Here is a 57,671-nt window from a genome sequence, read left to right as displayed (position 1 = left end):
GTTGGGCGACCTGGTCAGTTAAACCTAAATAATTCAGGCATTTCACCCCATTGGACCAGAGAGAAATCGCAGCACCCACGGGCAAGATCTGTTCGGCCTGCTCATAAATGCTGACCTGATGTCCGAACTTCTTTAATGCAATACCTGTGGTTAAGCCCGCCATCCCGGCGCCAATAATGGTGATATTCATTGTTCCCCCTAAGTTCATAAATGTTGATCCATCTCAGGGAGACAAAGCGAAAAGTGTGCCATTATCCGAATAGTTTCAAATACCCAGATTCAAGTTGGCACATGCTGTGCATCATTTTTTAAAGTACTGCCTTGTTTTGGGGAGAAAAGAACAGGGCATTGGCTATGTTTAGCCTGTAAGAAATGACAGTTGAATAAATTTAGAATGGAAGATTGATATGGCGACCCTGTTTGCACCTGCTTTTGAAATACCTGCACAGTTACAGCAACTTACTAATCTGGCAGATGAACGTATTGGTGCAAAAGTATTGCAATGTTCAGATGATTTTTTTGCTGAAGCACAGCGCATGCTCCAATTTACAGCACCTATTTTTGTCGAAGATAAGTTCGATAATCATGGTAAATGGATGGACGGTTGGGAAACCCGCCGCAAGCGTCATGCCGGCTATGACTGGGCAATTGTAAAGCTCGGTGTTGCGGGAAAAATTAGTGCACTGGATATTGATACCACTTTTTTTAGTGGCAACTATCCTGCCTCTGCTGCAGTTGAAGCCTGCTATGCACCAGATCAGAACCTGGAGCAGGTTGAATGGCACCAAATTTTACCAAACAGTATATTAGGTCCAAGCCAGCATCATATTTTTCAAGTTGCTTCAGAAAACACTTATACCCATTTACGTTTAAATATCTACCCGGATGGTGGTGTAGCCCGTCTACGCGTTTATGGGGAGGTCCAGATTCAGTTAAAAGACAGCAATGAAACTCTGGATCTGCTGGCACTGGAAAATGGCGGTCGTGTGATTGCCTACAGTGATGCGCACTTTGGTCATCCACGTAACCTGATTAACCCAGGCCGTGGCATCAATATGGGCGATGGCTGGGAAACTAAACGCCGCCGTGCTCCAGGTTTTGACTGGTGTATTCTGGCTTTAGGCCAAGCTGGAAAAATTGAAAAAATTGATATTGATACTGCACACTTCAAAGGCAACTATCCAGCAGAAGTCTCCATTCAAGCTGTCTATATAGAAGATGCGACTGATCCGCAACTGATTCCACAAAGTATGTTCTGGCCTTTCCTGCTTGAAGCCCAGCCCATGCAGATGGATCATGTGCATAGCTTTATCAATGAAATTCTGGCACATGAAAAGATTTCACATATCCGTGTGAATATGATTCCTGATGGCGGTATTAGCCGTATCCGTTTATGGGGAAAGGTAGCTGATTAATGCGATTGACCCTCCCTCTCCACAGGATGGTCAATCGAACAGCTGTTTTAACAGATGGCAGTGGACCTGATCTCAGAATCGGGTTCACTGCCAAACTTTATCCATACTTTCTGACAGATCGAATTCGCTCATTTACTTTCTACTCACATTTTCATCAAAGTATCCTTCTTGCTTACTTAATATACAGGGATAAAATAGTGAGATTAATCAAGAAAGTCTTGTCATAAAAATACGAGCAAAAGGAATATAAAAGAATGAAAAATACCATCCAAATTCAGCTATTAACCAGTGAAAACTTTGCTCGTTTTGGTGAAGTCATCAGCTGTCAGGGTAATGACTATTTCCATATCAACGATGCACATACCGAGCGTTATCATGCACTGGTGATGACTGAAATTATGGGAGATGCCAAAGCGGGGATCAGTATTTTTAGAAATATTAAAAGTACTCAAATTCCTTTTGAAATCTCCATGCTGGAACGACATCCGAATGGTTCTCAAGCCTTTATCCCCATGCAGGGACAAAAGTTCCTGATTGTCGTTGCGCCAAGTTTGGATACAGATACTCCGGATCTGTCTCAGCTTTGTGCATTTATTACAGATGGGACACAGGGGATCAATTACCGGGCAGGTACCTGGCATCATCCCCTGCTGACACTAGAGGAACCCAGTGATTTTGCCGTGGTCGACCGGATTGGTACCGGACATAATTGCGATGTATATCAGTTTCCTGAAACTTTCAAAATCGAAGGAAATCTCTTCTAATCACAAGACCAATATTTACTTGAAGTATGCTGTGTGTTTTATTCAGAATAAGAATTAAAACTGAGCAAACCATGTATAAATCTTTAGCTGCTATCGCCCTGACTGCTTTGAGTCCTCTTTGTTTTTCAGATACCCCCTTTCAACAGGAATTACGGGCTGGCTGTGCCAAAGTCAAAAGCTATGCAGCCACTGGCAAGCAATTCTATGATCAGAAACAGTATGCTCAGGCCGTTGAACAGTTTGAACAACAGGCAGCATGGTCAAGCTTTTGCAGTATGAATGTAGAAGATGGGGGCATTGCTTTTACCGAGCACGCAATTAGTACTGCGTTTAATAATGTTGGTCTGAGTTATGCCAAACTAGGCAAACCGCAATGGGCACGTGCCTGGTTTTCTGTCTATCCTGACGCTAAAAACAGCCAGTTCAACTTGAAACAGCTTCCTGCCCCAAGGCAAAGTTCTCACCTGTCTGGAAAATATGTACGTTACGCGGGTTTTGGGCAATGGAATACTATTGAAGTGAAACGTACTGCAAAGTCCTATGCAATAGAATTTAATGGCTTATATATGGGAATTCGCAGTCTGATTTATGGACCGAATATCGGTGAATTCCAGACCACCATGCCATTTAAGAAAACTCAAACCAGCTATCGTGCAGATGACTGTAAAATTGATTTGGATTTTAAATTTGATTCAAAAGTTGGGCAGCAGCTTCATGTAAAAGAAACTAACATCATGAGTTGTGGTTTTGGTCATAATGTGTCGGCGAGTGGAGTTTATTTAAAGGTGGAATAGCGCTTTTGAGCTTAGACATTCAGAGTGATTTTATACTTTAATTAAACTATTGAACCTTCAGAATAAGCTATATCTTGCCGAATTATTTTTTGTTATATACTCAAATAACTAAGAATAATTTTAAGAGCTAAAAAATTGGATTCCAACTTACTCGCATTAGGTAGTTTTATTACTAGCTTAGGCACATTGATTGTTGCTGTATTTGCACTTCATTCTTGGAAAAAACAGTTTAATAAAAGCCTACAACGAGATTTTGTTTTAGATGCGCTAGATACTATACATGCAGTCTCTGCATTGAATTTTAAAATCGTTGATAAATTCAATGCAGAGACAGAAAAAGATAATAATTTTCTACTTATGTCAGAATATTATTTGAATCCAATACCTGCTAACTATCCAAATTTACTAGAGTCATTAGGACATAGTATGATTAATTTAGACAAGGTTTTAAATCGTTTAAGCAAAATCCAAAATGATGAATATTTTGATACGCTTTCAGAAAAATACATTGAAATTATATCTGAAATTTACATGTTTTTTGAGTCTGATGAACTAATCGGATTTGATCATCCTGATATAATCAAAATCAGTGAAAAAGGTTGGACTACATCATGGTTAGATAAAGCCTTTGATAAAAAGCGAGTACTAGCATTTCAGATCGAAGAGTATTTATTAAAATTATTAAAAATCTAAAGAAAATTCCCTCTCCTTCTAGGAGAGGGTTAGGGTGAGGTCAAAAATCCTCCAAACATTCTTCTACTAAAGGAAAACTAAGCCACTGCCTGATTCTGACAAGCTGACATGACATGCAATACCGCAGCCGTCCGTGTTTCTACATAGAGCTTTTCAAAGACATGCTCAAGATGCTTGTTCACCGTCCGCGGGCTGAGTTGCAGGATCTCGGCAATATCCCGGTTGGTCTTCCCCATCGTGACCCAATGCATCACTTCTGCTTCACGCGGCGTCAGGTTTGGACAGGCCTGCGCGATTTCCTCTGCGCTCGGCATTTGGGTCTGCTCTTTCAACTGTACCAAAACATGTTTAGAGATATGGCCTGCATACAGTTTGGTGAGCAGGTTAAGTTGTAACTGCTGATGGCCATGACCATACTGACCATGCAGTAAGTGTGCTTGATCTGGCTGCTTGAGCAAGTCCTGTAGCCACTGATTTAAACTGGACTGAAAATGCTGTACATCCACCTGATGATTTTTCAGTAATTCACTGACGATTGGGGTCTGCCAGATAATTTCACCTTCCAGATTCAGCGATAGAATCGCACTGCCGGTTGCATCCAGCATTTGTCGCTGCTGATGCATTAAACGAGCCTGTAACAAATGGGTTTTTACTCGTGCCCGAACTTCATCAATATTTAAAGGCTTGGTTACGTAATCTACCCCACCTGCCTGAAAGCCTTTAAGAATGTGCTCGGTTTCAGTCAGACCCGTCATAAAAATCACCGGGATATGTTCAGTCACTGGACTGGCTTTAAGCTGAGTGCAGGTTTCAAAACCATCCATCTCCGGCATACTGCCATCAAGCAGGATCATGTCAGGCTGAATACGATGCGCAATTTCAATTGCATCAAATCCATTGGTCGCTACAAGTACCTGATAGCCAGCCTGATCCAGGCTCTCATGCAACAGACTTAGATTTTCAGGTATATCATCCACAATCAAAATACTTTCCAACATGTCCACCTTACCCCTACTTCAGCACATCTGCATGCTCATGAAGTCGCTGAATTGCTCTTTTAAAATCAAATTGTTTTAAATCCTGCTCAATCTGATGCCATATATCGTTATATTGTTCAAAGTGCTGACCACAATCATGCAGTACATCTTTTGCCCCCCGGATAAAACCAATACTTAAATGCTGTTCCAGCTGAATGACCACCTCTGCCACGCTCAACAATGGAATGGATGGGTTCAATTCATTTCTGCTTTCAACCACAACCGTGGAGATCTGTACTTTCTGGTCAGAAGGCTGTTCTTGTTCTGGCTGCTGCTCATGCTGATGAAGCCAGCTTAAGCCCAGCTTATCGCCAATCTTGTTTAATAATAAATTGAGATCGACCGGTTTTACTAAAAAGTCTTCATTCAATACATCCGTTTCCGGATTAATCATCCGCTCATTGGCATCTGCAGAAATAATAATAATCGGGACATTGGTGATTTTATTCTGGCGCAGCAATTTCGCCGTTTCCCAGCCGCCCAGTAAAGGCATACTTAAATCCATCAAAATCAGATCAGGATTAAATTCTGGAACCTGACGCAAACAGGCTAAACCTGATTCTGCCTCTTCTAAAATAAAACCTAAGGGTTTAAGAAAATTCAGAACCAGGCCACGGTCGGTCGCTTCATTGTCAACCACCAGTATTTTACGGCGTTCTCCGGTATAACCGGTTACAGTATTAGAGGCAACGTCAGCGATCGGATGGATCAGGGATTTAGAAGGCAAATACAGTTTTATTTTAAACACTGAACCCTGTTTTAATTGGCTGCTCAGGGTCAGCTCGCCACCAAGAATATCAACCAGAAGTTTTACGATCGGCAGCCCTAAACCCGTGCCGGCAAAACTGCCCTGTACCACATTACGACCACGCTCAAAAGGCTGGAATATCCGCTCAACATCCGACTCAGCAATCCCACAACCGGTATCCTGAATTTCAAAATAAGCAGTTTGAAAACGGTAATCGACCTTAAATTTGACTCCCCCCTCCAGGGTAAATTTCAAAGCATTACCCAGCAAATTAATCAGTATCTGTTCCAGACGTTTTTTATCAATACGGACATACTGTGGAATCTTGCTACTGATCTCCACATCAAAGTTCAGCTGCTTTTGGGCAAACTGTGGCTCGAATATATGCACGATCTGTTTAAGAAATTTTGGCAGGTCGATATTGGAATTTTCCAAAGAAATCTTGCCAGTTTCAATCCGTGCCAAATCCAGCAGACCATCAATCAGAGAAGTCAGATGCTGACCGCTACGGCTAATCACGCCAAGGGCAGACTCGCCCTGTTCAGACAGTTTTTCCTGTTTCTGCAGTAGCTGGCTATAACCGAGAATACTGTTCAACGGCGTGCGTAATTCATGACTGATACCAATTACATAACGGCTTTTGGCTTCATTGGCTTTTTCTGCCTGAATGCGGGCATCCTGTAACTGGCGATCGGTAATTTTATGCGCTTCAATCTCATCCATCAGCAGTTGGGTCTGGGTATTGCTTTCCAATTGCGCCTGACGTCGACTTTCATCATTCAGCACTAACCACCAGGCGGCTACACACAGTAGCAGGAACAGTACGGCATAGATTTTGACGAACAGCATTGTCAGCGCATCCTGCTGCTGTGACAAAGCGCCCAGGCTGGCAGACTCCTGTAAATAAATCAGGCTCAGACTGACTGCCAGCACCACGCCCAAGACAAAAATCAGCAGGATATACAGACTTAAACGGGTATTAATATGTTGTACCCAGTATTTCGGCAGGAACCAGGCCGCAAAAACTCTGAGCTGTGAAGACCAGCGTGCATGCGGCTTACACAGGTCATGACAACGTGCTTCAAGCGTGCAGCACAGAGAACAGATCTGACTGCTATAGGCTGGACAACTGGCCATGTCTGCAGTTTCATAATCATGCTCACAGACTACACAGGTTTGGGTTTCGAGCAGCTCCAACTCAGGCTTTTCTTGACGTGCCAAGTAATATTTACCTTTGGTAAACCAAGCAATTAGCGGTACACATAACATCGCCGTACCCAATGCAATAAAACCGGCCAAGGATCGGGCAATCTCTCCAAAAACGCCCCAGTAACACAGCATGGATAAGACCGATGCAATGATCAGGCTACCGACTCCAACCGGATTAATGTCATATAAATAAGCTCGTCGAAATTCAATTCCTTTGGGACTCAGTCCCAGTGGTTTACAGATCACCAGATCCGCAACAATGGCACCGATCCAGGCAAGGGCCACATTACTATATAAGCCAAGCACACGCTCCACCGCATGGATTACCCCAAGTTCCATCAACAGCAAAGCGATAAAGATATTGAATACCAGCCAGACTACGCGCCCTGGATGGCTATGCGTCAGACGCGCAAAAAAGTTCGACCAGGCCAATGACCCTGCATAGGCATTGGTAACATTAATCTTGATCTGAGCGACGCAGACAAATAGAACAGTCAGAAATAAAGCGATCCCGGGATGATTGACCACCTGTTGGTAAGCAATCCAGTACAGATAATTGGGGTTACTCAGTTCGGAATCAGCAACCAGATACTGCATTGCGAGTGCCATGAGCAGCATACCCATGAATATCTTGATAAATCCGCCTAGAATCCAGGCCGGTCCACCTAAAAAGACTGCCCAATTCCATTTACGCTGAATATGTTTTTTATCGGGTAAAAACCGCAGATAATCCGCCTGTTCTCCGATCTGGGTGATCAGGGCAAAGAGCACCGTGCAGGATGCACCAAAAAAAGACAGGTTAAAGGCAGCGCTCTGACTTTTTGCGCCCTCAATCAATGCAAGATTGCTGATCAAATCAGGTTGCTTCACCAACACAAAGCACCATGGTAATAAAAGCAGGAATAACCAGAGTGGTTGGGTGATGGCCTGCACCTTATTGATGAAGCCAATACCTTTGACCACCAATGGCAAAATCACCAGTGCTGAAATCAGGTAGCCAATACTCAGGGGTATCCCTAAGCCTAGCTCCAATGCCAGCGCCATGATGGCGGCTTCAAAGGCGAGAAAGATAAAGGTGAAACTGGCATAAATGACCGAGGTAATGGAGGAGCCAATATAGCCAAATCCGGCACCACGGGTCAGTAAATCAATATCGACATTATAACGGGCAGCATAATAACCAATCGGCCAGCTGGTCAGGAAAATGATAATCGCCACAACCACCAGGGCCCAGAAAGCATTACCGAAACCGTATTGCCAGAGCATGGTGGCTCCAAGTGCCTCCATTGCCAGGAAACTGACGGCCGCAAGCGCCGTATTGGTCACTGTCCATAGTGACCATTTCCGGACGGATTTAGGCGCATAGCGCAGGGCATAATCCTCAATACTTTCATCGACCACCCAGGTATTGTATTTACGCCGGGTATGAATGACGCGCTGCGGTGCCTGACTGGTATTCGCTGTTGGGTCCATACAGATCAAATAAAGCTAAATATCTGCTCTTAAAAGCAATAACTATGCCCAGTCTATCAGTATCTAAAAATAATCCGACTGAATGCTATATACGTAAAGTGACGTATATGCTCATTTTTTAACTCCCCTTAGGCTTAGTTCCATACCAAGCGCAAACCAATCACTAAGCGCATCAGCACATCTAATTCTATAGGGGAACCCGACATGAGCTTGAAATCAAAAGTAAAGACATCTGGATTACTGGCAGGTTTACTTGCTGTTCCATTCCTGCTGGCACCCGCACTGACCAATGCCAGCGTTCCTGCAACAGCAAAGGTCAATACCACCAAACTTAAAGTCGATGACAAGTTTGTGTATGTAGGGCAGCTACATTCAGCAACCGGTACCATGGCAATTTCTGAAACCGGTTCGATTCAGGCAGAACGTCTGGCCATTGAACAGATCAATAAACAGGGCGGTGTTCTCGGTCGACAGATCAAAATTATTCAGGAAGATGGTGCTTCTGACTGGCCAACCTTTGCAGAAAAAGCACGTAAACTGTCTGAAAAAGACCGTGTTGCTGCAATTTTCGGCTGCTGGACTTCAGCCTCTCGTAAAGCCGTACTGCCGATTATTGAACGCAACAACTCTCTACTTTATTACCCAACCTTCTATGAAGGCTTAGAACAATCTAAAAACGTGATCTACACCGGTCAGGAAGCAACTCAACAGGTACTTGAAGCACTGAACTGGCTGGCAAAAGAGAAAAAAGCCAAAACCTTCTATCTGATTGGTTCTGATTACATCTGGCCACGTACCACCATGAAAATTGCCCGTACCCACATCGAAAAAGTACTGAAAGGTAAAGTGGTTGGTGAAGAATACTATCCATTGGGCCATACACAATTCGGCTCCCTCATCAACAAAACCAAACTGCGTAAACCAGATGCCATCTTTGCAGCAGTTGTGGGCGGTTCGAACGTATCCTTCTACAAACAAATGAAAGCTGCGGGCGTAACAGGCGACAAACAGACACTGCTTACCCTTTCAGTGACTGAAGATGAATTGCTGGGGATTGGCGGCGAAAACATGAAGGGCTTCTACTCTTCAATGAAATATTTCCAAAGCCTGAATAACCCCAATAATGCTGCATTCGTAAAAGCCTTTAAAGCGAAATATGGCCCTAAAGCGGTGGTAGGTGACGTAACACAAGCAGCCTACCTTGGTCCATGGTTATGGAAAGCCGCAGTTGAAAAAGCCGGTAGCTTCGATGTCGCGAAAGTGACTGCCGCATCTAAAGGCCTAGAAATGAAAACTGCACCTGAAGGCTATGTAAAAATTGACCCGAACCACCATTTATGGAGCAAATCACGTATTGGTCAAGTGCAACCAAATGGTCAGTTCAAAGTTGTTTACGAGTCTAAAGGTCTAATCAAACCAAACCCATTCCCTAAAGGTTACTGAGTTAACAGCCACATGATCAGGGGAAGCCATTCTCCTGATCTTTTTATTCCACACAATTTTTTAAAGCTTGGAGGATGATGCGATGGATCTATCATTTGCAGAATTCGGTGCAATATTTGCCATGCAAGGCTTTAATGGTCTCTCTGTGTTCTGTGTGCTGTTATTGATGGCGCTCGGCCTTGCAATTATCTTTGGGCAAATGGGCGTAATTAACATGGCACATGGTGAGTTTCTGACCATTGGTGCATATACGACATTTTTCATTTCCACACTGACTGAAAGTTTTTTCCCTCAACTCCTACCTTACTATTTCCTGATTGCAATCATTGCAGCCTTCCTCACAGCAGGCATTATCGGTTACATGGTGGAACGGCTCATGATCAGCCGGCTCTATCAACGGCCACTCGATACACTTCTTGCAACATGGGGCTTGAGCCTCATCATGCAGCAGTTGTTTCGTTCTATCTTCGGCCCTAAGGAAGTCAGCCCGACTCTACCTGACTGGTTAATGGGTTCTTATCAACCGACGGAAGCCATCGATATTCCAATCAACGGTTTATTCCTGGTGGGCGTCACCCTCTGTGTTACTGCATTTGTCTACTTTCTGATTTACCGTTCACGCTGGGGTTTACAGCTTCGTGCAACCAACCAGAACCGCTTTATGAGTGGTGCTGTCGGGATCAATACCAAACGTGTTGACAGCTTAACCTTTGCCTTGGGTTGTGGGCTTGCAGGTATTGCCGGTGCAGCTTTCACAACCATCGGTTCTACTGGTCCTACAGCCGGTTCGCTGTATATCGTCGATACATTCTTAGTCGTGGTCTTCGGCGGCGCTGCAAGCTTGCTTGGCACCGTTGCCTCCGCATTCAGTATCGCGCAAGCACAATCTATTCTGGAATTCTTCCTTTCTGGTTCTGTCGCTAAAGTCCTCACACTGGCTACAGTCATTATTATCCTGATGCTGCGTCCTCAGGGTCTCTTCTCAATCAAAGTACGTAAATAGGGATTCAGGAGAGATATTATGAAGAATCTAATGAATGCCTTTTTAGGCGGTAAAGAAGGTGCGATTGGTCTGGTGATTCTTGCCGTACTGATCCTGCTGGTCATGCCAATGTTTCTGGATATTTTCCGTCTGAATCTGATGGGTAAATATCTGACTTTTGCTTTTGTCGCAATCGGCCTGGTTCTGTGTTGGGGACACGGGGGTATCTTAAGTTTAGGTCAAGGGATTTTCTTTGGCATTGGCGGCTACTGCATGGCCATGTTCCTGAAACTTGAAGCTTCAGATATGCAATCTACAGCAGCGCAAACCACGCCAGGAATTCCAGACTTTATGGACTGGAACCAGATCACCAGCTTGCCAGGCTTCTGGGAACCTTTCCATAGCTTCGGGTTTACTTTGTTTGCCATCATCATCATTCCAATCTTGCTTGCCTTCATCATCGGTTTCGCGATGTTTACCCGTCGTGTCGGTGATGTGTACTTCTCGATCATCATGCAAGCGATTGTAGCGATCCTGACCATTCTGATTATTGGTCAACAAGGTTTCACTGGCGGCATTAACGGGATTACAGACCTGAAAACCCTGCATGGCTGGGATATCCGTACCGATGAAGCCAAATATGTCCTGTACTACATCAATGCCCTGCTACTCATTGCAGTGATCATGATCAGCCGTTTTGTCCTCAGTTCTAAACTCGGTCGTCTGCTTTCTGCGATGCGTGACAAAGAAGAACGTGTACGTTTCTCTGGCTATGACGTGGCCATGTATAAAGTATTCATTTTCTGTTTCGCAGCTGTGGTGTCATCTATTGGTGGTGCGATGTTTACCCTGCAAGTTGGCTTCATGTCACCAACGATTATCGGCATCGTACCTTCGATTGAAATGGTCATTCTGGCTGCAGTCGGTGGTCGTCTTTCACTGATTGGGGCAGTGTATGGTGCTGTTCTGGTGAATCTGGGTAAAACTTACTTCTCTGAAGCCTTTCCTGAAGTATGGTTGTATTTCCTCGGTGCATTGTTCATCGGTGTGGTCATGTTCTTACCGAATGGCTTAGCGGGTCTGTATGAAAAATATGTTCGTCCATTGTTCCTGAAAAAGAAACCGATCGACAGCACTTCGCCACCGCCAAGTAGTGATCCGGATAAAACGATCGATCCAATTGTAGAAGGAGGCGTGAAATGAATAAAGTCGGCATAGAAATGAATAAACCGGTTCTCGTCATTGAAGATCTCACCGTGTCCTTCGACGGTTTCAAGGCAGTCAGTGATCTCAACTTCTATCTGGATAAAAACGAAGTCCATGTGGTGATCGGTCCCAATGGAGCCGGCAAAACCACAGTGCTGGATCTGATCTGCGGCAAGACCAAAGCAACTTCAGGCACGATCAAGTTTAATGATATTGAACTGACCAAACTGAAAGAGTTCGACATTGTCCGTAAAGGGGTTGGGCGTAAATTCCAGAACCCGAATATTTATGAAAATTTGTCGGTCTATGACAACCTGGAAATGTCCTTCCCGCGTGGCCGTAATGTCTTTGGTGCGCTGTTCTTCAGACGCACCAAAGATGTCGATGAGCGTATTCGTGAAGTTGCTGGCAAGATTTTCCTGACCGACCTGCTGGATACCTCCGCCGGTCTGCTCTCTCATGGCCAGAAGCAGTGGCTGGAAATTGGCATGTTACTCATGCAAGACCCAGAGCTGCTCATGCTGGATGAACCTGTCGCAGGGATGAGTGTCTCGGAGCGTGAGCAGACGGCGCAACTGTTGCGGGAGATTAGCAAAGGACGTTCTGTGCTAGTGATTGAACATGACATGGAATTTGTCAAAACCATTGCGGACAAAGTCACGGTACTGCACCAGGGCAAAATTCTGGCAGCAGGCAAAATGGACGATGTGCAAAATGATCCAAAAGTGATTGAAGTTTATCTGGGACACTAAGGAGGCCACTATGAGCGGATTATTAGAAATTAATGCTTTGTGTTCAGGATATAAACAAAGTCAGGTGATTCACGACCTGGAACTGAAGATCCAGCCGAAGGAAATTGTAGCGATCATGGGGCGTAACGGCATGGGTAAAACCACCCTGTTTAAAACCCTGATTGGTGATATTAAAAATACCAAAGGTGAAATCAAGCTGGATGGCAAGAATCTGGAAAAACTGGATCCTTACCAACGTGTAGAAAACGGTGTGGCTTATGTGCCACAAGGCCGGATGATTTTCTCCACCATGTCCGTACTGGAAAATATCCAGACCGGTTTACCGGCTTCTGCCCATGGCAAAGTACCGGATGACCTGTATGAGCTGTTTCCTGTGCTTTGGGATATGCGCAAACGTAAAGGCGGAAACTTATCGGGTGGGCAACAACAGCAATTAGCAATTGCCCGTGCCTTAGCGACTAATCCTAAAGTACTTCTGCTGGATGAACCGACGGAAGGGATTCAGCCTTCTATCATTAAGGACATTGCCAGAACACTGAAAGAGATTCGGGATCAGCGTGATCTGACCATTGTGGTCTCTGAACAGGTGCTGAGTTTCACCATGGCGATGGCCGATCGCTTCCTGGTGATCGATAAGGGCCGCTTTGCTTATGAAAATGTCCGTGAAAATGTCGATGAGACCACCATCAGTAAATATCTCTCTGTTTAATCTTCCTGGTTTAATCTGGCTGTAATTTTTCTCTACATCCCTCGATTCGTCGGGGGATTTTTAATTTCTATTTCACTTAATTAATCGGCAGCTGATTTTAATATTTTATTTGATTATTCACATTTAAAAATTCCTTCCAGTCTACGCACCCATATACGCAATTCAACGTATTTTGCTGTAACGCATTTCACGCGACACTCGAATCATAAAGTTGAATCAATAAAAGAGTTGGAGAAATTTGAATGCGTCACGGTGATATCTCAAGCAGCCCAGATACAGTAGGTGTAGCAGTTGTAAACTACAAAATTCCTCGTTTGCATACTAAAGCGGAAGTGCTTGAGAACGCAAAAAAAATTGCTGAGATGCTGAAAGGAATCAAACAGGGTATTCCAGGTATGGACCTGATTGTTTTTCCTGAATACAGCACCATGGGCATTATGTACGACCATGACGAGATGATGGCAACCGCTGCCACCATTCCAGGCGAGGAAACCGCAATTTTCTCGCAAGCCTGTATTGAAGCCAACGTCTGGGGCGTGTTCTCAATTACCGGTGAACAACATGAGGAACATCCAAACAAGGTGCCTTATAACACCTTGATCCTGATTAATAACAAGGGCGAAATCGTTCAGAAATACCGCAAGATTATCCCATGGTGCCCGATTGAAGGCTGGTGCCCAGGTGATACCACCTATGTGACTGAAGGACCGAAGGGCATCAAGATGTCACTGATCATCTGTGATGACGGTAACTATCCAGAAATCTGGCGTGACTGTGCCATGAAAGGCGCTGAACTGGTCGTGCGTTGCCAAGGCTATATGTACCCGGCTGCAGATCAGCAGATCAACATGGCGAAATGCATGGCATGGGCAAATAACGTTTACGTTGCTGTTGCCAACTGTACCGGTTTTGACGGCGTTTACACCTATTTCGGTCACTCAGCAGTAGTCGGCTTCGACGGTCGTACTTTAGGGGAATGTGGTACGGAAGAAAACGGCATCCAATACGCACAATTGTCACTGCATGAAATTCGTGATGCACGTAAATACGACCAGTCACAAAACCATTTATTTAAATTGCTGCACCGCGGCTATACCGGTGTCTATAACAATGGTGACGGCGATAAAGGCGTTGCAGATTGTCCATTCGACTTCTACAAGACCTGGGTTCTGGATGCTCAAAAAGCGCAAGAGAACGTGGAAAAAATTACCCGCTCTACCATCGGTGTTGCGGAATGCCCAATCGGCAATCTGCCACATGAAGGCTTAGAAAAAGAAGCATCTTAAGTTTGGTCTGAGAGGAGGTATTCGATATGACATTTGCCAGTGACCGCATCAGTGCCAATCAGGAAACCCTGGCGAAACAGCGTTATGAGATGCAGAGCAAAGAACGTATTGCATGTACCTCTCGCTTTAGCTTTGATCCTGAAAAAGTCATGCAGCATGTCCGTGGTCATATTATCGGGCAGCGCGTTGCCCTGGATGAAATCGAAAACATGCTCATAACCGTCAAGGCAGATTTTAATGCCCCTACCCGGCCGCTGGCAGTCACATTGATGCTAGGACCGACGGGTGTGGGGAAAACCGAAACGGTTCGGCTGATTGCGGAAGCGATTCATGGCAAGCCCGATGCATTCTGCCGGATCGACATGAATACACTGGCACAGGAACATTATGCTGCAGCCCTGACAGGTGCCCCTCCAGGCTACGTCGGCTCCAAGGAAGGCAATACCCTTTTTGATGAAGCTCATATTCAGGGCAGCTTTTCCAAGCCAGGTATTGTGCTGTTTGATGAAATTGAAAAAGCCAGTACCGAAGTCATTCGGGGCCTGCTGAATGTTCTGGAAACCGGAACCTTAAAGCTGACCGCGGGTACCAAAGTATTGGATTTCAAAAACTGCATGATCTTTATGACCAGTAACGTCGGCGCCAAAGATGCTCAGGCACGCTTAAGACAGCTGGCCAAGCTTCCCAAGCCTATTCAGAAACTGGCCCGACTGGCCAAACTGGATGACAGCCAGATTACCGAACGCGCCTTGTACAAGAAATTTGATCCTGAATTTTTGAATCGTATTGAACGTATTCTGCAGTATGAAGCGGTTGAAGCTGATTTCGCGCCAACACTGGTCAGTCTGGAAATCGAGAAACTGAATCAGCGACTCCGTAAGCAGAGCCGCACAGTTGAATTTACACCCGCTGCCACCCAGTTTCTGTCTACCGGACACGATGTTCGCTTCGGTGCACGAGGCTTGAGTCGCCGCTTTCGGGTTCTGGTTGAGCCACAACTCGCCAGGTTTTTTATTCAGCATCCAGAAGCCGGTCAAATCATCATTGATTATGACGGCAAAACGATCCAGGTTCAGTCAGTTCCTGTTGAAAGCGTGATCGAAGATCTGCTGTTCATCATGGATGACACGGGCAATAACATCAAAAACTAGCTTTATTCGACCTCAACACAGGGGATAAAACATGCAACATATTAAAATTAAACCGGGGGTTCCGCTGGCAGAACAGGCGGAAATTGGACATAACCGCTGGCATCCGGATTTGCCATTTCTGACTTCGGTAAAACCGGGTGAAGAAATCCTGATTGAAAGTCTGGATTTCCTGGATGCGCAGATTAAGGATACCGATGACATTTCTGATGTCAAAAATGTCGACCTGACCCGTGCCCATCCATTAACCGGACCTTTCTATGTAGAAGGTGCTGAACCAGGTGACTTGCTGGTAATTGACCTGCTCGACATTCAGCCAATTTCAGATGTCGGTTTCTCTGGCGTATTTGCCAAGGAAAATGGCGGTGGCTTCCTGGCTGACTATTTCCCTGAAGCTGACAAAGCCATCTGGGACTTAAAAGGCTTATTTGCGACTTCACGTCATATTCCGGGCGTGCGTATTGCCGGCTTAAAACACCCTGGCTTGATGGGAACTTTGCCATCGCATGATTTGCTAAAGGAATGGAATCGCCGTGAAGCTTTACTGGTTCCTAAAGGTCAGGCTAATCCGCCTGATCCACGTACTGCTGTTCTGCGTGGCGTAACAGGTGCTGAATTCGACCGTATGGCAGCTGAAGCGGCACGTACTGTTCCACCACGTGAACATGGCGGGAATACGGACATTAAAGACCTGGCAGCAGGTAGCCGTATTTACTTCCCTGTCTATCAGAAAGGTGCTGGCTTCTCGATGGGCGACCTGCACTTCTCTCAAGGAGATGGTGAAATCGGTTTCTGTGGCGCGATCGAAATGGACGGTGTTACCCGTGTCGGCTTCGACCTGATCAAAGGTGGTATGGAGAAATATAATATTGATTCTCCAATCTTTGTGCCAAGTAATGTCCGTCCGGCTTATGACCAGTGGCTGACCTTTGAAGGCATCAGCGTTGAAGATGGCGTAAACTATTATCTGGATGCCACTGTGGCATATCGTCAGGCGTGTTTAAAAGCAATCAAATACCTTGAAAACTTCGGCTTTACCGGTTCACAAGCATACATGTTACTGACTGCGGCACCAGTTGAAGGCCGTATTGGCGGTATCGTGGATATTCCAAATTGTGCATGTACCGTATCTCTGCCAACTTCAATTTTTGAACAGAATATCCTGCCTCAGGGTGCGCTGAACGATGATAAGTTCTGGGGGCATAAACGCTAGATTTTACGATTTATTATTGTTTTAGCTTCACAACGGGTAGTCATCCAACCTAAAGCCTTCGGCTACCCGTCTTTTTAATTTGAGGCCTTCATGCTACAGGAGTACAGAAATGCCGTTATATGATTTCCGCTGTGAGCATTGCGAGGGAATTTTTGAACAACGTGTTCCAATTGCCCGTATCTCGACCGATACGATTGAATGTAATTATTGCCAACAGCAGACTTTAGCTAAACCGATGATCACCGGTCATCAGCAAATTAATATGAAAAGCAAATGGCGTCCGGGTTCAGGTGCTGAACAACTTGCAGGGCCTCTGGTAGAAGGACCCGGTACCAATAAAAATAGCGCACGCAGCTCAGTTCTACATAATTGCCGCGGCGTTAACTGTTCTTTATGCGATGTCTAATCTTGATTCATAAAAAATCCCGCTCTGGCGGGATTTTTTTGATTGCTTAAATTCGATAGTTTAAACCACCAGATCTGCCAGATTACCTTTCTGTTCTAACCAGTCTTTACGGTCACTGGCACGTTTTTTCGCCAGTAATTTATCCAGTAAACCTGCCGTATGATGAGCATCATCTAAATCTAGTTGCACCAGACGGCGCGTATTTGGATCAAGTGTGGTTTCACGCAACTGGCTGGCATTCATCTCACCCAAACCTTTGAATCGAGTAATTTGCGGATTCTTGGTTTTGCATTTTTTCAGAATGCTATTTAGCTCGTCTTCATCCAGGGCGTAGTGCACGTCTTTGTTGTCATCAATCCGGAATAAAGGCGGCATTGCAACATATAGATGGCCTTCTTCGACCAGTGTCGGGAAATGTTTCACAAACAGTGCGCACAGCAAGGTCGCAATATGCAGACCATCCGAGTCGGCATCGGCTAGAATACAGATCTTGCCATAGCGCAGTTCAGACAGGTCATCCGAACCCGGATCAACCCCAATGGCAATCGCGATATTATGCACTTCCTGAGATGCTAGAACTTCATCAGAAGACACTTCCCAAGTATTTAAAATCTTACCTCGAATCGGCATGATGGCCTGGAAGTTCTTGTCACGCGCTTGCTTGGCTGAACCGCCTGCAGAATCCCCTTCTACAATAAACAGTTCTGACTGGTCCAGATCATGGCCAACACAATCCGACAGTTTTCCGGGTAGTGTTGGACCCGCGACGATTTTCTTACGTTCTACTTTTTTCGCTGCTTTGAGACGGCGACCGGCTTTGGAAATTGCCATCTCCGCCAGTTGCATGGCGATATCTGAATTCTGATTCAACCATAATGCAAAGGCATCTTTGGCAATATTCTGCACCACCCCGACCGCTTCACGACTCGACAGGCGTTCTTTGGTTTGACCTGAGAATTGCGGTTCCTGGAATTTCAGTGACAGGATATAGTTCACGCCGTCCCAGACATCTTCGGCAGACAGCTTCATGTTACGCGGCAACAGATTACGTAATTCACAGAATTCACGCATCGCATCGGTCACACCCGAACGCAGGCCGTTGACATGAGTACCGCCCTGCGCAGTTGGAATCAGGTTGACGTAGGATTCCTGGATGCTTTCGCCACCTTCAACATTCCAGCAAATGGCAAATTCAGCACTGGCACGTTCGGCATCACCCGTTGCAACAAAAGCGGGTGCTGGGATGATCTCACGATCTTCCAGCTCATCCATCAGATAGTCGACCAGACCATTTTCAAACTGCCAGGTGATCTTCTCGTCATTAATCTGATCGATATAATTGATCTCTAAACCCGCGGCCAGAACAGCTTTGGCTTTAAGATTATGTTTTAAGGCTTTCAGGGCAAATTTTGGTGAATCGAAGTATTTGGCTTCTGGCCAGAACTGCACCGTAGTCCCAGACGCGCGTTTGGGTGCCTTACCTGCCAGTACTTCAAGTGGTGCAACCGGTTCACCATTTTCAAAGGCCATTTTGTACAGGTTACCCTGACGCTGGACGGCCACTTCGACACGGGTCGACAGCGCATTGACCACTGAAATCCCGACACCATGCAGACCACCAGAGAACTGGTAATTATCGGTACTAAACTTGCCACCGGCATGCAGTTTAGTCAGGATGATTTCAATCCCGCTCTGACCATATTCCGGGTGAATATCCACCGGCATACCACGGCCATTGTCTTCGACTGATAACGAGCCATCTTTATAGACTGTCACGGTAATTTTGTTGGCATGTCCAGCCAGTGCCTCATCCACAGCATTGTCAATCACTTCCTGCGCCAGATGGTTTGGACGAGTGGTATCGGTATACATGCCCGGACGACGACGGACCGGGTCCAGACCAGACAGAACTTCAAGAGATTGAGCCGTATATTGAGACACGTTATTCGGTTTCCTTTTTTATGCAGTCCAATAAAAACTGTAACACCAGCGGAATCTTCTCCGCAAAATCATCCATCCCGTGATTGCCATTGGCCTCAGTCATCAGCATCGCCGGAGGATGAGCAGCACTATAATAGCGATGTGCTTCACGATAATCCAAAACTTCATCGCCTTGTTGTAACAGTACCAGTATTTTGTCTGCATCTTGTGCAGTTGGCAGTGACAGTCCTTCTAGCTGATTAAGATGTGAATCGTCCAGACGCCAGTTCGGATGCACCTGTAACGGCAGCTCATCATCGAACAGTTCGCGGAACAGCTGCCATGGTCGCATGGCCGGATTGATCAGTACAGCCGGCACACTGTACTTGGCGACCAGATGTGTCGCATAAAATCCCCCCAGGCTACTGCCCACCAAGCTTACATTATCCAGTGACTCAATCAGTGCTGACATGTGCTGAATCGTATCCACAGGTGACATGTTCAGATCTGGCAAATGCACCTGAATTTGTGGATTTTTTTCGCAATACTGCCGAAGTAACTGGCCCTTGATCGAGGCAGCGCTGCTTCGAAAGCCGTGTAAGTAAATGACATTCATCAATTATTAATAAAAAACGCCTATATTTTAATCAAAATCTATTTTATATATCAGAGATGGATCATCGTTATCTAATCTGTTTTTGGTGAATTGTCCGACAAAAAACACACCAGTTCTTCACGTTCCTCGGTATTTTAAGAATATTCCCAGAAAAATTAGAAACATCAAAGTTCAGAAGAATTTATACCGCGAACATCTTTAAAAAGAAAGGTCTCAGATATTCGCATTGATGAAAGGAACGGATCCGATGACAAGCTTAACGCCATTGCATGAAACCTATTGCAAGTGGGATCGTACTCCTCCTACCCAGGCAGATGTACTGGAAGGACTTGCTCAGCTTGTTACCATGCGGTTTAATGATGTTGCCCAAGAACTGATCAAGACCATCCAGCGTGAAATCTTATATAGTTTCTTTGGTTTAAGTGAACGTCATTCAGAAAAAATCCAGAACCTGCCTGCCATTGTCCGGCTCTATCAACGTTCCTATGACCTGTTGTTCCACTATGGCAATACCATGGTTGCCCCTGGACTGCGCCGTATTATTACCAAATTTCCACGCCTGCATGACAAGCCGCTGACACCAAGCCTGCATTTTCTGGTAAGTGTATTAAATGGCATTATTGGCGACTATCTGATCAAGCATCAAAATCCGATGGCGTTGCCGATGGTGATTTATGATCATTATACCTCACTACAGCAGGGCGAATTGACGGGTCGAATTACTATCTTCGTGCATGGTTTATGCATGAATCATCTGACCTGGTCCAATCATAAACATGAAGGCATTGGTGAAAAGCTGCTGACGCAGCGTGATAACAATACCATGTTGTACCTCAACTATAATTCCGGACGCCGTATCTCCGCCAATGGCCGTAGTCTGGCCAATACCCTGCATGACTTGATCACCCGCAATCCCGGCATTACCAGTATTGATCTGATCGGACACAGTATGGGCGGATTAGTTGCTCGTAGTGCCCTGTTCTATGGTAAACAGCATGTCTATGAATGGGTCAATATGGTCGACAATCTGGTCTGCCTCGGCTCACCACATCATGGTGCAGCATTAGAGCGCTTTGGTTTTAGCCTGCAGGATAAATTGGGACGCTTCCCGTTTGGAAAGATTATTGGTCATGTGGTGAATATCCGCAGTAATGGCATTCTGGATCTGCGCCACGGCAGTGTTCGGGATGATGACTGGGAACATAATGAAGTCAGAATTGGCCTAATGGATGATAACCGTAAACCGGCACCGATTCCGTCGCATATCCAGACCTATCTGGTGGCCGGTACAATTGAATATGAAAACCGGCATAACCGCACCCGCAATGTGATTGGGGATTATCTGGTCAGTGTCAAAAGTGCGCTCGGTGAACATCCAAACCCGCGTTTTCAGTTGAAAGTTCCAGACTCCCATAAAGCGATTTTCTATGGATTGAACCATTTTGAAATCCGGTTTCACCCACAAGTGGCTGAACAGATCGTGCGCTGGTTCTATCCGAGTGTGGAGGACAAAGTCTTTGACCAGATCCATGAATATATGATGGATCTGGAAAGTGTTGAAGGCATTGCTCTGACCTGATTCAGTTATAAAAAAAACCCTCAAATGAGGGCTTTTATTTGCATCAGTATTTATCTCTTAGGCGTTTGACTGGCGCCGTCTGATATTTACGGAATAACTGCCATAAACTGACCAGTAACAAGATACAGAAAAATACCAGTGACCAGACTGGTAAAGACTGCCCCAGAAAAGTCCAGTCCACTTTGGCACATTCACCTGAACCGCTGAGTACCTGCTGGAACACCGACTTCATTGGCAAGGTTTCCAGCCAGTAATCCAGACCCGGACCACAACTTGGGATTTTATCCGGCGGCAGGTTTTGCAGCCAGACATGACGTCCTGCTACACCTGCGGACCACAAAATACTCAGTGATCCTAAAAAGGCATACAGGCGTTTCATGCCATTTGCTTTCGGATTATGCAAGAAAGCAATGAAAGAAATAATCCCCAGACCAATCAGGCCAATACGCTGAAAAATACACAACGGGCAAGGCTCAAGGCCCTGCACATGTTCTAGATATAATGCAAATGCCATCCCCATCACGGATGCGGCAAATAACGCACCACTCACGAAGCGGTAACCCCATTTCATGGTCGATCCTCTTGTTTTTTATCGAAATTGAGCGAGATATTCAGCAAAGCTGATGCTGCTATCTTGCTCGAGTTCCTGCTGTTGCTGCAAGGACTTTTGTACTAACTCATCAAAATATGCAGTGGTTTTTTTACTGAGCTGATGCGCTTGATAAACCGCAGCATGCTGCTGTGCCAGCACCTGGCCGAAATGCCACATGCCACCCTGCTTACGGATATCACCCACCACAAGCGCAGAAAGTGTCGCATCGACTTCATCAACACGGATTTGCATGGTTTTCATGGCCGTCGTGTAAAGATTATTGCCATATGCTGCATCCAATAATTCTGCCAGCGGCTGCATGCGCGCCAGATGAACTGCACACCAGTCTTCGATTAGATATTTTTGACCATTTTCCAGAATAGCCGCATTCGGAGCACGACCACGATTGACCACTTCAGCCTGATTCTTTTCGATGATGTCCTGCTCATCGCTCAGCAGTGCCGGGCTGTCCTGCAATAAACAGTACAGTGCAACTACTTCCAGGAAGCCTGCGGTATGTTCATCAATCCCGATCGGGCTGTATGGATTGACATCCACTGCACGCAGTTCCACATAGCCAATACCACGATTTGCCAGTGCCTGTGATGGAGTTTCACCGGCTTCTGGCACCTGCTTTGGACGTACCAGACTGTAATATTCATTTTCGATCTGTAGCACATGATCATTGATCTGGATTGGTTGTCCTGCTGCATCTTCAAGGCCCAGACGGGTAAATTGTTTATATGGTGTTTTAACTGCTTTTTGCAGACCTTCCAGATAGTCCTGCAAGTTATTGTAATGAATACCGAGCTGCTTTTGGGCTGAGTTCTGATAACCGAAACGGCCCATGCGCAATGCAGTTGAATATGGGGTATATAAGGTGCCGCGAGTAAGTGGCAACAGCTGATGGTCACGACCGGTCATAAAGCATTGGCACACTGCCGGGCTAGCACCGACCAGGAACATCACCAATGGTGTCAGTCGGATAAAATTACGGATCAGCCCCATATAACGGTGGCTACGGTAATCCTGCAGGCTTAAGTTACGCAGTGATTCATCACTTTCGTTGGCCTGTAGCGCTTCGAAGAAATGATCCGGGAAAGACAGATTATAATGTACGCCCGAAATGGTCTGCATACGGCGACCATAGCGCACACCTAGACCACGACGGTAAAGTGTCTTGAATAAACCAATATTGGAAGAACCGTACTGCGCCAGTGGAATGCTGTCATCGCTGCTGTCGAGCATGCATGGCATCGACATCGGCCACAGCTTTTCTTCATCTTCCAGTTTGCGATGTACGATGGCATGGATATCCATCAGGTAATCCAAAGCGCCACGAATACTGTCTTTTGGCGGAGTAATAAACTCCATCAAGGCTTCAGAATAGTCAGTGGTGATATGCGGATGAGTCAGGGCTGAACCTAGTGCTACAGGATGCGGCCTTTGCGACAGAAAGCCATTACCTTGCATACGCAGGCTTTCTCGCTCAATTCCGCGCAGCATCCCCTTGATGAGCGACGAATCCACCCAAGTTGGTAATACAGCTTGGCTGGTCGATTCAGGTTGACTCATTACAATCTCGCTTAATGGGCTAAACTATTAAAATAAAATCATCATTTTATAAGAGTATAACGTGATTTTAGATCCGCACATTACACCCTGCCTGCTTTTCAGGCAAACCATTGATTTTAATTCCGCAAATTTTTAACACAAACTTTCTCTATAAGACATGTGAAATTTGTGATTTTATTAACAAATAAATGCTAATGAATTGTAAACCTTATGAATTATCAAGATATTTTGGACTTCTGGTTTAGTGCCGAGAACCAGCCGAACTGGTTTGCCAAAAGCGACCATTTCGACCAAAGTTTGACTGAGCAATTTTCAGAAATTCTGGAACAGGCAAGTCAGGCCGAATTATGGTCCTGGCGTAAAACTGCCGAAGGCCGTCTGGCAGAAATCATTGTTCTGGACCAGTTTTCTCGCAATATTTTTCGGGGTACTGCACGTGCTTTTGCCCAGGATAGCCTGGCTCTAGCTCTGGCACAGGAAGCCATTAGCCTGGATCTGGACAAGCAGCTCAGTCCGGAACAGCGGGCTTTTTTATATATGCCGTTCATGCACAGTGAATCCAGACTGATTCATGAATATGCCTTCAAACTATTTCAACGCCTCGGTAATCCGTCTAATCTCGAATATGAAATCAAGCATAAAATCATTATCGAACGCTTTGGACGCTACCCACATCGCAACCAGATTCTGGGCCGTGAATCTACCGAGGAAGAATTAAGTTTCCTGACCCAGCCGGATAGCAGTTTTTAGGTATTTTCAGGTACTGCTGTCGCTGGATCACCCCATCAGGAGAACGAAGATGAAGAAGACCATCATCGCCTTAGCATTTGCAAGCACTGCCCTGCTTTCAGGCTGTGCAACGACGCCTTCCAAACCACTGACCTTTGATCAGCTCGGCCAGTACAGTACTACACCTCTCAATGCCCAGACTTACCGGATCAGTTTCAAGGCGCGTCCAAACATGAGCTTTGGGACAGCTGAAGAAATTACCTTAGTTAAGGCGGCCCAGACGACTATACAGAATGGTTTCCAGTTCTTTCGGGTGCTGGATGATCCAAGCAACCGTACCCAACGACCTCCGCGTGAAGCAATCGTCTATCCCACACCCATGCCATATCCCTATGGCTATTATCGCCGTTATCCATTTTATTGGCCTGATCCCTTCTATGACATGCCGTATCGTGTCACTGTAGAGCCAGCACAGATTGCCTATACGATTGAATGCTTTAAACAGGGACAGGCGCCCAAAGATGCCTTCGATGCTCGCTTGATTCTACAATCGCTCGGCGCTAAATATGGTCTGAGCCCAACAGGTGAGATACTGCAGCCACAGCCTGTGACTATGACTAAATAGGAGTCTTTATGCAGACAGAGACCAGTTCACCGAGCCTGCAACGCAGTAAACGTTTTGCCACCATTGCCTTAATTGTGGCTGTCGTCACCTGGCTGGCACTGATGGTCGCTGCCAAATTACTGCCAGAATATGTATGGTTGATCCATATCCTGATGCTGTCTGCAGAAGCAGGTGTGGTAGGTGGAATGGCAGACTGGTACGCAATTACCGTTCTGTTCCGCAATCCTTTTGGCAAGTTGCCCATTCCCAGGTTTCTGCGTGACCACACCGAGATCATTCCACGCAATAAGGCCCGTATTGCCGAGTCGATGGGTCGCTTTGTGCAGGAAAACTTCCTGTCTCCACAAATTGTGGAGCGTAGTCTGGCCAGTACCGACCTGAGCCTGGCAGCAGGCCGCTGGCTGGCAAATCCGGAGAATAACCGTCAGGTGACTCAGGTCATCCAGCAGACTGCTCCACGGATCTTTGAATTTGTCGGTCAGGAACAGATTTCCGGCTTTATTCAGAGCAATAGTGTGCAATGGGTGAAAAGCACCCAGATCAATCATCTGGCCAGTGAGATGTTGCGCGCTGTACTGGAAAATGATTTTCATCAGGATGTTCTGCAACGTGGCCTGGATCTGGTACATGCCTGGATGACGTCTCATCCGGAGCAGACCCGTGAACTGACCCGTACCCTGTTTAAGGAAATGGGGGTGTGGAAATTGGCAAAGGGTGCCAGCTGGATCGGGATTGACGTGCAACAGCGCAGTATCGACTCGGTAATTCAGCGCGTCGAAGCCATGCTGGCAGATCCGGATCATCCTTGGCGCCTGAAGATTGAAGAGTCCGCCCATCAGCTGATGCTGCAACTAGCTGACAATGATAGCGATGCCAGTCAGCGTCTAAATTCTGCTAAAGATGCCCTGCTGGACAGCCCACAGGTACTGAACTTCATTAGTGGTGCCGTGGTGATTCTCTGTGATGCGATCAAGGCAGATCTGGAAAAACCGGATTCCGGTATTGCAGAGAATCTACGTATTGCCATTCAGCAAGTGGGTGAAAATATCATTTCCAACAGTTCAGTGCGTGAATTACTGAATAACCGTATGAGTAATATGGCAGTTGACTTAAGTGATCAATACAGCGAGAAAGTCATCCGTTTTATCAGTGAACGGATTCATGAATGGGATTCACGTGAAATGATTGACAAGATTGAAAATGAGGTCGGTGGCGATCTGCATATGATCCGGGTCAACGGCGTGGTGGTCGGGGCCTTTATCGGTCTGGTACTGGGGATTATCCGGGCCATTGTCGAATATGTGCTTTGATTCTTAGCTTATGCTCAAATCTCAGGGATTGAGCCATCATTCAATTTTCTATTTGCCAGATAAGAACTCTAGAAAACCTTAAACGTGTTTTAAGCAGTACAAGGTCAGGTGTAGTTCCTGCTAGAACAATCTTGGTAATCCTTTTGTTCTGCTTAATCTCAAAAAGCTGGAGATCTTCCGGCTTGCTCTAGTGCAAGCCAGAGTCCTGAAAATTGATCATTCGGGCCAGCTGTATACTTTTCAAAATCGGCAGGTAAATCAACTCAATCAACGCGTGAGTGGTATGCAATCAATAAATCTACTTCGGTAGTTGTGAGCCACTCATATCCACCAACAGGCCAGTGAGCTTACGTACGAATGGCAACAATAGCAGCACGATCGGAAAAGCGAACGCCCAGGAAATCATCCAGTTATGCAGCCATAATGAAATAAAACCTTCAATCCAGCCCAAAGTACGCAGCATATTAATGAAAGAAATGATACCGCTCATCAGGCAGGACAGGATGAAAGGGATAATTATCAGTGCCCATTTAGCGGGAAGTTTAGGAGTATTGCCAAAGATAACCGGACGTTGTTGCGAATCCACTGCAAGCTCTTTTTGTTATTTCAATCTGGTTAATATAGGCTATTTTCAGTGATTGAGGATTCATTTTTATAGCAAATTTTGCAACTTGCTTATTACGATATTCTTTATGTGATATACGAACGAATAAATGACAATTCTGTATAAATCTTCCAGCTACCGATCGTATATTTTTTATTCCCCATAAATGGTTTTACCTAAAGAGTCGGAAATTTGCTATATTTGCTGTTTTTCTGCGATATCTATTTTCGACTGATTATGAATACGGCAATCCAAGCAGCTCTCGATCATGCAGTGCAAACCTTACAGGCACAAAACGTACTCCCATCTGACTGGAACAATACAAGTAATTTGACGCGTACCAAAGACCGTAGCCACGGTGACTTTGCATCAAATATTGCCATGATCGCGTCTAAAGCTGCGGGTATGAAGCCGCGTGATTTAGCAGAAAAAATTCTTGCTGCCTTGCCAGAAGTTGCAGATATCAGCAAAGCCGAGATTGCAGGCCCGGGTTTCATTAACTTCTTCCTGAATGCTGACCAGCGTTTCGCGGTTCTGGACCAGATCCAGGCGCAACAAGCGACTTATGGTCGTACCCAGGCCAATGCGGAAAAACGCATCCAGGTGGAATTTGTTTCTGCGAATCCAACTTCTAGCCTGCATGTGGGTCATGGCCGTGGTGCTGCATATGGTATGACCGTAGCGAACCTGTTAGAGGCAACAGGTGCGAAAGTTGACCGGGAATATTATGTGAATGATGCCGGTCGTCAAATGGATATTCTGGCAACTTCAACTTATTTACGTTATCTGGAATTGACTGGCCAAGAACTGGTATTCCCGAAAAATGCCTATCAAGGTGACTACGTTAAAGAGATCGCACAAAGCATTATCGACCAGGATGGCGATGCCTATGTGCGCCCGGTGGCAGATGTCTACAAAGACGTACCTGAAGATGTGCAATTTGCGGCAGAACCGGATGCTGAAGGCAATAAAGTCGTACTTTCAGGCGATAAAGAAAAACATATCGATGGTTTGATCTTCAATTCTCAAAGCTTAATTGGCAAAGGCTACCGTGTGTTCCATCAAGCAGCGCTTAAAGCGATTCTTGATGACATTAAAGATGACCTTGGTGAATTTGGTGTGACTTTCAACCAGTGGTTCAGTGAAGCATCTTTGACAGAAAAAATTGAAGAAGCATTACAAACGCTGGATCAACGTGGTTTCTTATACGAAAAAGATGGCAACATCTGGTTCAAATCAACTGAATTTGGTGATGAAAAAGACCGTGTGGTCAAACGCCGTAATGGTCAAACGACTTATTTCGCATCAGACATTGCGTACCACTTAAATAAACTACAACGTGGCTATACCGATATCATTGATATCTGGGGTTCAGACCACCACGGTTATATCGCACGTGTAAAAGCCGCGATTGATGCACTGGGCTATGATTCGAAGAAACTGACTGTGCTGTTAGTGCAATTCGTTAGCTTATGGCGTGGTGGTGAGATGGTACAAATGTCGTCTCGTTCAGGTCAGTTCGTGACTTTGCGTGACCTGCGTAAAGAAGTGGGTAATGACGCAGCACGTTTCTACTATGTGATGCGTAAGTCTGAACAGCACATTGACTTTGACCTTGACCTTGCAGTGTCACAAAGCAAGGACAACGCTGTGTACTATATCCAGTATGCCCATGCACGTATCTGCCGTATGTTAGAAAAGGCGGTTGCGACTGGCGTAAACTTTGATGTTGTGACTGCACGTGGTCTGGCCGCTAAGCTCGAGCTGGATGCTGAAACTGAAATCTTGGCAAAACTGGCAGCCTACCCTGAGATTGTGTTTCGTGCTGCAAACAGCTATGAACCGCACCAGGTGGGTAATTATCTGAAAGAATTGGCTGCATTGTTCCATGGTTGGTACAATGAGAACAAAGTACTCGGTGATGATGCTGAACTGACTCAAGCTCGTTTGCTGTTGTCTGTAAATGTACGTCAAGTGCTCCGTAATGGTCTGGAACTTCTTGGCGTATCAGCTCCTGAGAGCATGTAAGCAAAGCACTGCTTTGCATGCTCGCAAGACGAGAGCTAGGCTCGAAGTGGAAATGTAAAGCACTGCTTTTACATTGATACAAGAAGGTAAATAGTCAAAGCACTGCTTTGCATACTCGCAAGACGAGAGCTAGACTCGAAGTGGAAATGTAAAGCATTACTTTTCTATTTGACGCGAGACGAAGAACTTTGTTCAGAGTAAGCATGCAAGCAGACAGCCAAAACTATGAACTAGATGTCCAATTTGACATCTAGTTCATAAAAATATCCTGTGGAGTGGGTGATTTGTATAATGACATTTGTATTACGATCACATACGATGCAGAGAGTAAGGCATAACACCGGTTATGCCTTTCTCTGTCTGGTAAAATAAATACAAGAGGAAATCCCCAGTGTTTGGAAAAACGCAACGCGGTGTATCTGAACGTCCGAACAAGCCAAAGAAGCCATTGATTCCTGCATGGTTAGGCACACTCGTGATCATTTTAATCGTGTTAAGTTTTCTGGTGGCGCTCATGCTGTGGAAGCCATGGGAACCTGTAAAACCAAACAATGATCAGATCACTTCTCAGCATTATGAAGAGGAAGACACCAACAAGGATTATCGCTTCTATGACCTGTTGCCGAAACAGCAGGTTACTCCAATTCCTGAACAGGCTGTGCCTGAAACCAATAAACAGGATGCTGTGGTCATTGTAGAAGCTCCTCGAACTGAGGAAGCTGCACCTGAAACTGTGAATGAGCCGGGACTGGTAACTGAAGAACCTGTTGCACCAGTAGCGACCTATATTCTACAAGTACGCAGTTTTGATGATCCGGATCAGGCGGATGCACGCCGTGCCGAGATTATCCTGAATGGCCTATCTGCGGATGTGGTCAGAAGCGTTGAAAATGGCAAGGTCTGGTACCGTGTGGTTTCCGGCCCTTATGATTCTGTAGAAGCGGCAGTGATTGCACAACAGACTTTGCAGCATAGTGGTATCGATTCGATTGTTGTGAAGCAATAAATAAATTCTAGATCTAAAAAAAGCGCCTGATGGCGCTTTTTTTTGTACCTTTTAATTCCTCCCTTTTCAAAGGAAGGTCAGGAGGAATTTTCTTAAACGGTATGCCCTAAAGCTTCACCCATCAACACTGTTGAATTGGCTTTAAACTTCTCATCCCATTGCATCTTGTTTTCTTCAAACAGAATGACAGCCGTTGAGCCCAGGTAAAAACGGCCAAGTTCTGCACCTTTTTCCAGGAACAGATTATGCTGGTTCAATTCAATCCGGCCTGAAGGTTTTACTTTACCCGTCGCCACGGTTTCAATACCGGCTACAATCATGGCTCCAACAAGCACCACTGCCATACGACCAAGCTCAGTATCAAACAGGCACACCATGCGCTCATTACGTGCAAACAGGCCTGGAATATTTTCTGCTGTCGTCTGATTGACCGAGAACAGTTCACCCGGTACATACAGGGTTTCTGTCAGTGTGCCAGCAAATGGCATATGCACACGGTGATAGTCACGTGGTGACAGATATACTGTGGCAAATTCACCGTTTTTGAATGGCTGCGCCAGTTGTGGATCGGCAATCAGATTTTCAACTGTAAACTTTTGGCCTTTGGCCTGGAACACATCACCATTTTCAATCTTGCCGAGCTGGGAAATGGCGCCATCGGCAGGAGAAACAATACTGCCCTGGTCAGCGTCAACCGCACGCACTCCGGTTCTTAGACCGCGGGTAAAGAAATCATTAAATGACTTGAACTTCAAGGCATTGGTCTGCTCCGCAATCGACATGTCGATACCGTATTTGGCTTTAAAAGCAGAAATCACCGCAGTTTTTACAACCGGATTTTCACTGGCTGCAATTTTACCTACCACACGAGACAGACGATGCTGTGGCACCACTTTCTGAGCCTGGATAAATAATTGTTGTTTTAAACGCGATGTGATACTCAAGATGGCAACTCCCCTGTAGCGATTGGACTATCGAGGCGGTTGCCCCATTCACTCCACGCACCGTCATAAGCCTGAATTTTCCAGCCGAGCAGACGTCCTAAGATATAGGCCAGCCCGGAGCGGTGATGTGACTGACAGTACACCACCACAGGCTGCTTAAGATTAAAACCCAGTTGTTCCAGGCGCTGTTGTGTGCGCTGCAAAGGGTGTAATTTTAAATGATTTTCACGGTTAAGGGCAGTACTCCACTCAAAATGACGTGCTCCCGGAATGTGACCGCCGCGTCGTGCTGTCAGACGCAGGCCGGTATATTCATCTTCAGTACGACAATCCCAGAGCTGGATCTGCCCTTGATCGACCTGCTGACGTAGGGCTTCATAGTCAATCCGTACTGTATTTTCCTGGTTCAGGTTGATCTGCACCAGTTGTTCGACTGGCTCCAGCTTCACCGGATCAGAGGAAGTCGGCAGCCCAGCCGCTAACCAGGCATGAATACCACCATTAAGTAAGCTGGTGTTCTCAAATCCTAAACAATGTAAGTTCCATAACAGACGCCCTGCCCAAGCCCCACCTTCATCATCATAAGCCACGACATGATGCTCAGGAGAAATGTTCAGATAACCAACCAGTGCTTCTAGGCCTTCTTGATCCGGTAATAAACCCAAAGCTTGCTCTTCCTGACGAACCAGCATTTTTGGCTGTAAATGGAGTGCATGCGGAATATGCAACTGTTCATAAACAGAGGCACGGCTCAGGTCAACAATACGGAGTTTTTCATTGCCCAGATGCTGCACCAAGTCTTCTGTTTCTATCAGCAGACCCAAATTAAAAGCTAAAGCTGTCATCGTTATCATAGGTGTTATGGTTCAAATCAGTCTGATCTTAGCACAGCTCATTTTTACAATTATGCGGTTTTTATTGAGTTATTTATCACAATTTATGCTAACGACCCTAACACACAGGACATTGCATAAAAAAACCGCCTCAGGTTGGAGACGGCTGATTGGGATTATTGTTCAGCGACTTCGCTGATGTCAAATACCTGACGCAGATACGCAAGGAAGGTATCATTGTCGGTCATGGTTTTTCCTGGACTGTCGGAAATTTTTGCGACTGACTGACGGTTACATTCCACCAGTTTCAGCACGATATTCAGCGGTGTCTGCCCCATGTCATTGGTCAAATTCGTTCCGATCCCGAAGCTGACCTGGAAGCGATCTTTGAAGTACTGATGCAGTTTCCATGCTTTTTCCAGATTCAGTCCATCACTGAAAGTCAGCATCTTGGTTTTGCTGTCTATTTTCAGCTTTTTATAATGTACGTAAGCCTTATCCCCCCATTCATAAGGGTCGCCACTGTCATGACGTAAGCCATCAAACAGTTTGGCAAAATACAGGTCGAAATCACGTAAGAAGGCATCCATCCCGACCACATCAGTCAGGGCAATTCCCAGATCACCACGATATTCCTGCACCCAGGTTTCAAGCGCTGCTTTCTGGAAATCACGTAGGCGTACATCCAGTGCCTGGAAAGCTTGCAGGAATTCATGTGCCATCGTACCAATTGGCGTAATACCCAATTCTTTGGCTAATAGTACATTACTGGTTCCACGGAAGACTTGTGGCGCTGCCTTATTAAATTCTTCCACCACATGCTTTTGCCACTCGAAGCTGTAACGGCGGCGGGTACCAAAATCAGATACCAGAAATGGCGGATCATTTGAATCCTGCGAAGCATCGTACTGTTTCAGCAGTTCCATTTTGGCCTGCAGCCGACGTTCACCTTCTATCAGCACTTCTGGAGTACGGATCCGGCTGAAATACAGTTCGTTGACAATCGCCAGGACAAAGATTTCAAACATCATAGCCTGAACCATTGGGCCTTCAACGGTAATGTCTAAACGACCTTCACTGTCGATGGTCGCCTTGATAAAGCGGCGTTTGAGCTGGAACAGCTCCAGATAATCCACAAAATCACTTTTGATAAAACGCAAGCTGCGTAAATACTGTAGTTCATCTTCTTTAAATTTCAGCTGGCACAGCAGATCAAGCTGATGGTTCAGATCATCCAGGATATCCGTGAGTGGATAAACCGTATCTTCAAGATTACGGCAACGGAAATGATAAAGACTGTGCGTTTGCGGAAACTTGTGTAATACCACTTGTAACATGGTGAATTTGTACAAGTCAGTATCAAGCAGGGATTGGATGATTGACGCCATAACTTAGGAAATATCGCTGTGCTTATCTTTGCATTAAAGCATAAAAAGCCATGCAATATTGCAGCAATTACATACAGCCAGGAGAAATATAGACCAAAGTACTGCTATAAATAACAGCCTATTTGTCTGCTTTTGTTTTAGGTTTTTCTGCTTCCTGGATGATTTTTTGTAGCTGTTTTTCCTGGCCAATCACTTTAGCAAATTCAGCCGTGGTTTTTTGTCCGGCCTTTTTGGCTTGGGCATCACAATCCATCTGACGCAGCTGCTTGGCAATGGCAAATTCCATTTTGAACAAGGCACCCATTAAAGCCGTATTGCCGCGGTTGTCTCGGGCACAGCGGTCTGCACCATGTTTCAACAAGGTTGTAACAATACTCTGATGACCATAATAGGTCGCCATCATCAGCGGGGTATAACCGTCTTTATTGCGCACATCGACCGGAAAGCCATGCTTTAAAAATTCGTTGATAACTTCGCTATTACCAATTTTGGCCGCAGCAAAGAACAGGTCGACCAATTCCTGTTGTGAGGTCATCTGAACGCTTGCCGCAGTTTTTGCAGGGGAGATACTCTTTACTTCAGCAGCAGTTGCGAATGCGGAACTGAAGGCAAGAATACTGGCTAAAAATGCTTCTGGCATAAATTTCATGATGAACTCCAACAGAAATCGAAAAGAAAATTTCAGTCACTCAGGATTCAATTCACCTGAGATGAGATAGAAACGGAGTGCCTGTAAAACTCCCCCTAGGGTGCAGGAAAGGTTTGGAGTTTTACAGGACTTTTCGGAGGTGATGCGCTATACCCTAGTCACCAGTTCCTCAAGACCAATCGAGATTAGTCTTTTAATTTTGCAGCTTTGGCTTTAACCGTCGCCAGGTTACCGTTCACCGCTTTGGTCATACGGGTACCGTAGTCTGCATCTGCTTTATAGAAATAAGACAACATGATGTGCTTGGTTTCTGAATCTTTGACATTGCCCAGGTCAGCAGCTAGGTTCATGATCAGGTCATCTTTCTCTTTAGCTGTGTATGAACGGTAAAGTTCACCAGCCTGCTTGAAGTTCTGCTCTTTGGTACCGATCTGCTGAACTGTGCCAGTAAGTGGAGTTTGAACCGCACGTGCTTTCGCAGTTGCAGCTTTTGGCTCTTTACGGCTTGGCTCATAGTTCACATCTGAGTCACGCTCAGATACATTCATGTAGCCATCCTGGTTATTGTTGTTCACATTCACCACTGGACGGTTCACCGGAATCTGCTGGTGGTTTGCACCCAGACGGTACATTTGGGTATCTGAATAAGAGAAGATACGGCCTTGTAACAGACGGTCTTCTGATGGCTCGATCCCTGGTACCAGGTTACCTGGCGCAAATGCCGACTGTTCAGTTTCATTGAAGAAGTTCTTCGGCATACGGTTCAGGGTCAAGGTACCGACTTTGGTTTCTGGAACCAGCTCAGTTGGCCAGATTTTAGTTGGATCTAGCGGATCGAAATCAAACTTGCCCAGGTCTTTAGGATCAATCACCTGAATGTACAGATCCCATTTCGGGAAGTTACCTGCATAGATGTTGTTATAAAGATCATTGGTTAAATGGTTGAAATCTTTACCTTGCTGCTCAGCCGCTTCTTTCACGTTCAAGCCCTTCACGCCTTGTTTAGAGCGGAAGTTGAATTTCACGTACTTGTATTCGCCTTTGTCGTTATACAGTTTGTAAGCGTGCACACCAAAACCGTCCTGTTCGCGGTAGCTGGTTGGAACACCTTGCTTGCCGTATACATACGTCAGCATGTTGGTTGCCCATGGCTGGCTTGACAGGAAATCAAACACACGGTTAGCATCTTGTACGTTGGTCACCGGGCTTGGCTTCATGGCGTGAATGAAGTCCGGGAACTTGATTGCATCACGGATAAAAAATACCGGTGTCTGGTTACCGACCAAGTCCCAGTTACCTTCTTGAGTATAGAACTTCACTGCGAAACCGTGCGGGTCACGTAAAGTCTCTGGTGAACCTTTACCATGAATTACGGTAGAGAAGCGTAAGAAAACTGGAGTTTTAGTACCGGCTTTGAACAATGAAGCAAGGGTCAGATCAGATAGGTCTTTGGTTGCAACGAATTCACCATATGCCCCTGTACCACGCGCATGTACCACACGCTCAGGAATACGCTCACGACCAAAACGTTGTAATTTTTGAACTAATTGTACATCTTGAAGTAAAACGGAACCATTTGGACCGGCGGTGATCGAGTTCTGGTTATCCCCCACTGGCGCGCCGTTATCTTTAGTTAATGGGGCAGCTTGTGCGGCTGTGACAGTTGCAAGCATTGCAACCAGTAATGAACGCTTAAACATTTCTAAATCTCTCAATTTATTACCTTTCCTGCATGGGCTAAGATACTCGAGAGTAAAAAATAGATAAAACAGATAATTTTTATAAATTCAATCGTGTTTTTAGATTATTTAAAATATTATCAAATATAGTCAATAGATTAGAATACATTTTAAGCAGAGCTAATCTGCAGACTTGCTGCGGTTCTTGTACAATGCACATAATTTTCAGTTTTTGAGTCAAATATGCGCGCATTATTACAGCGAGTGATAGAAGCCAAAGTCGTTGTTGAGGGTGAAACAACCGGAGAAATTCAGCACGGTATCTTGGTCTTTTTAGGGATTGGTAAGGAAGATACCCTAGAAAAAGGCCAGAAGCTGATTGATAAAATCCTGAAATATCGTTTCTTTGATGATGAACAGGGAAAAATGGGCTGGAACGTTGCCCAGGCGGGCGGTGGTTTATTGCTGGTTTCACAGTTTACCCTGATGGCCCAAACCCAAAAAGGTTTACGTCCTGACTTCGGTCCGGCCATGCCACCGGCTGAAGCAAAAGCCTTGTATGAACAGCTGGTGGAATATGCACAAAGCCAGTTTGATCATGTACAAACTGGTATTTTTGCCGCCGACATGAAAGTGCATCTGATCAATGACGGACCGGTAACGTTTAATTTAGAAGTTGAATAACAAGTTTCCTGATACTTTGTTTCTCGAAATTTTTTCTTTATAAATTATTTTTTTACATCAGTCTTTATTATTTTGGTTTTGCCTGAATGAGAAGTGGAGCTTCGCAAGGGAGGCATCTTGCGAAGCAATGCTCCTCACCGCAAAACTCGTCAGGTCTGATCAATGAATATATGTCTCGCAGAAACAATCTCTTTTAGCTCTAGTCTTGCCTGAAACAATTGCGGATAATATTTCATGTGTCCAATATTTTCTAAGCTCGAAAAAAATGCTAACCAATTATTTAATTGACTAGCATTCCAGATCTTTTAAAAAATTTAAATCTTATTTACCCGTTTTCTCTTTGATGAACTGACGTACCAGCTTCACCTTTTCTTTGACTGGTTTTGGCAATTTTGGTGGAAGCATTTTTGCCACCTGGTTAAACCAGACCAACAAACCGAAGTCACCTTCCATTTTGATAGTGCCGTTTTGCATGCCGGTCATAAATGCGGTTGGGTCACCTTTCATCAAAGTTTTAACACCCTGCTCGCTGTCTGCAAACTGCAATACAAAATCTGCCGGCTCAGCATTACCTGATACAGTATCAATATCACCGTTATTGACAATAATCTGGCGCGCCAGACCTTCATCTGTACCGATCTGGATACGGAACTGACGCTCATGGACCAATTCAATAAATTTTGGACTGGTACGTGCCAACTGCTTCATACGCAAAGCCAAGCCTGCAACCAGTAAATCAAGCGGGTCGGTACTGAGATCGACCAAAGGAAGTTTCAGGACAGGAATTGACGACAGTTTCATGAGTTATGCCTATTGTAATTGTACGAAAATTGATAGCTATCCTAGCATAAATTACAAGGAGGTTAAGCATGCAGTTTGTAGATGATCGTTAACAAAAAATGCACCCGAAGGTGCATTTGTTTTTATTGTTTTTAATAGCGCAATTATCGGCTGGATAACTGCTGCTGGTCATCTTCATAAACAGGTGTATGTTCGATGCAGCGGCGCTTGGCCAGTGCGCGCTCGGCACGACGATCTTCACGTAGCAACAATAGAGTTACTATGACCATCACACTCGATAACGCCGCTAAATAACCATAGGTCATTGGCAGTTCAAATAGTGTCTGTGTTCCCAGGCGAATGACTTCAATCAGCCCCCAGGTAAACATTCCAGCCACCATAAAACTTAACCAGCGACGATACGGCGAGAAGAACACAACAAGTACAGCAGCGGCTACCAGGCCAAAGCCCACAATTGTTGCTAAATTCGCTGTTACCATAAAATCCCCTCCGTCCAACCCCAGATCATGCAAGTAATGCAGCGGTTCTCACGGTTGAATGTCGTAAAACCCACTTCGTGGAATATATTGATTTGTCTATCTATGCCAGCATTATGATGAGTTTTTTGACTAAAAAAAGTCCTTTATTTCTGTTCGACGACATATTCTGTCGCGATATTATTTTGTCATTACATTTTTTATTTTTAGAGTTTTTCCGAAACATTTGCCCCATCGATGCTGGCGTGTCATTACAAAATAAACGCCGTTTTTCTGGACTGAAAAAATTATTTTTCCGTTTAAGATGATCGGTATATTTCTATACAGCTCCCTCTACTATTCTTCAGCGCGTGATCAATCAGCATAAAAAAACGCGGCCATTTGACCGCGTTTCTATCTTAAAAATCACTAATCTCAGGCACGGCTGAGGTCTTTGTCATGCACACCAAGCAGGTACAGCACGCCATCCAGACCGACACTGGAAATCGCCTGATTGGCATTCTGACGGACCAGAGGCTTGGCACGGAATGCAACACCTAAACCGGCAATCGATAGCATTGGTAGGTCATTGGCCCCATCACCCACGGCAATTGCCTGTTCCAGAGAAATACCCATCTCTTCAGCAATCGTCATTAACAGATGCGCCTTACGCGCACCATCAACAATATGACCTTTGACTTCACCTGTCACAATCCCATCCTCAACATCGAGGACATTGGCATGGACCTCATCAATGCCCAGCTTGGCCTGCAGATGCTCAGCAAAGTACTGGAAGCCGCCAGAAAGAATTGCGGTGCGATAACCCAGTGCTTTCAAGGTAGAGATCAGACGTTCTGCACCTTCAGTAATGGTCAGACGTTCTGCGATCTTCGGCAGCACAGATGCATCCATGCCTTTTAGTAGTGCTACACGTGCACGGAAGCTTTGCTGGAAGTCTAACTCGCCCTGCATGGCACGTTCGGTGATTTCAGCCACCTGTGCACCGACACCTGCTTCAATTGCCAGCTCGTCAATCACTTCCTGCTCGATCAGGGTCGAGTCCATATCAAAGCAGACTAGACGACGGTTACGGCGATAAACATTGTCTTCCTGAACTGCAACATCGACATTCAATGCTGTAGACAGGCTTAGGCAGGCTGTACGCATTGCTGCGGCATCCAGCATCTGGCCTTTCAGGCTGAACTGTACACAGGCACGTTTTGGTCCAGCCTCCGTATCATCACCGTCCAGTACCGGACGACCGGAGAGTCGGGTTACAGTTTCAATATTAAAGCCCTGGCTGGACACGATCTGGGTCACGGCTTGCAGATGGGAAGCCTTTAATTCCGGGGCCAATGCGGTCACGATATAGCGGGTCTGACCGCCTTCTTTGACCCATTGATTATATTCTGTGACAGAGATCGGTTTAAAGCGCACTGTTAACCCGATATCATGTGCTAGAATCAGGATTTCCTTCATGGCTAATGCGGTAGCGGTCTGATCGTCCGAAGATACAACAATACCTAAGGTCAACTGGTTATGAATAACCGCTTGTCCAACATCCAGGATCTGTAAGGAATGAGCGGACAAAACCTGCATTAATCGTGTAAATTGATTAGGCTGGTCGGGTCCTAAGAATGATATAAGAATGATTTCTCGCATGAATTGACTCGGGTCTGAGCTACAACTATTGTTAGAATCATAATCGAATTTGAATAGAATTGCCTTGGAAGTTTACGTTGAATGCGCCTAGACAAGGGCTATTTGCTAGCCTACTGATTATAAGTTTTGCCCTTCATACCTTCTTACTGGTATTGGCAACCACTCACCAGCTGAATGAAAACCGTGCCAGCCAAGGTCAGCTCATGACCAGTCAACTGGTGACAGACAGCCTGGCTGAGCTGGATCCAGCCAATCGTGTTTCACTGGCTTTACTGGCAAATCGTTATTCCACTAACCCAAGTGTTGCCTCAATTCGCATCCTGGATGCAAATGCTCAGGTTTTAGCCACTAGTGGTCTGACGAAAACCCGAGATGGCGAGGTTTTTGTCCGCGAAGCATTACTTAACGAGAAAAAAGTCGGTTCAGTTGAGATTACTTTGATTGAGCCAAGTATCGGTGAAATTCTGCGTACCCAGTGGACAGCGATTTTATCCTCTTTCATTCTGCATAGTTTATTATGGTTAGCTTATCGCGCCATTGCCCGTCCAAGCCGCAGTGAATACCTGGCGCGCATCAATAATGAATCACGTCTGAAATTTGAAATTCAGACGCTGACTCAGGCCCTGGAACAGGAAAAACACAATGCAGCTTTGGCAATTGCTCAGGCACAGCAAGCGGTTCACAATAAGCCAAAGGAAAAAGACAGCACGCCGGCTGTAGTCGAAAAAGATACTCTTTCGCTGAATATCCAGTTCTATGATCCCAAACAGCTGCTGGATTCGGTCAACAAGACTGTGTCTGTGCCTTATTTCAACCTGTGTCAGATCTTCCTAAATAAGGCCACTGAACTATGTGTGCAGCATTATAAGCTGAACAGCTCGGATGTCTGGACGGTACACAAGTTTGATGAAAAAGGTGCAACGCTGAGTATTGCCGCAGACAAGCCCAATGCCCTCGCCTGCCTCACCCTGATCAGCTATGTCTTCCAGTTACTTTCTGAAGTGCTGTACAAACGCTACCGTGAAGATAAACGTTTTGTCTTGCAGACACGTAGCGCGATTGCTTCGAAAGTGGATGAAATGCAGCTGAATTCAGCTCAAGCGGCTGAACGTCTGGCACAGCAACTGATAGCGCGTGAAAGTGCGGTACATGTCCCGAACTTCTTACTTAAATCTATTTCTGATCACTATGAACTGGTCAGCATGCCAAATCCAACCAATGTCCTAACTCGTCATGCTTTCGTGATGAATGGGATGGATGCCGAGATGGCAGAACTGGCGCAAAGCTTCCGAACCGATATCCTGAAATCGAAACAATCTAAAGCCTCCTAATAAATTTTGAAGAGTAAAAAGCCCGATCTTAGCATCGGGCTTTTTTTATTCCTTGTTTCTGCTGGCATCAGTTCTGCTGATCAGTCTCAGCGGGTTTTCTGGCTGCCCAATAAGTGGCCAAGGCTGGTCCGGAAATATTGTGCCACAAGCTAAAAATGGCGCTCGGTACGGCTGTGATGGGAGATGCAGCAAAATGGGTTGCAGCCAAAGCCACACCTAGCCCTGAGTTCTGCATGCCCACTTCAATCGACACCGCACGGCAGTCAATTTCAGCCAGTTTCAAGATTCTGCTGGCCCAATAACCGAGTAAATAACCCAAGCCATTGTGTAAGGCGACAATGCCTAAAATCATTAGTCCAGATTCCAGAATCTGGGTTTTGCTGCCAGCAATAATTGCGGCGACAATTGCAACAATCGCAATCACCGAGATCAGTGGCATTACCTGGATATAAGCCTCAACTTTAGCCTTTAAAATGGCACGAATAATCAGGCCTAAAATAATCGGAAATAATACCACTTGCAGAATTGATACCAGCATTGACCAGGCATTGATCTCAATCCACTGACTGGCCAGCAGATAGAAAATAGCCGGGGTTAAAACAGGTGCCAGCAAAGTTGAAACCGAAGTACAGGCCACAGACAGCGCGGTATTGCCCTTGGCCATGTAGGTAATCACATTGGATGCAGTTCCACCTGGGCAGCAACCAACCAGGATTACCCCAATCGCAATTTCAGCCGGGAGCTGAAACAGCTGACATAGGAGAAAAGCCAGCCCTGGCATCACTATAAACTGGGCCACTACCCCAATTGCCACTGCTTTTGGACTCTGTAACACACTTTTAAAATCGCCTACTGTCATGGTCATGCCCATACCTAGCATGATCAGGCCCAACATCCAGGGAATATAGGCACGTAGCCAGACAAAAAGCTCCGGTAGCATCAGGGCAATGGCAGAAAACAGAATCACCCACAAAGCAAAGGTCTTTTGGACAAACTGGCTAAATTGAAGGAGTGCTGACATGGGGAAATCCGGGGGCATTTAAAAGGAAATCGAGGCATCGTTTGATGCCTCAAAATATATAAATATATCAACTCGTCTGAAAGCAGATCAGCTCAAAAATAAAAAGCCAGCGCTTAGGCCACATCGATTATATCTTTCAGATAAATCCTTTTTACTCCTTGAGCCAGCATATCCTGCCAGGCATGTTGCAGTGAACCATTTAGGTCAATGCCTTTAGTAGCATCCGCAATTACATAGGACTTAAAACCCAGTTTGCAGGCATCCATCGCTGTCCACGCCACACAGAAATCGGTGGCAATTCCAACAATAAATACCGTATCGATACCACGTTCTCGCAGATAACCTGCCAGACCGGTACTGGTTTTCCGGTCTGCTTCCATAAAAGCAGAGTAACTGTCGATATTTTGATGAAAGCCTTTGCGAATAATCAGCTGCGCTTGTGGCAGATCCAATTCTGGATGCAGTTCAGCATCCGCAGTGCCCTGCACACAGTGGCTTGGCCAGAGCACCTGAGGGCCATACTCTAGCTGGATCGTGTCATAGGTAGCTTTGTCAGGATGATGAGCTGCAAAGGAAATGTGATTTTCTGGATGCCAGTCCTGGGTCAGTACAATATTACTAAAGTATTGTCCTAGTTGATTGATATTCGGAATAATCTGATCCGCACCTGCGACTGCCAGATTACCTCCCGGGGTAAATCCCTTCTGAACATCCACAACAATCAACGCGGCATTCTGCTGCATACGCTCTCATTCCTTGAAATCTTGATGATGCCCAAGCATAGCCTAAAAACCATGCTGTTTTTTAGTCCCGGTGACAAAAATAGAATGACTGCGCATTCTGACAAAAATCATATTCGGGCAATTCTTGGGCCAAATGGCGCACAAAACGTAAGTAGATTTTGGCTTTACCTGGCATTGTGGTACGAAAGTAAAAATAAGCCAGTGTATGACGTCGTATATAGCCAATCAAAATATTCCGGCATTACATCATTAGCTTAAAGACATTGATCTATAGATTGACATCATCATACGCGCTTGATCTTCAAAGCTGAGCTATGCCCGTCCAGAAAGAGTGTGTTTGAGTTTCAAGGAGATGAGGTAACTCAAGCTCAATTTCGTCCTGAATGATTCATAGCGTATAGTTTTGATGTTGTTATAGGAAATGCGCAATACGTAGTTTTTGAGCCAAGCACTCTTTCTTATTTGTAATTATTTTTTAGTATAATCATGACAAATGTGGCTGAATTTGAATAGCGACATAGGTTTTAAGACGTTCATTTATGTCGTTTGAATCATCCTTTGAGGCATAAAAAAACCCGCATCCTGCGGGTTTTTTTATTCAGTTTCGCTTATGCCACACTGTTCATTTTACGAACCAAGAACAACATGAATACTGCTGAGATAATAATACATGGGATCGCTGCTGAGATTACACCCGCCGCACCGAAGCCTGCAGTTAACAGACTACCTGCAATTGCTGGTCCAAGCATTGCACCAATACGGCCTACTGCTGATGCAACACCAACACCCGTACCACGAACTTCTGTTGGGTAAACGATACCACCGAAGGCATACAATACACCTTGACAGCCAATAACGAATGCACCCACTAGCGCTGATGCCATGTACATTTGTGTTAATGAACCTGCGGCGTTTAGCGCCAATAGACCTGCCAAGATACCGCCGTACATCAACAGAATGACATACGCTTTTTTCAGGCGATCCGTCAGCATACCCAGAATCACGGTACCAATCGTTGCAGTCGCCATGAAATAGAACTGTGCAGTTGAACCATCTTTACGGGTGAAGCCCAGCTCCATAAAGAGTGAAGGCAACCAGCTCAACATGATGTACACCACTATCAGGGTGAAGAAGTAGCTCACCCAGATACACAGCGTACGAAGTAGGTTGTCAGAGTTAAACAAATCCTTGAATGAACCCTGAGGAGATGCTGCACGTTCTGCGGCTGTCTTGTTTTGTGCCTTTATGTATTCTTTAGATTCAGGCAGACACACCATCATCAGAGGAATCACAATGATGGGCAATAAACCACCCAAGTAAAAAAACATTTTTCCAGTTTGCACCGAATTCAGTTGCTGCGATTAAAGACAAGATTGCAGCACCCACTGGCATACCACAGTACATCAGGCCCACGGCACGTCCACGGTTTTGTGGAGCCACGGCTTCAGAAGCTAAAGTGATCAGAATCGGCATTGCACCGCCAAGACCCGCACCCGCCAGAAAACGAACTGCCAGCAAGGTGTGGAAACTGTTCACCCACACGGTACATAAGGTAAATAGTGCAAAAATTGTGGTTGACCAGATTAAAACTTTCTTACGACCAAGACGGTCCGCGAATCGACCACCGACCAGTGCACCAGGCAATAAGCCCAGAATCCCTGCACTAAAAAATACACCCAATTGTGAGCTATCAAGACCAAAGTGCTCACGAATACCAGCAGCGGCAATCCCGGCAGCCTGAATATCCAGGCCTTCAATCGCAGCGATCAGAAAGCAGATCCCTACCGTGATGATCGCGTGCTTATTGTCTGATTTTTCCATGGAATATCCTTGTTCAATCAGCGTTCAAAAGAGAGGCCATCATCTATGAGCCGCTAAAGAGAATTAACTACCAATAAGTTGAACAATTTGCTCGGATATACTGAAAAATCCAGAAAATTAATGACTTTAAGATGCTGTTCGATAAAGTCAAAAAAGCAATTAATGAGAAGTATTAAAATCCCAGTATTTTTGGATTTAGACTTATACATCAAACCCGGAAATTCAACAGTGAGAAAAATTCAGGGCCGATCACTAATACGAAAAAAAGATTAGTTCAGGCATTTTTGCTTTTTATTCATCATAAATGAGGTTTATTATTCGATATATTTTAGCTCTTAATTCATCAAATATAAATATTAATACTCCCCTAAAACGCCATAAAAGAATGTTTTCTAAATCTATTTAATTCACTTAAGTGACTTATTCTGTGTATTTTTTACTGAAAAAATGAATTCATTAGCTTTCATACTGCTGGAGGATAAAGGATGATTTGGACAGCAAAAAATCATAACGATTAAAACTTGATTGTTGCCTAGAGGCTTTGTATAAAGAATTCAGTGGCTTTTACTAAAGCATATTGTTCTTATGCGTTTGATCAGTCATAATTTGCATAAGCAATATTCAATTCAGTGCAAATCTATTGAATTTGCTACAAATCAAAATACAAACCCATCCCAAATATGTTTTCTCATTCTCTTCGGATGGACAAATAGGATAGTTTTTTAAAATGACTCAGCAAGCACAGACCATTCAGGGTTCCATTGTCGCAATCGTCACCCCCATGTTTGAAGATGGCAGCGTAGATTGGAAGGGTCTCGAGAAGCTGGTTGAGTGGCATATTGCAGAAGGCACTAACAGTATCGTCGCGGTTGGTACTACTGGTGAAGCATCAACGCTCAGCATGAGCGAGCACACTCAAGTGATCAAAGAAATCATTCGTGTTGCCAACAAACGTATTCCTATCATTGCCGGTACAGGCGCAAACTCGACTCGTGAAGCAATCGAGCTGACTCAGGAAGCCAAAGAACTTGGCGCTGATGCTGCCCTGCTGGTTACTCCTTACTACAACAAACCGACTCAGGAAGGTCTATACCAGCATTATAAAGCGATTGCTGAAGCGGTTGACCTACCTCAAATTCTTTATAACGTTCCAGGTCGTACTGGCGTAGATATGGCCAACGAAACCGTGATCCGTCTGGCAGATATTCCACAGATCGTGGGCATTAAAGATGCAACAGGTGATGTAGCCCGTGGTGCTGCCCTGATTGAAGGTCTGACAGGCAAAAACATGACTGTTTACTCAGGTGATGATGCAACTGCCTATGAGTTAATGGGTCATGGTGCCAAAGGTAATATCTCTGTGACTGCTAACGTTGCACCAAAAGTCATGAGTGAAGTATGTGCTGCAGCCATTGCAGGCGATGCGGCAGGTGCTGAAGAGCTCAATGCTCAGGTTGCAAATTTACACAATATTCTATTTTGCGAATCAAACCCAATTCCTGTGAAATGGGCTCTCCATGATATGGGCTTAATTGGTACAGGTATTCGCCTTCCATTAACACCACTTGCAGAACAATATCGCGCTCCGCTTCATGAGGCACTTGTAGAAGCGAGCGTCATTAAATAAAGAGCAACGATTATGCAATTACGTTTAGGACTTACCCTGGCACTTTCAGTATTCAGTTTAGCAGGTTGTAGTTCAATGGCCTTTAAAAACGGTACCTTGGACTATAAAGAGACAACCACGCTGCAACCATTACAATATCCTGAAGGGTCAATGGTTCGTCCTGCAACGCCTTTGTACCCTGCTCCGACCGTAGATCCGCTTGCCCTGGAAAATGCACCAAAGCTTGAAAATCAGCGTGGTAACCGCTTTGCGATGCCACGTCCTACTGCACAGCCAGTAAATTCAACTCAAGCAGATGAAACTCAAGAAAATTTTTCGGGAAAGCCGCAATTAGTCACTGACGGAAATCAAAATCCACTGCTCAAAATTGATGGAAATGCTGCTACAATATGGCAATACACTCTTGCCACGCTTAGCAGCCTTAACCATTCTATCGTTGGTCAAAATAAAGATCGTTATGAAGTAGCGATTCAGGTCGATCAGCAAACCTATGTTTTAAGACTCTCTCCCGCAGGTTCGAGTAACACCCTGGCTGTGTTTAATCCCGATAACAGTTTTGCCGACCGCGAAAAAGCAGCAGAACTGTTAAACCAGATTTACCAAAATTGGCCAGCCTAGACATTTTCTAGGCATTTTTTTTTGTAGAAGGTTCCCTCATGTTAAAACAAACCTTGCTCTATACTGGTAAAGCGAAATCTGTCTATACCACGGACAGTGAAGACCACCTGATTTTAGTTTTTCGTGACGATGCGTCCGCATTCAATGGCGAAAAAATCGAACAACTGGATCGTAAAGGTAAGGTGAATAACCGTTTTAACGCCTTCATCATGGAAAAGCTGGCTGCTGCTGGTATTGAAACTCATTTTGAGAAACTGCTGACACCGACTGAAGTGCTGGTGAAAAAACTTAAAATGATTCCAGTAGAATGTGTAGTACGTAACTATGCTGCGGGTTCTTTATGCCGTCGTCTTGGTGTAGAAGAAGGTAAAGAGTTAACGCCTCCAACATTCGAATTGTTCTTCAAGGATGACGCGCTAGGCGATCCAATGGTGAACGAATCTCAAGCGATTGCTTTAGGTTGGGCGACTGCTGAACAACTGGCAAAAATGAAAGAACTGACTTACCAAGTGAACGATGTGCTTAAAGCATTATTCGAAGCGGGTAATATGCTTCTGGTTGACTTTAAACTTGAATTTGGTGTGTTCCACGACCGTATCGTACTGGGTGACGAATTCTCTCCAGACGGCTGTCGTCTATGGGATAAAGACACCAAGAAAAAACTGGATAAAGACCGTTTCCGTCAAGGCCTAGGCGGTGTGGTTGAAGCGTACGAAGAAGTTGCAGCACGTTTAGGTATCAATCTTGAAGATATCTAAGCACTAATAATGCTTCAAAGAACCGGGCAAATAGCCCGGTTTTTTATTGTCTAATCTTATGATCGAAAAAATGAATTTTATTAATAAAAATGATCGTTTTTACATTATTCAATGCATGCCTTAATATTACTGCATCCCAGCCACATCCCCAGCAGATGCAATCCATCTGGTGTTGTCGGCTAGATTTATACCCTTACCCTCTAGGATGTATCTCCCCCAAGACATCCTATTTCAGCCCAATTCTCCTTGAATTGGGCTTTTTTTTGTTTACTGCTGCTGTTGTTCCTGCCAGCGACGTTGTTGCAGACGTTCGCCTTCCACTTCACGCTTATTACGTGCCGATTCGTACAGTTTGGTGCCTTTCAGCTCAGGCGGCAGGTAATCTTGCAAAACAAAATGTTCCGGATAGTTATGCGGATACAGATAATTCACTCCATAACCCTGCTCTTTCATCAACTTGGTGGTTGCATTACGCAGATGTAAAGGCACTGGCAAATTGGCCGTTTTTTCAGCCAGATCCATCGCCTTGTTAATCGCGAGATAGGTACTATTACTTTTGGCACTGGTCGCCAGGTAAACCGCACATTGTCCCAGAATAATCCGGCATTCCGGCATACCAATCGCTTGAACTGAGCGGAAGCATTCACCCGCTAGCAACAAGGCATTCGGATTGGAATTGCCAATATCTTCTGATGCCGCAATCAGCATACGGCGGGCAATAAAGACCGGATCTTCACCACCTTTCAGCATACGTGCCATCCAGTACAGGGCAGCATCCGGATCACTACCACGAATCGACTTGATGAAGGCCGAAACCAGATCATAGTGCTGCTCGCCAGACTTGTCATAACGGGCAATATTCTGCTGTGCGACTTTGACCACAATCGCATTAGTAATGATATTTTCCTGATCAGCCTCAAAAGTACTGGCAATCAGATCTAGTAGATTGAGTGCCTTACGCGCATCCCCTGCGGCAAACTGCAATAAGGCGTCAAATTCTTCAATCTGGATATAGCGTTCCTGCAGGAATTTGTCAGTCTGAATCGCCTGAGTTAGTAAAGTCTGAATCGCTTCGTCACTCAGCGCATTCAAGGTATAGACCTGACAACGTGACAGCAAGGCACTGTTGACTTCAAAAGATGGATTTTCCGTCGTCGCGCCAATCAGGGTAATTTTGCCTTTTTCGACGGCATTCAGCAGTGCATCCTGCTGGGATTTATTAAAACGGTGAATCTCGTCAATAAACACTACAGGCGTCAGCAGATCAACACTTTCCGCAATGACTTCACGCAATTCTTTCACACCGGTATTGAGTGCAGACAGGCTGATAAATGGCCGGTCCACCGCTTGGGCAAGTAGCAAGGCAATCGTGGTTTTACCTACTCCAGGTGGACCCCAGAAGATAATCGATGGTAAATGCCCTTGGTCAATCATCTGACGTAGAGGTGCATTCTCTCCAAGCAAGTGATCCTGCCCGATAATTTCTGCAAGGTCGCGAGGCCGCAAGCGTTCTGGAAGCGGGATATGACTGTCTGACATCTTATTATTGGCTCAAATTAAATTCTGCTTTCATTCTAACACTGGTAGTTTTGATTCCAATATTTCAAACATTTATGAGAAAAATTTAATTTATGTAAGAAATCTCTATTTTTTTTACAATGAATGGATTAATCTTATGAAAAGTAGATAAATAGAACATGATTAATTACAGGTTAATAACCTTGTAAATTTCACATTATCTCATATTAATTAGAATGGACTTGAGCAACTGATTGGATGCTCTTTGGGTGGTATCGGTGGGGATGCATGAAGCATAATAAATCTAGACGAACAACTGCAGAATGCGCTGATTCGCTTATTTCAACCTTGATACAATCTTCTAATGAACAACAGGCAAAATCCAGATTATTACAAGATCTGATCAATGATGTGCCGCATCCGCTTTGGGTGCTGGGCAAGGATAATATTGAATATTTTAATCAGGCACTTTCGGATTATTTAGGTACCAATTTAAGTGAATATGGTCCTAAAGAATGGCAAAGCCTGATTCATCCAGATGATCAGCCAACGTTTTCTGAGCAATGGCATGCTGGCCTGAATCAGCAACAAGGCTTTAATACCCAGTGCCGGATTAAATCGGCTGATTCCAGCTACCGTATGTGTGCCTTGGCCATCAAGTTTCAGCATACAGCAGAACATCTGCTGCAATGGTCGGTATCACTGACCGATATCCATGAATATTTTGAGATTCAGCAACAACTGTCTCAGGTGATTTCTACCCAAAAAAACATGCTGGATGCCAGTGTCGATTGTATTAAAGTGATGTCTCCACAAGGCGAAATCCGTCATATCAATCAGTCAGCCTGTCATAAGTTAGGGATTGATCCTGAACAGCAGCCTGCCCCGCATTCATGGTTAAGCCTGTTACCCGCTGAAGTTAAAAAAACCGGACAACGCGCTTTAAAACAGGCTGCTCAAGGTTTAAATAGCCGTTTTGTAGAAAAAGCCCAGACGGAGAATGAGGACCCACAATACTGGGATCATTTACTGACTCCAGTATTGGACGAAAATAATATTCCCCAAAATATCCTGTGTGTTTCACGCAATGTCAGTCAGCAAAAAATAGTTGAAAGCCGTTTAAAAGCCGTAATTCAGCGTGATGAGCTGACCGGACTGTATAACCGCAATGCCTTTTATAAGACCTTTAAACAGGTACTGCTAAAAGCCAAGCAACAGCAAATAATGGTTGGCCTGCTCCTGATCGACCTAGACTATTTCCGGTATATCAATGACACTTTGAGTCATATTGCCGGGGACCATTTGCTGCATGTCTTGGGCAAGCGTTTTCAGGCCTGTTTTGGCTCCAATAATATAGTCGTTGCCCGTCTGGGTGGCGATGAGTTTGCTATTTTAGTCAAAAACCTGGAAAACGAAGCCCAGCTGATTAATACTGCACAACTGGCCTATGCCCAACTGGAACAACCAGTGAGTTATGTCGGCCATCGTATGAGTATCGGTATGAGTATCGGTTGTACCGTTTATCCGCGTGATGCCCAGAATAGTTCCAACCTGCTGAAATGTGCCGATATTGCCCTGAATGATCTGAAAAATAGTGGTCGTGGCGGGATTCGCATGTTTAATCAGGAGATGTTCAGGTCACTGGAAAACATGACCAAACAACTGACGCTGGCACGCAAGATTATTCATGCGGATCAGATTATTCCTTATTATCAGCCTAAGGTTCACCTTTCTGATGGTGAGGTGATTGGTTTCGAAGCCTTACTGCGTTGGCAGGATCAACAGCATCAGATCCAGTTACCCTCTCATATTTTTTCTGCTTTCCAGGACTATGATTTAGCTTCGCGCATCAGTGAAACCATGCAGCTAAAAGTCTTTGAGGATATGAGCCGCTGGCAAGCCGAGGGTCTGGATATACTGCCAATTTCAATCAATGCAGCTCCAGTTGAATTCCTGCGCGATGACTATGCTGAGAAATTCCTGGCTCGTCTATCCCGATTCGATATTCCTGCACATAAGGTTGAACTGGAAATTACCGAGCAGAGCTTATCCGAAGGCGGAGCCAATTATGTGATCCGGGCACTAAACCTGCTAAAAAAACATGGAATTCATATTTCTCTGGATGACTTCGGTACCGGTCATTCTTCCCTGACCCGTTTACAGGAATATCCGGTCGACTGCATCAAGATTGATCGCAACTTTGTAGAACGCATGAACAATGATCCGTCTGCGCTGGCCATTGTCAAAGCCATTACCCAGATTGGTTCCAGTATTTCTCTGGATGTACTGGTCGAGGGTATTGAAAATACTGAACAACTGGACACGCTAATCAATTGTGATTGCCAGATCGGACAAGGTTTTTATTTTTACCGACCTATGTCGGGGTCTTCAGCACAGCAACTGCTACAACAGGCAGCTTAATTTTTTTATTTAATCATTTGACGAGGTTGGATTGCGCTAACAGCTAGCGCACCCAGCGTACGATATATTCATCAATTTCATCTTCATCAATATCGACTTCACTTAAGCAGCGACCAGCAGCAGATTTTTTGGCCTGAATTACGCTTTGTCGTGAACCTGTCTTCAGATAATGCCAGGATGGCAGGCTTTTCCCTTCAGCAACTCGGCGATAGGCACAGCTTGATGGCAACCAGTGAATGGTGTCCAGTTTCTCAGGTGTTAGCTGGATACAATCGGGCACATATTGCAGCCGGTTCGGATAATCCGAACAGCGGGCAGTTTTACAGTCCAGTAATTTGCAAGCCACTTTGGTATAGGCAACTTCGTGGGTGTCTTCATCTTCCAGCTTGATCAGGCAGCAAAGCCCACAACCATCACAAAGCGCTTCCCATTCTTCTGGTGTCAGCTCAGTGAGACTATATTTTTTCCAGAAGTATGGACGTAAGGCATCAGACATAATCAAAACGGCTATGGTAAAAATCAGCTTATTATACCAAGTCTCAACAAAGGAAATGTAGGGACGTGAATCTTATTAATATCACGTAAACTATTGTTAAATCAGAGACAGTACATCAACAAAACACTAACAGTGCCCAAAATCGAATATTCCTATACTGGATTTGAGAATAAAAACACATGGAGAATTGATATGTTTCGCTGGGCTATTATTTTTGCTGTGATTGCCTTAATTGCCAGTCTACTTGGTTTCGGTGGAGTAGCAGGCTTATCTAAGGATTTCGCGATTATCTTATTGGTGATTGCCGTTATTCTTGCCATTGTTGGTTTCCTTTCTCGCGGCAAGGTCTAGCGACTGATTTTTGCTTAAGGAAAAGTTTCCTACAGAAAAAACAAGAGCCATTTGGCTCTTGTTTTTTATGCGCCCAAAATGGATTACGGTTTGATATGGCGTGGTCTGAAACCAGCAGCGACCAATGCGGCCAAATACGCCACTACCCCGACCACACATAAAATCAGTACTTCCAGTACACGCATCCACTGTGATACATCACCATTGTACCAGCTCAGTGCATAGACCAAAGCTGCAATCATCACCACATTGGCAAACATGAATTGCAGGAAGATTTTTTTCCAGTGTGCACCAAAGCGGAAAATATTGCGTTGATGCAGATAAAAATACAGCAGACCCGCATTGACCATGGCTGAACCGGTCGAAGCCAGTGCCAGCGCCATATGTTCCGCTTCCCAATGAATCAGCTTAAAGAAACCAATAAAGATCACGTTCAGAATTGCATTGGCTGCTACTGCCATTAAACCGACGCGTACCGGTGTACGGGTATCCTGCTGGGCATAAAAGCCGGGAGCAAAGACTTTAATCAGCATAAAGGCAATCACACCGCCACTCATACATTGCAGTGCCAAGGCAGTCATCTGGGTATCTTCAAAAGTGAATTGTCCGCGTTCAAATAATGCCTGAATAATCGGTGTTGACAGCATGAACAAGGCAATACTGGCTGGTAGACCCACCAGTACGATGACTTTCGCTGCCCAATCCATCATGCCACGGAATTTTTCCGGGTTCTTTTCCGTATGCTGTGTGGATAAAGACGGCAGAATCACGGTACCGATTGCGACGCCAATCAGACCCAATGGTAATTCGGTCATCCGTTCAGCACTATATAGCCAGGACACTGAACCATCCTGCATGAAAGAAGCCCAAACCGTATTCAGTAACAGGTTGATCTGTGTGACCGATACACCAAACAAAGCGGGTAGCATCAGTTTCATGATGCGATCCACCCCTTCATGCTTGAAGTCTACTTTCGGTGGAATCAACAGGTTTTTACGCCATAATTCTGGAATCTGGATTGCCAGCTGCAAAATACCGGCAATTACGACTGCCCAGCCTAGCGCCATAATCGGCTCTGCCATAAAAGGGGTGAGCCAGAGCGCACCTGCAATCATGGCAATATTCAATAAGACCGGAGCAAAGGCTGGCGTACTGAAAGAGCCATAACTGTTCAGAATACTGCTGGCAAAAGCCGTTAGTGACATAAATAGCAGGTATGGAATGGTCAGGCGGAACATGTCTGTAGCCAGCGCAAACTTTGCTTCATCGCCATGGAACCCTGGCGCATAGATATACATGATCACCGGTGCGGCAATGATGGCAATCATGGTCAGGGTGGTCATGAAAGTAGCCAGACAGCCAAATACCCGGCTGATCAGGATCTGCACTTCTGCATGGGTACGACTGGTTTTATATTCTGTCAGTACCGGAATAAAGGCTTGGGAGAATGCCCCTTCTGCAAATAGCCGTCTGAAAAAGTTTGGAATACGAAATGCCACCACGAAGGTATCGAAATCTTTACCGGCACCGAATACATTCAGTAAAACCACATCCCGGACCAATCCCAGAACCCGCGATAACATGGTCATCGCACTGACAATTACGGTCGAACGCCAAAGCGCCATCCTATTCACCTAATAATTAATTTGGGCCTATTGTAATGAAACTTGCAAAAGAAGTTCATTGCTTAATCACATGACTTCCTGAAGGGTCATGGGTTCTTATAATGTTGTAACTGGGCACGAAAAGCACACCAGTCAAAATACGGTCCCGGATCGGTTTTACGTCCCGGTGCAATGTCCGAATGTCCGGCAATATGCTGCTGCAGTTTGGGATAATAGTCTTGCAAACAGGTGGTAACTTTGACCAAGGCATCATACTGTGCCTGTTCAAACGGCAGGTCATCACTGCCTTCCAGTTCAATCCCGATGGAATAATCATTACATTCTTTTTTGGCCAGATAGCTGGAACGACCTGCATGCCAGGCCCGGTCATTGAAATTCACAAACTGCAGCACTTCACCAGAACGCAAAATCAGCAGATGCACCGACACCTGCATGCCTTCAATAGTTTGAAAATACGGATGCACTGACCAGTCCAGCTGGTTCTGAAAAAACTGTTCAATATAGCCGCCACCAAACTGTGACGGCGGCAGACTGATGTTATGGATCACCAGTAACTGGATATCGGTATGTTCAGGCCGCTGATTAAAATTTGGAGAAGGGATCTGGCGCGCCCCGAGCAATTGCCCGTCCCGGATTTGAAACTCAGCTGCCTGTTGCATAAAACTGTCCTGTACAAAAATAAAATCTGCAATATCAGGATTGCAGCCGGCTTAATGCTAAAACTTTCATAGGCAAATCTCAATTCATCCCGGCAGGCTGTATGAAAAATCGCTCATTTTAATGTAACGGTGTTAAGATAACGCACAATTTTTCACGGCTAAAAAAGATACGGAAATACTCATGAGCATATCTCAGGCTTTGCTAGAACAGTCGATTCAGATCAATATTCAACAGGCACTCTCCGAAGATATTGGCGATGGTGACATTACTGCCCTGCTGACTCCTGAAGATGAACAGGCGACTGCCACGATTATTAGCCGTGAAGCAATGGTTCTTGCTGGTCAGCCTTGGGTCAATGCCCTGATTCAGGCCTATGATCCGAGTGTAGAAGTGATCTGGCTAAAAAATGACGGCGATCATGTCGCTGCCAATGAAGCTTTTCTAAAACTGGCCGGTTCTGCACGTAGCCTACTGACTGTAGAACGCCCTGCCCTGAACTTTGTACAGACGCTGTCTGCAGTTGCGACCAAAACAGCAACCTATGTCAAAGAGTTGGACGGTCTGCATACCAAGCTCTTAGATACCCGTAAAACGCTGCCAGGCTTACGTATTGCCCAAAAATATGCTGTTGCTGTCGGTGGTGGTCAGAATCACCGTTTGGGCCTATTCGATGCCTTTTTGATTAAAGAAAATCATATTATGGCAGCCGGCGGCATTCGCCAGGCGATTGCCATGGCCCACCAGATTGCACCGGGTAAACCAGTTGAAGTGGAAGTTGAAACCTGGGATGAGTTAAATCAGGCCCTAGAAGCCGAGGCTGATATCGTGATGCTGGATAATTTCAGTCAGCAGCAAATGATTGATGCCGTTAAACATGTGGCTGGTCGCTGTAAACTGGAAGCTTCAGGCAATATCACTATTGATAATTTACGTGAAGTGGCGAGTACAGGCGTAGACTATATTTCGATGGGCGTATTGACCAAAGATGTCAAAGCCATTGACCTATCGATGCGTTTTAATAGTTAAAGTTTTATCCATAAAAAAGGGTGCCATAGCACCCTTTTTCTTATTCTCAAGGATATAAATCATAGAGGTTGAATGGCCTCTACTCTGTTAATTGGTATCACTTCCTCGTTCCATATTTGCACCATCACGGTTTTCATCACGAGAATTCGAATCACAGGCAGTTAAACCCAGTACAGCAAATACTGAAAATGCCATCAACCATATTTTCATGTTATAACCCTCTGAATGAGATTTGGTTAAAAGATCATCGCTTAAAACAGAGGTTACACAGTAGACAGATCCTGTTCATTTTTTGTCAGGCAATGTGTAGCTATAATAAAAAACGCATCCGAAGATGCGTTTTGTAAACTCTGGAAATATTACCAGCCCAAAGCTTCTTGCTGTTTCTTGATCAGTTCCTGAATCCCTTTTTCAGCCATGGCCAGCATGTCATTGCATTGCTCACGGGTAAATGGCTTATCTTCAGCAGTACCTTGAATTTCAATAAATTCACCCGCTTGGGTCATCACGACATTCAAGTCAGTCTGGCAGTTAGAATCTTCTTCATAGCAAAGATCTAGTAATACTTCATCTTTGAAAATACCCACAGAAATTGCAGCAACCAGACCTTTAAGTGGATCTTGCTTGATTTTTTTCTTTTCAAGCAACACATTCATCGCATCAATCAATGCTACCGCAGCACCGGTAATAGAGGCTGTACGTGTCCCGCCATCTGCTTGGATCACATCACAGTCGATGGTAATCGTATTTTCACCGAGTTTTTTCAGGTCCACCATAGCGCGCAGGCTACGGCCGATCAGACGCTGGATTTCCTGAGTACGGCCACTCTGTTTGCCACGTGCCGCTTCACGGTCGCTACGGGTATGTGTTGAACGTGGCAGCATGCCATATTCTGCGGTTACCCAGCCTTGGCCCTGACCTTTCAGGAAACGGGGTACCGAGTTGTCAATGCTGGCAGTACAAAGCACTTTAGTATGACCAAATTCAACCAATACTGAACCTTCCGCATAACGTGTGTAATTGCGGGTAATTTTGATGTCACGTAATTGATCTAATGCTCGCTGGTCGATACGCATAAATAAGTCCTGCTTTGACTGAAAAATAATTGCGGCTCAGTATAGCAGAAGCCTCTGCCAAGATTGCCCGGCCCTTGGCATGATTTACAAAATCAATTCAGTCTTGTTCGATCAAAATACAAAATCAGGCCATCTGAATGGCGCTGCGTGATTGCCGATTTTTTGTTAAACTTAAAGGGAAATATCGAGAAGATTTTTATGTCTTTACGTGCAGAACGCAAACAGCAAAGTCATCAGGCAATACTAGATGCCGCACTGGTACTGAGTAGCCGTGGTCGTGCATTTAGCAATATCAGCCTGCGTGAACTGTCCCGTGAAGTTGGACTGGTGCCGACGGCGTTCTACCGGCATTTTAAGGACATGCAGCAATTGGGTCTGGAACTGCTCGACCAAGTCGCCATTAATTTAAAAGGTGTCTTAAATCGGCTGGTAGAAGCTTACTTGTATCAAGTACATTCAGACACTGAAACCTCAATTGGTCTTTTCCTTCAGGCTGTTGAAGAACATCCTGAGCCATGGCTATTTTTTAGTACAGAACGTTGGGGCGGATCAGACTTTTTGCGGACCAGTATTGAGCGAGAACTGCAATTTTTAGTTGCTGATCTGGTCGATGAGCTGGGAAATCTTTATTCCGCTCAGGGAATCAAATCGCCTCAACACTTGAGGCTGCTGATCCAGATGCTCGTGGATTTATCCCTGAATTGGGCGATGGGTTGGCTGAGTATTCAGGGTCTGTCAGATGCCAATCTTCAACAAAGTCGCGCAGCAGAATTTAAAGCTCAGACGGTTATTCAGATGCAACTGCTATTTCAGGGCATTCATGCATAAACAGCCTTCAGGCAGCTAGAATAGATATTTTCAACAATAAAAAACCTGCAGCAATGTGCAGGTTTTTTAAGATCAGGCAGAAATTATTTTGCCTTACGCTCTTTTTCTACCAGGAAATTTACCACCTGAATTACTTTGGCATCATCACCCTGAACGACATACTTACCATTCACGGTCACGGCTGGCACACCCGTTAACTGATAAGATGCGGCTAGATTTTTCGCCTGGGCGATTTTTGAAGAAATCGGGAATGATTTATACGTACTGTTAAATTTCGCTTCTGAAATACCATAACGGGTATAGAACTTGGCGAGTTGTGCTTGTTCTAAAATTGGTTTTTGCTTCGCATGGATATCATGGAACAACTGCAAGTGCGCTTTTTGACGAACACCCAGGGCTTCAGACACATAATAGGCACGTGCTGCCTGTTCCCATAGTGGGTTCATCGCAGCTGGAGTACGGACAAAACGAATATCTTTAGGCAGTTGTTTCAACCAGGTCTGCATATGCGGTTCAAGTGTGTAGCAGTGACCACAGCCATACCAGAAGAATTCACGTACTTCGATTTTCCCTGGCTTTTCAACTTTAACTGGCTTAGCCAGCACTTGATAGTCTTGGCCTGCTACAAAGTTGGCCATCGCACTACCAGAAAATGCTAAAACAGATGCAGCAACAGTGCCTAAAATAAATTTTTTCATTGGAATTATGATCCTCAAAATCTTTATGATTAGCTTATGCAGATACTTTGACATCCTCCCCCAGCTAAAGCAAGGGGATTCCTACTGCTAGACGCT

At 45.1% G+C, this 57,671-nt stretch carries 53 protein-coding genes and 1 pseudogene (1 of these 54 cut by a window edge); 28 read left to right on the top strand and 26 right to left on the bottom strand.

Annotated features, from left to right (window positions below; translation table 11 throughout):
- Positions 1-190 carry the 5' end (the start) of an FAD-dependent urate hydroxylase HpxO gene (gene hpxO / locus C8322_RS00375; protein ID WP_008305802.1) on the bottom strand. 968 nt of this gene lie to the left of the window's left edge, so the window shows 190 of its 1,158 coding nt (coding positions 1-190); its start codon is at positions 188-190; its stop codon lies off the left edge, out of view.
- A gap of 217 nt (positions 191-407) precedes the next feature.
- Between hpxO and alc the strand changes: the two genes are divergently transcribed.
- The 4 genes from alc to C8322_RS00355 all read left to right on the top strand — a co-directional run bounded on the left by alc (position 408) and on the right by C8322_RS00355 (position 3,666).
- On the top strand, positions 408-1,415 hold the full coding sequence (alc, locus tag C8322_RS00370; RefSeq protein WP_008305803.1) for an allantoicase: 1,008 nt from the start codon (positions 408-410) through the stop codon (positions 1,413-1,415).
- Between the two features lie 254 nt (positions 1,416-1,669).
- Complete coding sequence (locus tag C8322_RS00365) at positions 1,670-2,179, top strand: ureidoglycolate lyase (protein WP_008305804.1); 510 nt, start codon at positions 1,670-1,672, stop codon at positions 2,177-2,179.
- Between the two features lie 71 nt (positions 2,180-2,250).
- Positions 2,251-2,973 carry a hypothetical protein gene (locus C8322_RS00360; protein ID WP_008305805.1) on the top strand — a complete coding sequence of 241 codons (723 nt, stop codon included), beginning with the start codon at positions 2,251-2,253 and terminating at the stop codon, positions 2,971-2,973.
- A 135-nt stretch (positions 2,974-3,108) separates the two neighbouring features.
- Positions 3,109-3,666 carry a hypothetical protein gene (locus C8322_RS00355; protein WP_004813826.1) on the top strand — a complete coding sequence of 186 codons (558 nt, stop codon included), beginning with the start codon at positions 3,109-3,111 and terminating at the stop codon, positions 3,664-3,666.
- A 77-nt stretch (positions 3,667-3,743) separates the two neighbouring features.
- On the opposite strand, the gene C8322_RS00350 is transcribed toward C8322_RS00355, so the two are convergent.
- Positions 3,744-4,664: a response regulator gene (locus C8322_RS00350; protein ID WP_008305806.1), complete on the bottom strand. Its 921-nt coding sequence runs from the start codon at positions 4,662-4,664 to the stop codon at positions 3,744-3,746.
- 13 nt (positions 4,665-4,677) lie between these two features.
- Entirely contained in the window at positions 4,678-8,133 is a 3,456-nt protein-coding gene (locus C8322_RS00345; protein ID WP_111810246.1) for an ATP-binding protein, read from the bottom strand.
- A 204-nt stretch (positions 8,134-8,337) separates the two neighbouring features.
- On the opposite strand from C8322_RS00345, the gene urtA reads away from it, so the two are divergent.
- The 9 genes from urtA to C8322_RS00300 all read left to right on the top strand — a co-directional run bounded on the left by urtA (position 8,338) and on the right by C8322_RS00300 (position 17,278).
- The gene (gene urtA, locus C8322_RS00340) at positions 8,338-9,576 is read left to right on the top strand and encodes an urea ABC transporter substrate-binding protein (RefSeq protein WP_004813834.1); all 1,239 of its coding nucleotides are present in this window, start codon (positions 8,338-8,340) and stop codon (positions 9,574-9,576) included.
- An 82-nt stretch (positions 9,577-9,658) separates the two neighbouring features.
- Positions 9,659-10,579, top strand: a complete 921-nt coding sequence (gene urtB, locus C8322_RS00335) for an urea ABC transporter permease subunit UrtB (protein WP_000365952.1) — start codon at positions 9,659-9,661, stop codon at positions 10,577-10,579.
- 18 nt (positions 10,580-10,597) lie between these two features.
- A complete protein-coding gene (gene urtC / locus C8322_RS00330; RefSeq protein ID WP_004813838.1) occupies positions 10,598-11,761 on the top strand; it encodes an urea ABC transporter permease subunit UrtC in 1,164 nt (387 codons plus the stop codon).
- On the top strand, positions 11,758-12,516 hold the full coding sequence (urtD, locus tag C8322_RS00325) for an urea ABC transporter ATP-binding protein UrtD (RefSeq protein WP_111810245.1): 759 nt from the start codon (positions 11,758-11,760) through the stop codon (positions 12,514-12,516). The genes urtC and urtD overlap by 4 nt, the downstream gene beginning before the upstream one ends.
- 10 nt (positions 12,517-12,526) lie before the next feature.
- The gene (gene urtE, locus C8322_RS00320; protein WP_004756673.1) at positions 12,527-13,225 is read left to right on the top strand and encodes an urea ABC transporter ATP-binding subunit UrtE; all 699 of its coding nucleotides are present in this window, start codon (positions 12,527-12,529) and stop codon (positions 13,223-13,225) included.
- Positions 13,226-13,467: 242 nt separating this feature from the next.
- Positions 13,468-14,511 (top strand): aliphatic amidase, encoded by a 1,044-nt coding sequence (locus C8322_RS00315; RefSeq protein WP_111810244.1) that lies wholly within the window; start codon positions 13,468-13,470, stop codon positions 14,509-14,511.
- 26 nt (positions 14,512-14,537) lie between these two features.
- The gene (locus tag C8322_RS00310) at positions 14,538-15,662 is read left to right on the top strand and encodes an AAA family ATPase (protein ID WP_111810243.1); all 1,125 of its coding nucleotides are present in this window, start codon (positions 14,538-14,540) and stop codon (positions 15,660-15,662) included.
- A gap of 31 nt (positions 15,663-15,693) precedes the next feature.
- The gene (gene fmdA / locus C8322_RS00305; protein WP_064095102.1) at positions 15,694-16,872 is read left to right on the top strand and encodes a formamidase; all 1,179 of its coding nucleotides are present in this window, start codon (positions 15,694-15,696) and stop codon (positions 16,870-16,872) included.
- 109 nt (positions 16,873-16,981) lie between these two features.
- Positions 16,982-17,278, top strand: coding sequence for an FmdB family zinc ribbon protein (locus tag C8322_RS00300; protein WP_004813845.1), 297 nt, complete (start codon positions 16,982-16,984; stop codon positions 17,276-17,278).
- A 60-nt stretch (positions 17,279-17,338) separates the two neighbouring features.
- Here C8322_RS00300 and parE read toward each other — a convergent pair whose 3' ends face one another.
- Together parE and C8322_RS00290 are read right to left on the bottom strand one after the other, a co-directional pair.
- Entirely contained in the window at positions 17,339-19,219 is a 1,881-nt protein-coding gene (gene parE, locus C8322_RS00295; protein WP_004813846.1) for a DNA topoisomerase IV subunit B, read from the bottom strand.
- Position 19,220: 1 nt separating this feature from the next.
- Positions 19,221-19,814, bottom strand: a complete 594-nt coding sequence (locus tag C8322_RS00290) for a YqiA/YcfP family alpha/beta fold hydrolase (protein WP_111810242.1) — start codon at positions 19,812-19,814, stop codon at positions 19,221-19,223.
- Between the two features lie 247 nt (positions 19,815-20,061).
- Between C8322_RS00290 and C8322_RS00285 the strand changes: the two genes are divergently transcribed.
- Positions 20,062-21,393 (top strand): hypothetical protein, encoded by a 1,332-nt coding sequence (locus tag C8322_RS00285; protein WP_004813848.1) that lies wholly within the window; start codon positions 20,062-20,064, stop codon positions 21,391-21,393.
- A gap of 43 nt (positions 21,394-21,436) precedes the next feature.
- On the opposite strand, the gene C8322_RS00280 is transcribed toward C8322_RS00285, so the two are convergent.
- Together C8322_RS00280 and gshA are read right to left on the bottom strand one after the other, a co-directional pair.
- On the bottom strand, positions 21,437-21,964 hold the full coding sequence (locus C8322_RS00280; RefSeq protein ID WP_004890868.1) for a disulfide bond formation protein B: 528 nt from the start codon (positions 21,962-21,964) through the stop codon (positions 21,437-21,439).
- 18 nt (positions 21,965-21,982) lie between these two features.
- Positions 21,983-23,560, bottom strand: a complete 1,578-nt coding sequence (gshA, locus tag C8322_RS00275) for a glutamate--cysteine ligase (RefSeq protein ID WP_004890871.1) — start codon at positions 23,558-23,560, stop codon at positions 21,983-21,985.
- Between the two features lie 210 nt (positions 23,561-23,770).
- Between gshA and C8322_RS00270 the strand changes: the two genes are divergently transcribed.
- From C8322_RS00270 to C8322_RS00260, 3 genes are read left to right on the top strand one after another with little or no spacing between them, the layout of a single operon-like run.
- Positions 23,771-24,310 carry a DUF924 family protein gene (locus C8322_RS00270; protein WP_004890874.1) on the top strand — a complete coding sequence of 180 codons (540 nt, stop codon included), beginning with the start codon at positions 23,771-23,773 and terminating at the stop codon, positions 24,308-24,310.
- Between the two features lie 49 nt (positions 24,311-24,359).
- Entirely contained in the window at positions 24,360-24,914 is a 555-nt protein-coding gene (locus C8322_RS00265; RefSeq protein WP_004890876.1) for a CC0125/CC1285 family lipoprotein, read from the top strand.
- An 8-nt stretch (positions 24,915-24,922) separates the two neighbouring features.
- Positions 24,923-26,224, top strand: a complete 1,302-nt coding sequence (locus C8322_RS00260) for a DUF445 domain-containing protein (protein ID WP_004890880.1) — start codon at positions 24,923-24,925, stop codon at positions 26,222-26,224.
- 298 nt (positions 26,225-26,522) lie between these two features.
- Here the strand turns inward: C8322_RS00260 and C8322_RS00255 are convergent, their stop codons facing one another.
- Positions 26,523-26,810 carry a DUF2798 domain-containing protein gene (locus tag C8322_RS00255; RefSeq protein WP_004890882.1) on the bottom strand — a complete coding sequence of 96 codons (288 nt, stop codon included), beginning with the start codon at positions 26,808-26,810 and terminating at the stop codon, positions 26,523-26,525.
- Positions 26,811-27,065: 255 nt separating this feature from the next.
- Here C8322_RS00255 and argS point away from each other — a divergent pair, with 255 nt between their 5' ends.
- Together argS and C8322_RS00245 are read left to right on the top strand one after the other, a co-directional pair.
- On the top strand, positions 27,066-28,856 hold the full coding sequence (gene argS / locus C8322_RS00250; protein WP_111810241.1) for an arginine--tRNA ligase: 1,791 nt from the start codon (positions 27,066-27,068) through the stop codon (positions 28,854-28,856).
- A gap of 391 nt (positions 28,857-29,247) precedes the next feature.
- Entirely contained in the window at positions 29,248-29,862 is a 615-nt protein-coding gene (locus tag C8322_RS00245) for an SPOR domain-containing protein (RefSeq protein WP_004813862.1), read from the top strand.
- Positions 29,863-29,954: 92 nt separating this feature from the next.
- Here C8322_RS00245 and asd read toward each other — a convergent pair whose 3' ends face one another.
- From asd to C8322_RS00220, 5 genes are all read right to left on the bottom strand, one after another.
- A complete protein-coding gene (asd, locus tag C8322_RS00240) occupies positions 29,955-30,806 on the bottom strand; it encodes an archaetidylserine decarboxylase (protein WP_004813864.1) in 852 nt (283 codons plus the stop codon).
- Positions 30,803-31,651: a sulfurtransferase gene (locus C8322_RS00235; protein ID WP_111810240.1), complete on the bottom strand. Its 849-nt coding sequence runs from the start codon at positions 31,649-31,651 to the stop codon at positions 30,803-30,805. The genes asd and C8322_RS00235 overlap by 4 nt, the downstream gene beginning before the upstream one ends.
- Before the next feature lie 164 nt (positions 31,652-31,815).
- On the bottom strand, positions 31,816-33,027 hold the full coding sequence (gene pncB / locus C8322_RS00230; RefSeq protein ID WP_111810239.1) for a nicotinate phosphoribosyltransferase: 1,212 nt from the start codon (positions 33,025-33,027) through the stop codon (positions 31,816-31,818).
- Between the two features lie 118 nt (positions 33,028-33,145).
- Entirely contained in the window at positions 33,146-33,676 is a 531-nt protein-coding gene (locus C8322_RS00225) for an ankyrin repeat domain-containing protein (RefSeq protein ID WP_111810238.1), read from the bottom strand.
- A gap of 185 nt (positions 33,677-33,861) precedes the next feature.
- The gene (locus C8322_RS00220) at positions 33,862-35,376 is read right to left on the bottom strand and encodes a catalase (RefSeq protein ID WP_111810237.1); all 1,515 of its coding nucleotides are present in this window, start codon (positions 35,374-35,376) and stop codon (positions 33,862-33,864) included.
- Positions 35,377-35,598: 222 nt separating this feature from the next.
- Here C8322_RS00220 and dtd point away from each other — a divergent pair, with 222 nt between their 5' ends.
- Positions 35,599-36,039, top strand: coding sequence for a D-aminoacyl-tRNA deacylase (gene dtd / locus C8322_RS00215; RefSeq protein WP_111810236.1), 441 nt, complete (start codon positions 35,599-35,601; stop codon positions 36,037-36,039).
- Between the two features lie 321 nt (positions 36,040-36,360).
- Here the strand turns inward: dtd and C8322_RS00210 are convergent, their stop codons facing one another.
- The 3 genes from C8322_RS00210 to serB all read right to left on the bottom strand — a co-directional run bounded on the left by C8322_RS00210 (position 36,361) and on the right by serB (position 38,957).
- Positions 36,361-36,840 carry a hypothetical protein gene (locus C8322_RS00210; RefSeq protein ID WP_004813874.1) on the bottom strand — a complete coding sequence of 160 codons (480 nt, stop codon included), beginning with the start codon at positions 36,838-36,840 and terminating at the stop codon, positions 36,361-36,363.
- A gap of 143 nt (positions 36,841-36,983) precedes the next feature.
- The gene (gene aciT, locus C8322_RS00205) at positions 36,984-37,319 is read right to left on the bottom strand and encodes a ciprofloxacin tolerance protein AciT (RefSeq protein ID WP_099337779.1); all 336 of its coding nucleotides are present in this window, start codon (positions 37,317-37,319) and stop codon (positions 36,984-36,986) included.
- 411 nt (positions 37,320-37,730) lie between these two features.
- Positions 37,731-38,957, bottom strand: coding sequence for a phosphoserine phosphatase SerB (gene serB / locus C8322_RS00200; protein ID WP_048882139.1), 1,227 nt, complete (start codon positions 38,955-38,957; stop codon positions 37,731-37,733).
- A 77-nt stretch (positions 38,958-39,034) separates the two neighbouring features.
- On the opposite strand from serB, the gene C8322_RS00195 reads away from it, so the two are divergent.
- The gene (locus C8322_RS00195; protein WP_108675727.1) at positions 39,035-40,288 is read left to right on the top strand and encodes a hypothetical protein; all 1,254 of its coding nucleotides are present in this window, start codon (positions 39,035-39,037) and stop codon (positions 40,286-40,288) included.
- A gap of 67 nt (positions 40,289-40,355) precedes the next feature.
- Here the strand turns inward: C8322_RS00195 and C8322_RS00190 are convergent, their stop codons facing one another.
- The 3 genes and pseudogenes from C8322_RS00190 to mhpT all read right to left on the bottom strand — a co-directional run bounded on the left by C8322_RS00190 (position 40,356) and on the right by mhpT (position 43,873).
- Positions 40,356-41,309 (bottom strand): bile acid:sodium symporter family protein, encoded by a 954-nt coding sequence (locus tag C8322_RS00190; protein ID WP_108675726.1) that lies wholly within the window; start codon positions 41,307-41,309, stop codon positions 40,356-40,358.
- 113 nt (positions 41,310-41,422) lie between these two features.
- A complete protein-coding gene (gene pncA, locus C8322_RS00185; protein ID WP_004813881.1) occupies positions 41,423-42,052 on the bottom strand; it encodes a bifunctional nicotinamidase/pyrazinamidase in 630 nt (209 codons plus the stop codon).
- Between the two features lie 608 nt (positions 42,053-42,660).
- Positions 42,661-43,873, bottom strand: a pseudogene (mhpT, locus tag C8322_RS00180) (3-(3-hydroxy-phenyl)propionate transporter MhpT).
- Positions 43,874-44,600: 727 nt separating this feature from the next.
- Between mhpT and dapA the strand changes: the two are divergent.
- From dapA to purC, 3 genes are read left to right on the top strand one after another with little or no spacing between them, the layout of a single operon-like run.
- Positions 44,601-45,500, top strand: a complete 900-nt coding sequence (dapA, locus tag C8322_RS00175; RefSeq protein ID WP_008305869.1) for a 4-hydroxy-tetrahydrodipicolinate synthase — start codon at positions 44,601-44,603, stop codon at positions 45,498-45,500.
- 12 nt (positions 45,501-45,512) lie between these two features.
- Positions 45,513-46,118 carry a hypothetical protein gene (locus C8322_RS00170; protein WP_004781397.1) on the top strand — a complete coding sequence of 202 codons (606 nt, stop codon included), beginning with the start codon at positions 45,513-45,515 and terminating at the stop codon, positions 46,116-46,118.
- A 38-nt stretch (positions 46,119-46,156) separates the two neighbouring features.
- The gene (gene purC, locus C8322_RS00165) at positions 46,157-46,876 is read left to right on the top strand and encodes a phosphoribosylaminoimidazolesuccinocarboxamide synthase (RefSeq protein ID WP_004781395.1); all 720 of its coding nucleotides are present in this window, start codon (positions 46,157-46,159) and stop codon (positions 46,874-46,876) included.
- Between the two features lie 267 nt (positions 46,877-47,143).
- Here purC and C8322_RS00160 read toward each other — a convergent pair whose 3' ends face one another.
- Positions 47,144-48,415 carry a replication-associated recombination protein A gene (locus C8322_RS00160; RefSeq protein WP_008305874.1) on the bottom strand — a complete coding sequence of 424 codons (1,272 nt, stop codon included), beginning with the start codon at positions 48,413-48,415 and terminating at the stop codon, positions 47,144-47,146.
- Between the two features lie 237 nt (positions 48,416-48,652).
- On the opposite strand from C8322_RS00160, the gene C8322_RS00155 reads away from it, so the two are divergent.
- On the top strand, positions 48,653-50,815 hold the full coding sequence (locus C8322_RS00155; RefSeq protein ID WP_108675724.1) for a putative bifunctional diguanylate cyclase/phosphodiesterase: 2,163 nt from the start codon (positions 48,653-48,655) through the stop codon (positions 50,813-50,815).
- Positions 50,816-50,858: 43 nt separating this feature from the next.
- Here C8322_RS00155 and C8322_RS00150 read toward each other — a convergent pair whose 3' ends face one another.
- Complete coding sequence (locus tag C8322_RS00150) at positions 50,859-51,311, bottom strand: YcgN family cysteine cluster protein (RefSeq protein ID WP_004781392.1); 453 nt, start codon at positions 51,309-51,311, stop codon at positions 50,859-50,861.
- Between the two features lie 192 nt (positions 51,312-51,503).
- On the opposite strand from C8322_RS00150, the gene C8322_RS00145 reads away from it, so the two are divergent.
- Positions 51,504-51,662, top strand: coding sequence for a DUF1328 domain-containing protein (locus tag C8322_RS00145; RefSeq protein ID WP_004647174.1), 159 nt, complete (start codon positions 51,504-51,506; stop codon positions 51,660-51,662).
- Positions 51,663-51,745: 83 nt separating this feature from the next.
- Here C8322_RS00145 and murJ read toward each other — a convergent pair whose 3' ends face one another.
- Positions 51,746-53,296 (bottom strand): murein biosynthesis integral membrane protein MurJ, encoded by a 1,551-nt coding sequence (gene murJ, locus C8322_RS00140; protein WP_171334340.1) that lies wholly within the window; start codon positions 53,294-53,296, stop codon positions 51,746-51,748.
- 77 nt (positions 53,297-53,373) lie between these two features.
- Positions 53,374-53,946 (bottom strand): 1,6-anhydro-N-acetylmuramyl-L-alanine amidase AmpD, encoded by a 573-nt coding sequence (gene ampD / locus C8322_RS00135; protein ID WP_108675722.1) that lies wholly within the window; start codon positions 53,944-53,946, stop codon positions 53,374-53,376.
- Positions 53,947-54,127: 181 nt separating this feature from the next.
- Between ampD and nadC the strand changes: the two genes are divergently transcribed.
- A complete protein-coding gene (gene nadC / locus C8322_RS00130) occupies positions 54,128-54,973 on the top strand; it encodes a carboxylating nicotinate-nucleotide diphosphorylase (RefSeq protein ID WP_108675721.1) in 846 nt (281 codons plus the stop codon).
- 87 nt (positions 54,974-55,060) lie between these two features.
- Here nadC and C8322_RS14655 read toward each other — a convergent pair whose 3' ends face one another.
- On the bottom strand, positions 55,061-55,183 hold the full coding sequence (locus tag C8322_RS14655) for a hypothetical protein (RefSeq protein ID WP_005232802.1): 123 nt from the start codon (positions 55,181-55,183) through the stop codon (positions 55,061-55,063).
- Between the two features lie 149 nt (positions 55,184-55,332).
- Positions 55,333-56,049 carry a ribonuclease PH gene (gene rph / locus C8322_RS00125; protein ID WP_008305896.1) on the bottom strand — a complete coding sequence of 239 codons (717 nt, stop codon included), beginning with the start codon at positions 56,047-56,049 and terminating at the stop codon, positions 55,333-55,335.
- Between the two features lie 198 nt (positions 56,050-56,247).
- Between rph and C8322_RS00120 the strand changes: the two genes are divergently transcribed.
- The gene (locus C8322_RS00120) at positions 56,248-56,877 is read left to right on the top strand and encodes a TetR family transcriptional regulator (protein ID WP_004813904.1); all 630 of its coding nucleotides are present in this window, start codon (positions 56,248-56,250) and stop codon (positions 56,875-56,877) included.
- Between the two features lie 83 nt (positions 56,878-56,960).
- Here the strand turns inward: C8322_RS00120 and C8322_RS00115 are convergent, their stop codons facing one another.
- Complete coding sequence (locus C8322_RS00115; RefSeq protein WP_004813905.1) at positions 56,961-57,575, bottom strand: thiol:disulfide interchange protein DsbA/DsbL; 615 nt, start codon at positions 57,573-57,575, stop codon at positions 56,961-56,963.
- Positions 57,576-57,671 lie beyond the last annotated feature (96 nt).

Source organism: Acinetobacter sp. SM1B (assembly GCF_003289665.1).
GTDB lineage: Bacteria > Pseudomonadota > Gammaproteobacteria > Pseudomonadales > Moraxellaceae > Acinetobacter > Acinetobacter schindleri.
This window is presented reverse-complemented; position numbering and strand designations above follow the sequence as displayed.

What these genes read in the sequence shown, in the direction of transcription:
- alc (WP_008305803.1), top strand. Translation starts at nt 408, where the DNA reads ATGGCGACCCTGTTTGCACCTGCTTTTGAAATACCTGCACAGTTACAG.
- C8322_RS00365 (WP_008305804.1), top strand. Translation starts at nt 1,670, where the DNA reads ATGAAAAATACCATCCAAATTCAGCTATTAACCAGTGAAAACTTTGCT.
- C8322_RS00360 (WP_008305805.1), top strand. Translation starts at nt 2,251, where the DNA reads ATGTATAAATCTTTAGCTGCTATCGCCCTGACTGCTTTGAGTCCTCTT.
- C8322_RS00350 (WP_008305806.1), bottom strand. Translation starts at nt 4,664, where the DNA reads ATGTTGGAAAGTATTTTGATTGTGGATGATATACCTGAAAATCTAAGT.
- C8322_RS00345 (WP_111810246.1), bottom strand. Translation starts at nt 8,133, where the DNA reads ATGGACCCAACAGCGAATACCAGTCAGGCACCGCAGCGCGTCATTCAT.
- urtA (WP_004813834.1), top strand. Translation starts at nt 8,338, where the DNA reads ATGAGCTTGAAATCAAAAGTAAAGACATCTGGATTACTGGCAGGTTTA.
- urtB (WP_000365952.1), top strand. Translation starts at nt 9,659, where the DNA reads ATGGATCTATCATTTGCAGAATTCGGTGCAATATTTGCCATGCAAGGC.
- urtC (WP_004813838.1), top strand. Translation starts at nt 10,598, where the DNA reads ATGAAGAATCTAATGAATGCCTTTTTAGGCGGTAAAGAAGGTGCGATT.
- urtD (WP_111810245.1), top strand. Translation starts at nt 11,758, where the DNA reads ATGAATAAAGTCGGCATAGAAATGAATAAACCGGTTCTCGTCATTGAA.
- urtE (WP_004756673.1), top strand. Translation starts at nt 12,527, where the DNA reads ATGAGCGGATTATTAGAAATTAATGCTTTGTGTTCAGGATATAAACAA.
- C8322_RS00315 (WP_111810244.1), top strand. Translation starts at nt 13,468, where the DNA reads ATGCGTCACGGTGATATCTCAAGCAGCCCAGATACAGTAGGTGTAGCA.
- C8322_RS00310 (WP_111810243.1), top strand. Translation starts at nt 14,538, where the DNA reads ATGACATTTGCCAGTGACCGCATCAGTGCCAATCAGGAAACCCTGGCG.
- fmdA (WP_064095102.1), top strand. Translation starts at nt 15,694, where the DNA reads ATGCAACATATTAAAATTAAACCGGGGGTTCCGCTGGCAGAACAGGCG.
- C8322_RS00300 (WP_004813845.1), top strand. Translation starts at nt 16,982, where the DNA reads ATGCCGTTATATGATTTCCGCTGTGAGCATTGCGAGGGAATTTTTGAA.
- C8322_RS00290 (WP_111810242.1), bottom strand. Translation starts at nt 19,814, where the DNA reads ATGAATGTCATTTACTTACACGGCTTTCGAAGCAGCGCTGCCTCGATC.
- C8322_RS00285 (WP_004813848.1), top strand. Translation starts at nt 20,062, where the DNA reads ATGACAAGCTTAACGCCATTGCATGAAACCTATTGCAAGTGGGATCGT.
- C8322_RS00280 (WP_004890868.1), bottom strand. Translation starts at nt 21,964, where the DNA reads ATGAAATGGGGTTACCGCTTCGTGAGTGGTGCGTTATTTGCCGCATCC.
- gshA (WP_004890871.1), bottom strand. Translation starts at nt 23,560, where the DNA reads ATGAGTCAACCTGAATCGACCAGCCAAGCTGTATTACCAACTTGGGTG.
- C8322_RS00270 (WP_004890874.1), top strand. Translation starts at nt 23,771, where the DNA reads ATGAATTATCAAGATATTTTGGACTTCTGGTTTAGTGCCGAGAACCAG.
- C8322_RS00265 (WP_004890876.1), top strand. Translation starts at nt 24,360, where the DNA reads ATGAAGAAGACCATCATCGCCTTAGCATTTGCAAGCACTGCCCTGCTT.
- C8322_RS00260 (WP_004890880.1), top strand. Translation starts at nt 24,923, where the DNA reads ATGCAGACAGAGACCAGTTCACCGAGCCTGCAACGCAGTAAACGTTTT.
- argS (WP_111810241.1), top strand. Translation starts at nt 27,066, where the DNA reads ATGAATACGGCAATCCAAGCAGCTCTCGATCATGCAGTGCAAACCTTA.
- C8322_RS00235 (WP_111810240.1), bottom strand. Translation starts at nt 31,651, where the DNA reads ATGACAGCTTTAGCTTTTAATTTGGGTCTGCTGATAGAAACAGAAGAC.
- pncB (WP_111810239.1), bottom strand. Translation starts at nt 33,027, where the DNA reads ATGGCGTCAATCATCCAATCCCTGCTTGATACTGACTTGTACAAATTC.
- C8322_RS00225 (WP_111810238.1), bottom strand. Translation starts at nt 33,676, where the DNA reads ATGAAATTTATGCCAGAAGCATTTTTAGCCAGTATTCTTGCCTTCAGT.
- C8322_RS00220 (WP_111810237.1), bottom strand. Translation starts at nt 35,376, where the DNA reads ATGTTTAAGCGTTCATTACTGGTTGCAATGCTTGCAACTGTCACAGCC.
- dtd (WP_111810236.1), top strand. Translation starts at nt 35,599, where the DNA reads ATGCGCGCATTATTACAGCGAGTGATAGAAGCCAAAGTCGTTGTTGAG.
- C8322_RS00210 (WP_004813874.1), bottom strand. Translation starts at nt 36,840, where the DNA reads ATGAAACTGTCGTCAATTCCTGTCCTGAAACTTCCTTTGGTCGATCTC.
- aciT (WP_099337779.1), bottom strand. Translation starts at nt 37,319, where the DNA reads ATGGTAACAGCGAATTTAGCAACAATTGTGGGCTTTGGCCTGGTAGCC.
- serB (WP_048882139.1), bottom strand. Translation starts at nt 38,957, where the DNA reads ATGCGAGAAATCATTCTTATATCATTCTTAGGACCCGACCAGCCTAAT.
- C8322_RS00190 (WP_108675726.1), bottom strand. Translation starts at nt 41,309, where the DNA reads ATGTCAGCACTCCTTCAATTTAGCCAGTTTGTCCAAAAGACCTTTGCT.
- pncA (WP_004813881.1), bottom strand. Translation starts at nt 42,052, where the DNA reads ATGCAGCAGAATGCCGCGTTGATTGTTGTGGATGTTCAGAAGGGATTT.
- dapA (WP_008305869.1), top strand. Translation starts at nt 44,601, where the DNA reads ATGACTCAGCAAGCACAGACCATTCAGGGTTCCATTGTCGCAATCGTC.
- C8322_RS00170 (WP_004781397.1), top strand. Translation starts at nt 45,513, where the DNA reads ATGCAATTACGTTTAGGACTTACCCTGGCACTTTCAGTATTCAGTTTA.
- purC (WP_004781395.1), top strand. Translation starts at nt 46,157, where the DNA reads ATGTTAAAACAAACCTTGCTCTATACTGGTAAAGCGAAATCTGTCTAT.
- C8322_RS00160 (WP_008305874.1), bottom strand. Translation starts at nt 48,415, where the DNA reads ATGTCAGACAGTCATATCCCGCTTCCAGAACGCTTGCGGCCTCGCGAC.
- C8322_RS00155 (WP_108675724.1), top strand. Translation starts at nt 48,653, where the DNA reads ATGCTCTTTGGGTGGTATCGGTGGGGATGCATGAAGCATAATAAATCT.
- C8322_RS00150 (WP_004781392.1), bottom strand. Translation starts at nt 51,311, where the DNA reads ATGTCTGATGCCTTACGTCCATACTTCTGGAAAAAATATAGTCTCACT.
- C8322_RS00145 (WP_004647174.1), top strand. Translation starts at nt 51,504, where the DNA reads ATGTTTCGCTGGGCTATTATTTTTGCTGTGATTGCCTTAATTGCCAGT.
- ampD (WP_108675722.1), bottom strand. Translation starts at nt 53,946, where the DNA reads ATGCAACAGGCAGCTGAGTTTCAAATCCGGGACGGGCAATTGCTCGGG.
- nadC (WP_108675721.1), top strand. Translation starts at nt 54,128, where the DNA reads ATGAGCATATCTCAGGCTTTGCTAGAACAGTCGATTCAGATCAATATT.
- C8322_RS14655 (WP_005232802.1), bottom strand. Translation starts at nt 55,183, where the DNA reads ATGAAAATATGGTTGATGGCATTTTCAGTATTTGCTGTACTGGGTTTA.
- rph (WP_008305896.1), bottom strand. Translation starts at nt 56,049, where the DNA reads ATGCGTATCGACCAGCGAGCATTAGATCAATTACGTGACATCAAAATT.
- C8322_RS00120 (WP_004813904.1), top strand. Translation starts at nt 56,248, where the DNA reads ATGTCTTTACGTGCAGAACGCAAACAGCAAAGTCATCAGGCAATACTA.
- C8322_RS00115 (WP_004813905.1), bottom strand. Translation starts at nt 57,575, where the DNA reads ATGAAAAAATTTATTTTAGGCACTGTTGCTGCATCTGTTTTAGCATTT.